Source organism: Carnobacterium inhibens subsp. inhibens DSM 13024, from assembly GCF_000746825.1.
GTDB lineage: Bacteria > Bacillota > Bacilli > Lactobacillales > Carnobacteriaceae > Carnobacterium_B > Carnobacterium_B inhibens.
The window spans coordinates 2,027,843-2,085,513 of record NZ_JQIV01000006.1 but is presented as its reverse complement, the minus strand read 5'-3'; the positions used below and the strand labels follow the sequence as shown (position 1 = coordinate 2,085,513).

Annotated in this window: 53 protein-coding genes and 1 tRNA gene (2 of these 54 running past the window's edge); 2 read left to right on the top strand and 52 right to left on the bottom strand. The window is 35.3% G+C overall.

Annotated features, from left to right (window positions below; all coding sequences use genetic code 11):
- The 48 genes from eno to BR65_RS10930 all read right to left on the bottom strand — a co-directional run.
- A protein-coding gene (gene eno / locus BR65_RS11165; RefSeq protein ID WP_034538211.1) for a phosphopyruvate hydratase crosses the window boundary here: on the bottom strand, positions 1-192 show its start. 1,110 nt of this gene lie to the left of the window's left edge; the window shows 192 of its 1,302 coding nt (coding positions 1-192); the start codon lies at positions 190-192; its stop codon lies beyond the left edge, outside the window.
- A gap of 211 nt (positions 193-403) precedes the next feature.
- Positions 404-1,933, bottom strand: coding sequence for a 2,3-bisphosphoglycerate-independent phosphoglycerate mutase (gene gpmI, locus BR65_RS11160; protein WP_034538210.1), 1,530 nt, complete (start codon positions 1,931-1,933; stop codon positions 404-406).
- Entirely contained in the window at positions 1,933-2,688 is a 756-nt protein-coding gene (tpiA, locus tag BR65_RS11155) for a triose-phosphate isomerase (RefSeq protein WP_023176866.1), read from the bottom strand. Before tpiA ends, gpmI begins: the two co-directional genes overlap by 1 nt.
- A 30-nt stretch (positions 2,689-2,718) precedes the next feature.
- Complete coding sequence (locus BR65_RS11150; RefSeq protein ID WP_034538209.1) at positions 2,719-3,906, bottom strand: phosphoglycerate kinase; 1,188 nt, start codon at positions 3,904-3,906, stop codon at positions 2,719-2,721.
- Positions 3,907-4,030: 124 nt separating this feature from the next.
- Positions 4,031-5,035: a type I glyceraldehyde-3-phosphate dehydrogenase gene (gene gap / locus BR65_RS11145; RefSeq protein WP_007721489.1), complete on the bottom strand. Its 1,005-nt coding sequence runs from the start codon at positions 5,033-5,035 to the stop codon at positions 4,031-4,033.
- A 41-nt stretch (positions 5,036-5,076) separates the two neighbouring features.
- On the bottom strand, positions 5,077-6,114 hold the full coding sequence (locus tag BR65_RS11140; RefSeq protein ID WP_023176863.1) for a sugar-binding transcriptional regulator: 1,038 nt from the start codon (positions 6,112-6,114) through the stop codon (positions 5,077-5,079).
- A 303-nt stretch (positions 6,115-6,417) separates the two neighbouring features.
- Positions 6,418-6,945: a DsbA family protein gene (locus BR65_RS11135; protein ID WP_023176862.1), complete on the bottom strand. Its 528-nt coding sequence runs from the start codon at positions 6,943-6,945 to the stop codon at positions 6,418-6,420.
- Between the two features lie 225 nt (positions 6,946-7,170).
- On the bottom strand, positions 7,171-7,764 hold the full coding sequence (gene clpP / locus BR65_RS11130) for an ATP-dependent Clp endopeptidase proteolytic subunit ClpP (protein ID WP_023176861.1): 594 nt from the start codon (positions 7,762-7,764) through the stop codon (positions 7,171-7,173).
- 549 nt (positions 7,765-8,313) lie between these two features.
- Positions 8,314-9,294, bottom strand: coding sequence for a tRNA dihydrouridine synthase (locus BR65_RS11125; RefSeq protein ID WP_034538208.1), 981 nt, complete (start codon positions 9,292-9,294; stop codon positions 8,314-8,316).
- A gap of 394 nt (positions 9,295-9,688) precedes the next feature.
- Positions 9,689-9,760, bottom strand: a tRNA-Arg gene (locus BR65_RS11120).
- Positions 9,761-9,906: 146 nt separating this feature from the next.
- Positions 9,907-10,863, bottom strand: coding sequence for a DNA-binding protein WhiA (gene whiA, locus BR65_RS11115; protein ID WP_023176858.1), 957 nt, complete (start codon positions 10,861-10,863; stop codon positions 9,907-9,909).
- A 32-nt stretch (positions 10,864-10,895) separates the two neighbouring features.
- Complete coding sequence (locus tag BR65_RS11110; protein WP_034538207.1) at positions 10,896-11,912, bottom strand: gluconeogenesis factor YvcK family protein; 1,017 nt, start codon at positions 11,910-11,912, stop codon at positions 10,896-10,898.
- Positions 11,909-12,796, bottom strand: coding sequence for an RNase adapter RapZ (rapZ, locus tag BR65_RS11105; protein ID WP_023176856.1), 888 nt, complete (start codon positions 12,794-12,796; stop codon positions 11,909-11,911). The genes BR65_RS11110 and rapZ overlap by 4 nt, the downstream gene beginning before the upstream one ends.
- A 244-nt stretch (positions 12,797-13,040) precedes the next feature.
- Positions 13,041-14,768: a phospho-sugar mutase gene (locus tag BR65_RS11100; RefSeq protein WP_034538205.1), complete on the bottom strand. Its 1,728-nt coding sequence runs from the start codon at positions 14,766-14,768 to the stop codon at positions 13,041-13,043.
- Positions 14,769-14,963: 195 nt separating this feature from the next.
- Entirely contained in the window at positions 14,964-15,923 is a 960-nt protein-coding gene (gene trxB / locus BR65_RS11095) for a thioredoxin-disulfide reductase (RefSeq protein WP_034538203.1), read from the bottom strand.
- A 105-nt stretch (positions 15,924-16,028) separates the two neighbouring features.
- Positions 16,029-16,460: a tetratricopeptide repeat protein gene (locus BR65_RS11090; protein WP_034538202.1), complete on the bottom strand. Its 432-nt coding sequence runs from the start codon at positions 16,458-16,460 to the stop codon at positions 16,029-16,031.
- Positions 16,461-16,600: 140 nt separating this feature from the next.
- The gene (gene galU, locus BR65_RS11085; RefSeq protein ID WP_034538200.1) at positions 16,601-17,482 is read right to left on the bottom strand and encodes a UTP--glucose-1-phosphate uridylyltransferase GalU; all 882 of its coding nucleotides are present in this window, start codon (positions 17,480-17,482) and stop codon (positions 16,601-16,603) included.
- A 46-nt stretch (positions 17,483-17,528) separates the two neighbouring features.
- Positions 17,529-18,533, bottom strand: a complete 1,005-nt coding sequence (locus BR65_RS11080; RefSeq protein WP_023176851.1) for an NAD(P)H-dependent glycerol-3-phosphate dehydrogenase — start codon at positions 18,531-18,533, stop codon at positions 17,529-17,531.
- A gap of 24 nt (positions 18,534-18,557) precedes the next feature.
- On the bottom strand, positions 18,558-19,415 hold the full coding sequence (lgt, locus tag BR65_RS11075; protein WP_023176850.1) for a prolipoprotein diacylglyceryl transferase: 858 nt from the start codon (positions 19,413-19,415) through the stop codon (positions 18,558-18,560).
- A 16-nt stretch (positions 19,416-19,431) separates the two neighbouring features.
- The gene (gene hprK, locus BR65_RS11070; protein WP_023176849.1) at positions 19,432-20,367 is read right to left on the bottom strand and encodes an HPr(Ser) kinase/phosphatase; all 936 of its coding nucleotides are present in this window, start codon (positions 20,365-20,367) and stop codon (positions 19,432-19,434) included.
- A gap of 207 nt (positions 20,368-20,574) precedes the next feature.
- Complete coding sequence (locus BR65_RS11065; protein WP_034538197.1) at positions 20,575-20,925, bottom strand: phage holin family protein; 351 nt, start codon at positions 20,923-20,925, stop codon at positions 20,575-20,577.
- Positions 20,925-21,230: a PspC domain-containing protein gene (locus tag BR65_RS11060; RefSeq protein ID WP_034538195.1), complete on the bottom strand. Its 306-nt coding sequence runs from the start codon at positions 21,228-21,230 to the stop codon at positions 20,925-20,927. Before BR65_RS11060 ends, BR65_RS11065 begins: the two co-directional genes overlap by 1 nt.
- Positions 21,231-21,276: 46 nt before the next feature.
- Positions 21,277-22,869, bottom strand: a complete 1,593-nt coding sequence (gene liaX / locus BR65_RS11055; RefSeq protein WP_034538193.1) for a daptomycin-sensing surface protein LiaX — start codon at positions 22,867-22,869, stop codon at positions 21,277-21,279.
- Positions 22,870-23,173: 304 nt separating this feature from the next.
- Positions 23,174-26,017, bottom strand: a complete 2,844-nt coding sequence (gene uvrA / locus BR65_RS11050; RefSeq protein WP_023176843.1) for an excinuclease ABC subunit UvrA — start codon at positions 26,015-26,017, stop codon at positions 23,174-23,176.
- Between the two features lie 150 nt (positions 26,018-26,167).
- Positions 26,168-26,812, bottom strand: coding sequence for an HD domain-containing protein (locus BR65_RS11045; protein ID WP_023176841.1), 645 nt, complete (start codon positions 26,810-26,812; stop codon positions 26,168-26,170).
- A gap of 136 nt (positions 26,813-26,948) precedes the next feature.
- A complete protein-coding gene (phoU, locus tag BR65_RS11040; RefSeq protein WP_034538192.1) occupies positions 26,949-27,629 on the bottom strand; it encodes a phosphate signaling complex protein PhoU in 681 nt (226 codons plus the stop codon).
- Positions 27,630-27,670: 41 nt separating this feature from the next.
- Positions 27,671-28,435, bottom strand: a complete 765-nt coding sequence (gene pstB / locus BR65_RS11035) for a phosphate ABC transporter ATP-binding protein PstB (RefSeq protein ID WP_023176838.1) — start codon at positions 28,433-28,435, stop codon at positions 27,671-27,673.
- 11 nt (positions 28,436-28,446) lie between these two features.
- The gene (gene pstB / locus BR65_RS11030; RefSeq protein ID WP_034538191.1) at positions 28,447-29,253 is read right to left on the bottom strand and encodes a phosphate ABC transporter ATP-binding protein PstB; all 807 of its coding nucleotides are present in this window, start codon (positions 29,251-29,253) and stop codon (positions 28,447-28,449) included.
- 49 nt (positions 29,254-29,302) lie between these two features.
- Positions 29,303-30,187, bottom strand: a complete 885-nt coding sequence (gene pstA / locus BR65_RS11025; protein WP_034538189.1) for a phosphate ABC transporter permease PstA — start codon at positions 30,185-30,187, stop codon at positions 29,303-29,305.
- A complete protein-coding gene (gene pstC / locus BR65_RS11020; RefSeq protein ID WP_023176833.1) occupies positions 30,187-31,107 on the bottom strand; it encodes a phosphate ABC transporter permease subunit PstC in 921 nt (306 codons plus the stop codon). Before pstC (BR65_RS11020) ends, pstA (BR65_RS11025) begins: the two co-directional genes overlap by 1 nt.
- 115 nt (positions 31,108-31,222) lie before the next feature.
- A complete protein-coding gene (locus BR65_RS11015) occupies positions 31,223-32,086 on the bottom strand; it encodes a phosphate ABC transporter substrate-binding protein PstS family protein (protein ID WP_034538187.1) in 864 nt (287 codons plus the stop codon).
- A 319-nt stretch (positions 32,087-32,405) separates the two neighbouring features.
- Positions 32,406-33,071 carry a phosphate signaling complex protein PhoU gene (gene phoU / locus BR65_RS11010; protein WP_023176830.1) on the bottom strand — a complete coding sequence of 222 codons (666 nt, stop codon included), beginning with the start codon at positions 33,069-33,071 and terminating at the stop codon, positions 32,406-32,408.
- Between the two features lie 29 nt (positions 33,072-33,100).
- On the bottom strand, positions 33,101-33,853 hold the full coding sequence (pstB, locus tag BR65_RS11005; RefSeq protein ID WP_034538185.1) for a phosphate ABC transporter ATP-binding protein PstB: 753 nt from the start codon (positions 33,851-33,853) through the stop codon (positions 33,101-33,103).
- Positions 33,853-34,668: a phosphate ABC transporter permease PstA gene (pstA, locus tag BR65_RS11000; protein WP_034538182.1), complete on the bottom strand. Its 816-nt coding sequence runs from the start codon at positions 34,666-34,668 to the stop codon at positions 33,853-33,855. The genes pstB (BR65_RS11005) and pstA (BR65_RS11000) overlap by 1 nt, the downstream gene beginning before the upstream one ends.
- Positions 34,669-34,670: 2 nt before the next feature.
- Entirely contained in the window at positions 34,671-35,531 is an 861-nt protein-coding gene (gene pstC, locus BR65_RS10995; protein ID WP_034538180.1) for a phosphate ABC transporter permease subunit PstC, read from the bottom strand.
- 236 nt (positions 35,532-35,767) lie between these two features.
- Positions 35,768-36,670 (bottom strand): substrate-binding domain-containing protein, encoded by a 903-nt coding sequence (locus BR65_RS10990; protein WP_023176822.1) that lies wholly within the window; start codon positions 36,668-36,670, stop codon positions 35,768-35,770.
- A 242-nt stretch (positions 36,671-36,912) separates the two neighbouring features.
- Positions 36,913-38,691: a two-component system histidine kinase PnpS gene (gene pnpS, locus BR65_RS10985; RefSeq protein WP_034538177.1), complete on the bottom strand. Its 1,779-nt coding sequence runs from the start codon at positions 38,689-38,691 to the stop codon at positions 36,913-36,915.
- Complete coding sequence (locus BR65_RS10980; RefSeq protein ID WP_023176818.1) at positions 38,688-39,416, bottom strand: response regulator transcription factor; 729 nt, start codon at positions 39,414-39,416, stop codon at positions 38,688-38,690. The genes pnpS and BR65_RS10980 overlap by 4 nt, the downstream gene beginning before the upstream one ends.
- A 55-nt stretch (positions 39,417-39,471) precedes the next feature.
- Positions 39,472-40,650 (bottom strand): PDZ domain-containing protein, encoded by a 1,179-nt coding sequence (locus BR65_RS10975; RefSeq protein WP_023176817.1) that lies wholly within the window; start codon positions 40,648-40,650, stop codon positions 39,472-39,474.
- A gap of 358 nt (positions 40,651-41,008) precedes the next feature.
- The gene (locus tag BR65_RS10970) at positions 41,009-42,205 is read right to left on the bottom strand and encodes a C40 family peptidase (RefSeq protein WP_034538175.1); all 1,197 of its coding nucleotides are present in this window, start codon (positions 42,203-42,205) and stop codon (positions 41,009-41,011) included.
- Between the two features lie 55 nt (positions 42,206-42,260).
- Entirely contained in the window at positions 42,261-43,148 is an 888-nt protein-coding gene (gene ftsX, locus BR65_RS10965) for a permease-like cell division protein FtsX (protein WP_023176814.1), read from the bottom strand.
- A complete protein-coding gene (ftsE, locus tag BR65_RS10960) occupies positions 43,138-43,824 on the bottom strand; it encodes a cell division ATP-binding protein FtsE (protein ID WP_023176813.1) in 687 nt (228 codons plus the stop codon). Before ftsE ends, ftsX begins: the two co-directional genes overlap by 11 nt.
- 369 nt (positions 43,825-44,193) lie before the next feature.
- A protein-coding gene (gene prfB, locus BR65_RS10955; RefSeq protein ID WP_156098866.1) for a peptide chain release factor 2 occupies positions 44,194-45,307 on the bottom strand; the annotation gives its coding sequence in 2 pieces (ribosomal slippage) (positions 44,194-45,234 and positions 45,236-45,307; 1,113 coding nt in all).
- A gap of 97 nt (positions 45,308-45,404) precedes the next feature.
- Positions 45,405-47,933 carry a preprotein translocase subunit SecA gene (gene secA / locus BR65_RS10950; protein WP_023176810.1) on the bottom strand — a complete coding sequence of 843 codons (2,529 nt, stop codon included), beginning with the start codon at positions 47,931-47,933 and terminating at the stop codon, positions 45,405-45,407.
- Between the two features lie 270 nt (positions 47,934-48,203).
- Positions 48,204-48,746 carry a ribosome hibernation-promoting factor, HPF/YfiA family gene (gene hpf, locus BR65_RS10945; protein WP_034538174.1) on the bottom strand — a complete coding sequence of 181 codons (543 nt, stop codon included), beginning with the start codon at positions 48,744-48,746 and terminating at the stop codon, positions 48,204-48,206.
- Between the two features lie 136 nt (positions 48,747-48,882).
- Positions 48,883-49,569 carry a ComF family protein gene (locus BR65_RS10940; RefSeq protein WP_034538173.1) on the bottom strand — a complete coding sequence of 229 codons (687 nt, stop codon included), beginning with the start codon at positions 49,567-49,569 and terminating at the stop codon, positions 48,883-48,885.
- The gene (locus tag BR65_RS10935) at positions 49,566-50,915 is read right to left on the bottom strand and encodes an ATP-dependent helicase ComFA (RefSeq protein WP_034538172.1); all 1,350 of its coding nucleotides are present in this window, start codon (positions 50,913-50,915) and stop codon (positions 49,566-49,568) included. Before BR65_RS10935 ends, BR65_RS10940 begins: the two co-directional genes overlap by 4 nt.
- Positions 50,916-51,035: 120 nt before the next feature.
- Complete coding sequence (locus BR65_RS10930; RefSeq protein ID WP_034538171.1) at positions 51,036-51,887, bottom strand: DegV family protein; 852 nt, start codon at positions 51,885-51,887, stop codon at positions 51,036-51,038.
- A 186-nt stretch (positions 51,888-52,073) separates the two neighbouring features.
- Between BR65_RS10930 and BR65_RS10925 the strand changes: the two genes are divergently transcribed.
- Positions 52,074-52,712 (top strand): YigZ family protein, encoded by a 639-nt coding sequence (locus BR65_RS10925; RefSeq protein ID WP_023176802.1) that lies wholly within the window; start codon positions 52,074-52,076, stop codon positions 52,710-52,712.
- Between the two features lie 151 nt (positions 52,713-52,863).
- Complete coding sequence (locus BR65_RS10920; protein WP_034538170.1) at positions 52,864-53,913, top strand: LCP family protein; 1,050 nt, start codon at positions 52,864-52,866, stop codon at positions 53,911-53,913.
- Positions 53,914-54,084: 171 nt separating this feature from the next.
- Here BR65_RS10920 and BR65_RS10915 read toward each other — a convergent pair whose 3' ends face one another.
- The 4 genes from BR65_RS10915 to nagA form a co-directional block, all read right to left on the bottom strand.
- Positions 54,085-55,164 carry a glycosyltransferase family 4 protein gene (locus tag BR65_RS10915; RefSeq protein WP_280512919.1) on the bottom strand — a complete coding sequence of 360 codons (1,080 nt, stop codon included), beginning with the start codon at positions 55,162-55,164 and terminating at the stop codon, positions 54,085-54,087.
- A 142-nt stretch (positions 55,165-55,306) separates the two neighbouring features.
- Positions 55,307-56,023, bottom strand: coding sequence for a GntR family transcriptional regulator (locus BR65_RS10910; protein ID WP_023176797.1), 717 nt, complete (start codon positions 56,021-56,023; stop codon positions 55,307-55,309).
- Between the two features lie 10 nt (positions 56,024-56,033).
- Positions 56,034-56,741 (bottom strand): glucosamine-6-phosphate deaminase, encoded by a 708-nt coding sequence (locus tag BR65_RS10905; RefSeq protein WP_023176795.1) that lies wholly within the window; start codon positions 56,739-56,741, stop codon positions 56,034-56,036.
- A 32-nt stretch (positions 56,742-56,773) separates the two neighbouring features.
- Positions 56,774-57,671, bottom strand: the 3' portion of a protein-coding gene (gene nagA / locus BR65_RS10900; protein ID WP_023176793.1) for an N-acetylglucosamine-6-phosphate deacetylase. Its footprint extends 233 nt past the window's final position; only the last 898 of its 1,131 coding nucleotides appear in the window; its start codon lies off the right edge, out of view; it ends in the stop codon at positions 56,774-56,776.

The following is a 57,671-nucleotide window of genomic DNA, read 5'->3' as shown; positions in this document are numbered from 1 at the left end:
AACACCTTTTCCCAAGTAACGAGATTTGTCTTCGTCACGTAATTCATGTGCTTCATGTTCTCCAGTTGATGCACCAGATGGTACCATTCCACGGCCAAATGCTCCGCTTTCTGTGTAAACTTCTACTTCGATTGTTGGGTTACCGCGTGAGTCTAATACTTCACGAGCTAAAATATCTGTAATAAATGGCATTTAATTTCTCTCCTTTGAGTATACAAAATTTTTAGTGCCAGGGCTTTGCCCATAGCTACATTTTAGTGAGTTTGACCGTCAATTGCAAACACTTTAAGTTTTATCTTGCCGGTTTATTTTTCTAAACTTATTTACTTGAATGAATATGGGAAGTCTGCAGCTTTCTTATAGTCACTTTTTTCAAAAAGTTTAGTTTGATACGGTACAAATTTTATTTTTGAATCAAAGATTCTCCAGTCATTTCAACTGGTTTTTCAATGTTTAACAAGTCTAGCATTGTTGGTGCAATATCAGCTAAACGTCCATCTTCACGTAATGTAACGCCTTCTTTAGTTACGATTACAGGAACAGGAACAGTTGTATGAGCAGTATGCGGTTTACCCTCAGGTGTAGTCATTGTATCTGCGTTACCGTGATCGGCAAAGATAATAGCATATCCGCCTTTAGCAGTAATCGCATCAATCACACGACCTAAGTTTTCATCAACAGCTTCAATAGCTCTGATTGTTGGTTCAAGCATACCTGAGTGTCCAACCATATCCGGGTTAGCAAAGTTTAAGATAATCGCATCGTGTTTATCCGCTTCGATATCTGCCACTAAAGCATCCGTTACTTCATAAGCACTCATTTCAGGTTTCAAATCATATGTTTCCACTTTTGGAGATGGAATCAAGATACGATTTTCGCCTGGAAATTCTTCATTACGTCCACCATTCATAAAGAAGGTAACATGTGGATACTTTTCAGTTTCCGCAATACGCAATTGTGAAAGGCCTTTATCTGAAAGAACTTCACCAATAACATTTTTCAATGCAACTGGAGGAAAAGCTATTTCAGCTTTAATGCTTGGATTATACATTGTCATCGTAACAAGTTTAAGATTTTTAGCTCTTTGTCCACGATCAAAGAATTCCCATTCGTCATCGGTAATGGCATTTGATAATTGAATTGCACGGTCAGGACGGAAGTTGAAGAAAATGATAGAATCATTGTCTTGTAGCGTTGCTACAGGTTTTCCGTCTTTTTCAATAACTGTCGGCAATACAAACTCATCAAATTTTTCATTATCATAGCTTGTTTGAACGGCTTCTAGTGCACTAGTTGCTTTTTCGCCTTCGCCATGAGCAATAGCGTTGTAGGCTTTTTCAACCCGTTCCCAACGTTTGTCACGATCCATTGCGTAAAAACGTCCAGAAATAGTTGCAATTTCACCTGCTCCGATTTCTTTGATTGCTTCTTCTAATTGTTTAACATAGTTAATACCAGAATTAGGAGATACATCACGTCCATCAAGGAAAGCATGAACATAAATGTTCGGCACGCCTTTTTCTTTAGCTGTTTTGATTAATGAAATCAAATGATTGATGTGACTGTGCACTCCACCATCTGATAATAATCCAAACAAATGTAAATTAGATTGTTGTTTAATTGTGCTGTCCATTGCATCACTCAAAACAGGATTTGTTTGGAACTCACCGTCTTGAATTGCTTTGTCAATACGAGTTAAGCTTTGATACACAATACGTCCTGCTCCAATATTTGTATGCCCTACTTCAGAATTCCCCATTTGACCTTCTGGAAGACCTACATCTAATCCAGAAGCTTTTAATGTGCTATGAGGGTATTTTTCTAATAGATGATCAAAATATGGTTTTTTAGCTTGAGCTACGGCATTTCCCATAACTTCATGACGCCATCCTAATCCATCAAGAATAATGATGGCTACTGGTGCTTTTGTCATTATTTAACAGCCTCCAATAACGCTAAGAACGATTCTGCTTCTAAACTTGCTCCTCCTACTAAAGCTCCATCAATATCTGATTCAGCCATGTATTCAGCAATATTTTCAGGTTTTACACTACCACCGTATTGAATACGTACTGCATCAGCAGCATCTTGAGAAACTTCTTTTGCGATTGCTTGACGAATAACTGCACAAGTATCATTTGCATCTTTAGAAGTAGAAGATTTACCAGTTCCGATTGCCCAGATAGGTTCGTAAGCAATGATTGATTCAGCTACTTGACCTTCAGTTAATCCAGCAATTGCCGCTTTAACTTGTCCGCTTACCCATTCATTTGTTTCTCCAGCTTCACGTTGTTCTAACGTTTCACCACAGCAAATGATTGGAACCATACCATTTTTGAAAATAGCATGTGCTTTTTTATTGATCTCTTCGTCTGTTTCGTGGAAAAACTCACGACGTTCAGAGTGACCAATGATAACGTAATTTACTCCTAAGTCTCCTAAAGCAGCAGGACTAATTTCTCCTGTAAATGCTCCAGCTTCTTCAAAGTAGCTGTTTTGAGCAGCGATTTTTAATTCTGTTCCTTCTGATGCTTTAACTAAAGATTGTAAAAATAAAGCAGGAGCTCCCACAACTGAATCTACTTGTTCAGAAGAAGGGATTTTTGTTTTAACTGCTTCTACAAATTCAGCAGCTTCAGCAGCTGTTTTATTCATTTTCCAGTTACCGGCAATAATTGGTTTACGCATAACTAACTTCCTTTCTCTAATTGAACTATTTTATTTGTCTGAAATAGATGCTACACCTGGAAGTTCTTTACCTTCAAGGTATTCTAATGAAGCTCCGCCACCTGTAGAGATGTGAGTGAATTGATCTGCAAAACCTAATTGCATTGCTGCAGCTGCAGAGTCTCCTCCACCAATAATTGTTGTTGCTTCAGTTAAATTAGCGATTGCTTCACAAACACCAACTGTTCCTTGAGCAAAGTTAGACATTTCAAATACACCCATTGGTCCGTTCCAAACAACTGTTTTAGCACCTTGTAATTCTTTAGTGAATAATTCAATTGTTTTTGGTCCAATATCAAGACCCATTTGATCAGCTGGTACAGCACCATCATGAACTTCAGTTGGTGTGTCATTGCTGAATTCTGGAGAAGTAACAGAATCGATTGGCAAGACTAATTTGTCTCCACCTTTTTCGATCAATGTTCTAGCTAATTCGATTTTATCTTCTTCAACTAATGATTTACCGATTTCGATGCCTTTAGCAGCATAGAAAGTGTAAGTCATTCCGCCACCGATAAGAACTTTATCAGCTTTGCTTAATAAGTTTTCGATAACACCAATTTTATCACTAACTTTTGCTCCACCTAAAATAGCCACAAACGGACGTTTAGGTTCATCAACAGCGCCACCGATAAATTTGATTTCTTTATCCATTAAGAAACCAGCAGCTGATTCAAGGTTTGAAGCAACTCCTACGTTAGAAGCATGTGCACGGTGAGCTGTACCAAATGCATCATTAACGAAAACGTCGCCTAAGCTTGCCCAGTATTTGCCAAGTTCAGAATCATTTTTGCTTTCTTTTTTACCATCAATATCTTCAAAACGTGTGTTTTCAAATACTAATACATCACCAGCGTTTAAGCCGTCGATAGCACTTTCTAATTTTTCTCCACGTGTTTCAGGTACAAATGTAACGTCTTTTTCTAACAATTCGCTTAAGCGTTCAGCGACTGGGCGTAAACTTTTGCCTTCTTTATCTTCTTCAGTTTTCACTTTACCTAAGTGAGAGAATAAAATAACTTTCCCACCTTGTTCAATAACATATTGAATAGTTGGTAAGGCTGCTTGAATACGGTTGTCATTAGTAATAACGCCGTCTTTCATTGGAACATTAAAGTCTGCACGCACTAAAACTTTTTTACCTTTTAAATCTAAATCAGTTACAACTTTTTTCACCATTAAAGATTCCTCCTGTATCGAGCAATTATGTGTAAATACTAATCTTTGAAAAAAGAAAAGCGAGGAAGCGCGCTGCCTCCCCGCTTTTATTATTTTCTATCCTAATTTAAGTCTCTTTTAAAGATTAACCTAATTTAGCAAAGTATTCTAAAGTACGAATTAATTGTGAAGTGTATGACATTTCGTTATCATACCAAGCAACAGTTTTAACGATTTGTTTGTCACCAACAGTGATAACTTTAGTTTGAGTTGCATCGTATAATGAACCGAATGACATTCCTAAGATATCAGAAGAAACGATTGCGTCTTCAGTATATCCGTAAGATTCGTTAGCTGCTGCTTTCATTGCTGCATCTACTTCTTCAGCAGTTACTTTAGTTTTTAATACAGTTTGTAATTCAGTTAATGAACCAGCAGCAACAGGAACACGTTGTGCAGCTCCATCTAATTTACCTTTTAATTCTGGTAATACTTCACCGATTGCTTTAGCAGCACCAGTTGTATTAGGAATGATGTTAGCTGCTGCAGCACGAGCACGACGGAAGTCGCCTTTTGGATGTGGAGCATCTAATGTGTTTTGGTCACCTGTGTAAGCGTGGATAGTAGTCATTAATCCTAATTCAATACCAAATTTGTCATTTAGTACTTGAGCCATAGGAGCTAAACAGTTAGTAGTACAAGAAGCACCAGAGATAACTGTTTCAGAACCGTCAAGAGTTTCGTGGTTTACATTGTAAACGATTGTTTTCATGTTACCAGTAGCTGGTGCAGAAATAACAACTTTTTTAGCTCCTGCTTTGATGTGTAATTCAGCAGCTTCTTGAGTAGTGAAGAAACCAGTACATTCTAATACGATTTCAACTCCAAGTTCTCCCCATGGAAGTTCTTCTGGGTTACGGTTGCTTAAAACTTTGATGTCTTTACCATTAACAGTAAATGCGCCATCTTTAACTTCAACGTCACCGTTGAAACGTCCTTGTGTTGTATCATATTTTAATAAGTGAGCTAGCATTTTTGGATCTGTTAAATCGTTAACTGCTACCACTTCAATACCTTCTAATTCTTGAATACGACGGAATGCAAGACGACCAATACGTCCAAAACCGTTAATACCTACTTTAACTGTCATAAATAGATTTCCTCCTTTAGGAATCGTACAATATATTTATTTTAAAGGGTTATCCCTGTTAAAATCTCATTAGCAGCACCCTCATCTGTGATGAGCCAAGTATGGCGAGGTGCTTTTTTCATGTGGGCTTCAATTGCTTTAGCTTTGGATTTACCGCCAGCTACTGCAATCACATTAGCAATATTTGCTAAGTTTTTCGATTGCATCCCAATGCGTGGTATTTTATAAATCACTTCACCAGACTGATTATAAAATTCTCCAAAAGCTTCTCCAACTGCAGCTTTCTTTTTAATCAGAGCTAGAACTTCTTCGTTCATTCCTCTGCGTTCAGCCATATGCATGGCGTCTCCGATGCCATATAAAACACAATTAGCATCATCAACCATCTTAAGAGTCCTTTTTATTCCAGGTTCTTGTAAGAGTGGTTTGTATGTTTCTTCGCTTACTTGTTCTGGTACATAAAGAACACGGTTTTCACCGCCAGTTTTTTGGGCCATTAAAGCGCTAATAGAATTCGCTTGAATATCAACCGATTCTCCTAGTCCACCTCTAGCCGGGACAAAAATCAACTCTCTTTTTCTTGAAAGAGTTTCATTCATTTGACTTGCTACTTCAGCCATAGTCGTACCGCCCATTACTGCAATAATATTATTGCCTTCCGGCAATAAAAAATCTAGAGCTTCCAATGTAGCATGGCCTATTTCCTCACGTAACTTCAGTTGATCATCTACGTCACCTGAAATAATTACACAGTGTTCGATCTCCAAATAAGAGGCAAGTTGTTTTTCTTTCTCTTTCATTCCCAATAACTGACCCATTAACTGGTCTAATTGGTGGTAAATGGTTTCACCCTTTTCAGTTAATTCCATTCCCATTTTTGAAGTTTTTATGAGTCCTTGCTTCTTTAATCCTTCTGACTCTGTACGTAAAACACGTTCAGTGATTCCCATACGATCAGCTAAGACTCTTCTGCCTACTGGACCCAATAAAAAAACATTGCGCAAAATGTGGTAACGATTCTGAAGTGTATACATGATATCTGGAATAACTTCTTCGATAACGGATAATACATTTTGCATGAGCGACCTCTTTCTACGTTGGTCGCTTTGTGACCGCGTTAGTCGTTCGGCGACCCTTGTTACTTAAAAAAACAAGAGAATCAAAAATGAAAATCAAACTATCAGTTTCCTGTTTCTGTTTTTTCATCATTCTCAATAGCATCCAAAAGGACACTATTACCATCTCTCACACCAGTAATTGTAACAGTAATCCTACTATCTTTCAACTATTAAGTTTCTAAGTTTTTCATTAAATTCTTCATAACTAATTGTGAATAAGATAAGTCTTTTTCATAGTTGATTTTATGCTTTTTACTCAGATTCCTAAAGACGTGAATCAATCATTTCTTTTAGTTCGTGTTGTGTAATATGTTCATCAAAAATTTGTTCTTCAATAAAAACTGTAGGAACAAACACAACATTTGCATTATTAGCTTCTTTAATAATTCCTTGAGCCTCTAACTCATTTGTTTGTTTCTTCAATTGCCTTTTCTCTTCAACATAAGTTTCAATCTCAGACAACTCTTCTAAGCTGCCCCACTCGTCTTGATGTGCAAAAAAATAATCTATTTCTTCGAGAGCTTTTGTTGGATTTGAATAATCTAAATACTGATGAACAACATTACCTTTTTTTAAACTTGGTTTCTCTTTATCAAAATGTTTAATGATGCGTTGGACTTTTCCACCTTCTACGTATTCTGTTAATAGGTCTTTTGAATCTGCATACCACATTTTACAATAAGGGCATTTTAAGTTAATAAATTCAATAACTTTAACAGGTGCATCTTCATTTCCAATTTTTATTCCATCTGTTGTATTTACTTTGTCTGCTTTAATAGTACTAATATCCACAAAACATCCTCCTTCGATTGCTTATTAACTTCATTATACAGATAAGCAACAATCAATTAAATGAATTTGTCTTATTTTCGTTACACCCGAAGTGGGAATGAAATCACAATCGTTTAAGGACGGGTCTTTTTTTACACGTTTTAGAACAATCATTTGGAAACAACAAAGAGGTTAGGACTTTTGCCCCAACCTCTTTGTCTTAAATACATAAGTTGTTTATTTTATTTAACTTAATGATGAACTGTTTTCCATAATTTCATCAATCAAACCATATGCTTTTGCATCTTCTGCAGACATATAGTTGTCACGGTCTGTATCACGTTGAATAACTTCAATAGGTTGACCAGTACGTTCAGATAAAATTTTGTTTAAACGTTCACGCGTTTTTAAAATGTGACGAGCAGCAATTTCGATTTCTGTAGCTTGTCCTTGTGATCCGCCTGATGGTTGATGAATCATGATTTCAGCATTTGGTAATGCGTAACGTTTTCCTTTTGTACCGGCTGTTAATAAGAAACTTCCCATTGATGCAGCCATTCCCATTGCAATCGTTTGTACATCAGCTTTAATAAAGTTCATTGTATCAAAAATTGCTAATCCGGCAGTTACGCTTCCACCTGGAGAATTGATGTAAATATAAATATCTTTTTCAGAATCTTGTGCATCTAAAAATAGCAGTTGAGCGATTACAGCATTTGCAAGATCATCGTCAACTGGACCACTTAACATAATAATGCGGTCTTTTAAAAGACGAGAATAAATATCATAAGCACGTTCACCTCTGGATGACTGCTCGATTACTGTAGGGACTAAGTTCATAATTTGCTTCCTCCTTAAATGTACATTCCTTTATTGTGTAACTAAAAGACTTACTCAACAAGTTACTAATTGTATTTTACTCTTTTGGTCAATAAAGGTCAATTTTTTTTGTTTGTTATTTTTTTGGAAAAATAATTAAATTACTACTCTTAACACAAAAGTTATCCTTGAAGACACTGACACAATTAGATGACTCTCAATTAAATTCTTACGCTTGCATTTATTCTACTAAAATAGGTTTCATACGATTAAAAAACAAATCAATTATGCTACCTTTATGCGATAATCAATTTGTTTTTAACGGTTTATTTATTATAGAATTTGACTAATAGGTCAACAAAATAATTATAACATAAAAAAATAATTCGAAAATTTTAAAGCTTTTAAATGAAAAGTACAAACCTTTATCCATAGTATGATTGGTCTGATGATAAGAGAAAAACAAAACAGAGTAGATTTAAAAAGAACTTCTAAATCAAATGCGTAGGAATTCTTTCTCTATTCTTCAACTGCTCAATCTTTCATCTTTAAACAAAGGCTGTCTCTCTTCTATTCTCCTAAAATATCTCGATTCTTTTCTTCAAATTCATCTAGTAATGCCCGTGCTCCATTTGTTGTTTCGGTTTCCATTAACTGTACTCTTAAATCACTCGCTCCGCGAATGCCGCGAACATATATTTTGAAAAAGCGACGAAGAGGTTTAAATGAACGTGGTTCATCAACAGTATACTGATCAAAAAGATCTAAATGCAATCTGAAAAGCTCCAATAATTCTTTGCTGCTATGTTCTTTCGGCTCTTTTTCAAAGGCATAAGGGTTATGAAATACACCTCGCCCAATCATAATGCCATCTACACCGTATTCCTCAACAAGTTTCAACCCTGTTTCACGGTCCGGAATGTCTCCATTAATGGTTAAAAGTGTTTGTGGAGCAATCTCATCACGCAATTTTTTGACTTCTGAAATCATTTCCCAGTGAGCATTGCCTTTACTCATTTCTTTTCTTGTGCGCAAATGGATAGAAAGATTGGCAATATCTTGTTCAAAAACATGTGTCAACCAATCACGCCATTCATCGATATTTGCATATCCAAGACGGGTCTTGACACTTACTGGTAACCCTCCAGCTTTTGCTGCTTGAATTAAATCTGCAGCAACTTGAAAACGGCGGATTAGTCCACTGCCTTTTCCTTTTCCTGCTACATTCGGTACTGGGCATCCCATATTGATATCAATACCCTTAAAGCCTTCTTCTGCCATACCAATACTCATTTGACGGAAATACTCTGGCTCGTCTCCCCATATATGAGCGACCATTGGTTGTTCATCTTCTGTAAACGTCAAACGCCCACGTACGCTATCCCGTCCTTCTGGATGACAGTAACTTACGGTATTCGTAAATTCTGTAAAAAACACATCCGGCTTGCCTGCTTCACTCACTACATGACGAAAAACAACATCCGTCACATCTTCCATTGGTGCCAATATAAAAAACGGACGCGGTAAATCTTGCCAAAAATTTTCTTTCATTTTTAATAATCGATCCTTCCATAACGGGATATTAAATCATGCTTTCATCCCAAAGTAAAATACACAAACTATCTAACATTTCAATAACGATTTTTCAACATTTGGAATTATACATTCATTTGTAGGATAAGTCCAATTCAGATCATCTTGTTACTATACCTTTTATTGTCATATCTTATCTTTCGAAATAACAGGCAGTAGAACGAACCAACATAAAAAAAGATCCGAAAGTCGTAAGCATTTTTACGAAAATCGGGTCTATGCTCTTCATTCCAGCATTACAACACAGATCTAATAAAGTTTTTGATCTAGCTAGTGCTGTCTTATTCTATTCGTTATTATGCAACTCTCCTATTAAACGGGTGAGGTAATAACTTTACTTGGCATCCTTACATGCCCCCTGAGGGAATCGAACCCCCATTTTAAGAATCGGAATCTTACGTGATATCCATTACACTAAGGGGACTCTACACTAATAACTTGTTAATCGTTCAGCTTTATACTTGCTAAAGTCAAAAACATCAACTATTACAGTGTAGCCCAGTTATAATGAAAAAACAAGAATAAGTTCTAGACTGAAAAACTTATTCCTACAATTTAATAAGTTTATATTTAAGTGATTACTGTTGCTCTTGTTATTTCTGTACTTCTTAGTTTATCTGCCATCTCATTTAACTTACGTAAACGATGATTGATTCCTGATTTGCTGATTGTCCCACTAGGAATCATTTCACCTAATTCTTTTAATGTTACTTCTGGATATTCTAAACGAACAAGAGCAATTTCTCTTAGTTTCGTAGGGATTTTATCCAATCCAATCATTTCGTCGATATACTTGATACTTTCAATTTGCTTACTGGCAGCATCAATCGTTTTATTTAAATTAGCATTCTCACAGTTGACTAAACGATTAACTGAATTCCTCATATCTCTGATGATTCGAACATCTTCAAACTTGAGCATCCCACTCGTTGCTCCAATCAAAGCCAAAAAGTCTGCAATTTTTTCTGCTTCTTTCAAATAAGTGATATACCCATTTCGTCTTTCCAACGTACGAGCATTCATATCGAATTGATTCATCATTTGACAAATATCATCATTATGTTCCTCATAACTTGAATGAATCTCAAGGTGGTAACGACTCGTTTCTGGGTTATTAACTGAACCTCCTGCTAAAAAAGCTCCACGCAAATAAGATTTAACTTTTTGCGTATTTTCCATTATTTCATTTGAAACATGACTATGCAATGACATCCCGTCCATAATAGACAAATCTGACAGCACTTCTTTAGTACCATGCTTTAATCGTACAATATAAACATTATTTTTCTTTAATTTCATTTTTCGACGAACAAGCAATTCACTTTCAACATCAAAATGATCTTTTAATAACACATAAATTCTACGTGCAATAGCTGCATTTTCAGTTTGTACATTTAAAATAAACTTTTTTTCGACCAAACTAACTGTTCCATTCATCCGAATCAAAGCAGCCAGTTCAGCTTTAGCATGTTCTCTATGCACTTCTAATTGAGTTAATTCTTTTTTCACTTCCGAAGCATAAGACATATAGGAGTCCTCCTTTCTTTTTATCTTAATAATTAAAAACTGTTTCGTTTTTCCACGCGTCTATTATCAAAAGCCAGCTTAAACAGTTCATCTACCACTTTTGTTCCATTATGAAAAACTCCTTGATCTCTTAATTCAAGAAAATCATCTGAGATAACAGAGGGCACTTCTTGAGCCAATCCTTTGAAGTCATGCGCTACTTGCACTAAGTATTCATTGTACCGTTCTGTATCCATGTAATTTTCTGGAACTTCCCCAATATTGACCAGTACAGTATCAATGAATTTTTTGTCTAAATGTTGATGCAATACACATACATGATCTGCATCCGTAAAGTTCTCTGTTTCGCCAAGTTGAGTCATAATATTACAAATATAGACTACTTTTGCTTCTGTTTCCTTAACGGCTTGTCCTAAATCATCGATCATCAAATTAGGCAAGATACTAGTAAATAAACTTCCAGGTCCCAACACGACCATATCAGCATCATGAATAGCAGCCAATACTTTTCTAGAAGCTTTAGCTTTATGATCATCTTCTGTGGGTGTTACATAGACTCGCTCTATTTTTTTTCTTTCTTTAGCAATTTTTGATTCTCCAGAAATCTTAGTACCATCCTCAAAGATAGCATGCAAAATCAATGCCTCTTCTGCTGCTGGGTATACGTGTCCATCTACCATCATCATTTTAGATAACAATTGAATCGCTTCAAATATACTGCTTCTCATTTCAGACATGGCCGCAATGATCAGGTTTCCTATTGAATGACCAGCTAAAAAGTGGTCATTTGTATCAAATCGATATTGAAAAATATCTTTTTGGGCAGAGGGAATATTCGAAAGTGATACTAATACGTTACGAATATCTCCAGGAGGAACAATGTTAGCATAATTTCTTAACGTTCCACTGCTTCCTCCATCATCAGCAACAGTTACGATAGCTGTTACGTCAGCATTTTTTGATTTTAGTCCATTTAGAATTACTGGTAATCCCGTACCTCCACCAATAACCACTATTTTAGGGTTATTCTTTTTTCTTTCTTGTATCATGAACGATTCACCGATTCTTTAACCTTCCCTTTATCACGATGCGTAATGTGGACAGGATACCCATCTATTTCGATTTTTTGTGCAATACGTTCTACTAAAGCTACGGATCGATGCTTTCCGCCGGTACAACCAATAGCGATAGTCACATTGTTTTTACCTTCTTTTTTATATCCTGGTAAAATATATTCCAATAAATCTGTAAATTTGCGATAAAATATTTCTGTTTCTGGTTGTTTCATTACATAATCATAAACTGGTTTATCCTGTCCTGTTAACGGTCTTAAAGTATCAATGTAATGAGGATTAGGTAAAAAACGAACATCCATCACGACATCTGCATCAATTGGCAAACCGTATTTGAATCCGAATGATACCATTTCAATTCTAAACAATTCTGTATCCACCGTTTTAAAATTACTATTGATTTTTTCTCTTAATTGTCGCGGTGTCAGCTTCGTTGTATCGATAACGATTTGTGCTCGACCTTTTATGTCTTCAAGTAATTCTCTTTCTTTCTTTATCCCTACTATAAGACGTCCATTCATTGCTAATGGATGTGTCCGGCGTGTTTCTTTGTATCGTGAAACTAGTTCTTCATCGCTTGCATCTAAAAACACTATTTTTGTTGTAACAAATGAGGTATTATCCATTGATTCTAAAGCTGTAACAATCTCTTCAAAAAAAGCTCTTGAACGCAAATCGATTACTAAAGCAATTTTTGTTAATTTTCCAGACTCTTTAACTAATTCCCAAAATTTAGGCAATAAGCTTGGCGGCATATTGTCCACACAAAAATAACCCATATCTTCAAAACTTTGCATTGCTACAGTTTTACCTGCTCCACTCATTCCAGTAAGAATGACTAATTGTAGACTATCGACCATCTTATTCGCCTCTTTCTTTTGGTTCTTTCATTTCCATCTATTCTATTATATCATGCCGGGTGTGTCGTGTATAGTTATCTATGCCTTTTCGTTAAAGCTTAATTAATCTTTACGCCTTTTGCACTCGCTTAGATCAATAAACCTGATGAAAAGCTCTTTTCACATTGATTGCGTAGTTAGAAAAGGCCCAGAATATAAAAAGAGGTTGGGAACTGTTGTCCCAACCTTTTTTTATTAACCTTTTCTATTCGTTTACGATTGAACGAATACTTTCTTCAAGTAGAATTACTTTATTTTCAATTTCAACCCCTGAGTCATCACAGGCGCCAATATAAAATTTGATTTTCGGCTCCGTTCCAGAAGGACGAATAGCGATCCAACTTTCATCCACTAACTTATATTTCAATACGTCTGCAGCTGGCATATCAATAGTTTCTACCGTACCATCTTGTAACGTACGCTTGCTGGATGAGAAGTCTTCTACATACTGTACTGCAATACCAGCAAATTCTTCAGGAGCTTCTTCGCGGAATTTTACCATTAAAGCTTTAATTTTTTCAGCTCCTGTAATTCCTTGCATACTGATTGAAATTGTTTTTTCTTTAAAGTGGCCATAGTTATGGAAAATTTGTTTCAATCCATCATATAACGTGTCACCTTTTTGTTTATAATAAGCAGCTACTTCAGCAATTAGAACCAAAGCTTGAATGGCATCTTTATCACGGACAAATGGTGAAACAAGATAACCATAGCTTTCTTCAAAACCGAATAAGAATGTATGGCTGCCATCTGTTTCATATTGTTTGATTTTTTCAGCAATAAATTTGAATCCTGTTAATACGTCTACCATTTGGATATTAAAACTTTCAGCAATTTTTGTAGGCAACTCACTTGAAACAATCGATTTGAGTACTGCTCCATTAGCCGGCAATGCCCCAGCTTTTTTTTGGGCAGTCAACAAATAATGAAGCATCAAACTAGCAATTTGGTTTCCAGTTAACACTTCGTAATGCCCTTCTGCAGTCTTAACAGCTATTCCTAAACGGTCAGCATCTGGATCTGTTGCTACTAAGACATCCGCATCAATTTCTTTGCCCAATTTAATGGCATATTCAAATGCACCTGGTTCTTCTGGATTAGGAGATTCAACAGTAGAAAAATTAGGATCTGCTTCCGCTTGTTCTGGAACAAGATAAATCGACTCAAAACCAGCATTTTTCAATGCACGTTCGCCTAACATTTTTCCAGTTCCATGAAGTGGGGTAAAGACTAATTTCATTTCTTTACTCATTTCTTTAACTAACTCTGGGTTAACTGTAACGCTTTGTACATTTTTTAAGTACTCGCTATCTACATCTTCTCCAATCATTTTAAGAAGACCTTGAGATTCCAGCTCTTCTTGAGCTAAAACTTCAATTTCAAGCATATTTTCTACGCTGCGTACATATTCTGTTAACGCATCTGCTTCTTTAGGAGGCATTTGCCCACCATCTTCACCATATACTTTGTACCCATTATATTCTGATGGGTTATGGCTCGCCGTAATCATAATGCCAGCAAAAGCATTTAAATGACGAACAGCAAAAGATAACTCCGGTGTTGGACGAAGACTTTCAAAAACAAAAGCAGGAATTCCATGTGCTCCAAGTGTTCTTGCAGCTTCCATAGCAAATTCTGGCGACTTGTGTCTTGAGTCATACGCAATAGCAACTCCGCGTTTTTTGGTTTCATCTCCACGGCTATCCATAAAACGAGCTAATCCTTCTGTAGCTTGTCTAACTGTATAAGCATTCATCCGATTAACACCAGCACCGATAATACCCCGCATACCGGCTGTTCCAAATTCTAGAGGTGCATAAAATGCATCTTCTAACATATCTGGATTTTCTTTTAAAGATATTAATTCTTCTTTTAATTCAGTTTCTAAACCATTAAAATTTTCCCAAAGTTGATAAGTATCTCTCCAGCTCATTTTAATTCACCCTTTACTTAAGTATTTTTTTGTCGTTAGTTAACGCTTCCCTTTTAAGTATACCACTTCTTGCTGTCCCTTACACACATTTCCCCTTAAGCTATTTGCTTCTATGTTCATAAAAAAAAACGAGATTTCTCTCGTTTTTTTAATGAGACTATTTATTTCTATTCTTACAGGACTGGATGATTCCTTTTAGTTCACTACTTTTGTTGCTAAATTTTCTTTTAATTTTTCAACATAATGGAAAACGGCATTACCTGCTAAACTACCATCTCCTACAGCAGTTGCTACTTGACGCAATGGTGTTAAACGAACATCTCCTATTGCAAAGATCCCAGGTTGTGAAGTTTCCATAGTTTCATTTGTTGAAATCCATCCTTCTTCATCTGTGATACCTAAATCTCTGAATTTGTCTGTATTTGGTAAAATTCCTACATAAATAAATGCACCATCTGCTGCAAATTCTTTCACTTCATTTGTATGAACATTTCTGATTTTAACACCTTGCACTTTGTTGTTATCTCCGTAAATGTTTTCTACTGTAGAATCCCAAATAAAGTCAACTTTTTCATTTTTAAAAGCACGTTCTTGAAGAATTTTTTGGGCTCTTAATTCATCACGACGGTGAATAATCGTTACTTTTTTGGCAAATTGAGTTAAATACGTTCCTTCTTCAACAGCAGAATCTCCTCCGCCAACAACAACCAACTCTTTATTACGGAAAAATGCGCCATCACAAACAGCACAGTAAGATACTCCACGACCGTTGTATTCATTTTCACCGCTGACATCTAACTTACGGTGTTCTGCACCTGTTGCAATAATGATCGAACGTGTCTTAAAGACTTTTTTTCCTGCAATAATAGTTTTGTATTCTACCCCTTGTTGAATTTCTTGTACATCAGCATAAGCATATTCAGCACCAAATTGTTTAGAACCTTCAAACATTTTTTCAGATAATTCTGGTCCTAAGATACTATTGAATCCAGGATAATTTTCGATTTCTGCAGTATTGATCATTTGTCCGCCGGGTACTCCACGTTCTAACATAAGCGTAGACAAGTTAGATCTTGAAGCGTATAAAGCAGCTGTCATGCCTGCTGGGCCGCTTCCAATAACGACAACATCATAAATTTTTTCTTCTGTTTCCATTTTATTAACCCCTCATTTCCCTTAATCATTTCATCTTACTTTACATCTTTCTAACTAAAATTACTACACATTTGCTTACAAATTAGAAGTAATTTAATCATTCAATTAGAATTCATTTAATTCCATTTTTAGTGTCTCTTGCAGTTCAGTTGCTTCTTCAAAAAAATCACCGTCCGGGTCAAGTGCAAGGTATTGTTCTACTAATACCAATGACTGTTCTAAATCTTCTATAAAAGCATAGTTGTTTGCTTGAAAATAATAAGACTCTGCAAAAATATCGCCGCTATTTTCAATCAAATCATCTAAGATTTCAATAGATTCATCGTAATTACCGGTATGTTGATAGCAAATAGCTAACTGACAAGAGGCAAAAATAGTCTCTTCTTCATTTTTAGACAAGGTGACTGCTCGCGAGAAGTATTTTTTTGCACGGTCCATTTCATTCTTTTGAAATGCTGCTATTCCGCGTTTAAAATAAAACTCGCTTGTTGGAATAACTTCTATGATCCTTGCTTGTTGATTTTCTATTTCAGACATGTGCAATCCTCCTCTTGGTGAACATTTGCTTATCAGTATATCATATAGAGAGCTTTTTTAATAGGTCTTGTCCGTTAGGGTAAATGCAAAAAAAAGATGAACCGCTATGCGTTCATCTTTTTTTGTTAGACTATCTAATTTTATTCGTTTTCTAATTTCTTGCCCAATTCAATAATGTATTCATTTAATGAATCTTTGATTTCTGGATGTTTTAATCCATATTGGATACTTGTTTTTAAGAAACCGAATTTGTCTCCGACATCGTAACGAGTACCTTTAAACTCGTGAGCAAACACGCGTTGTGTTTTGTTCAAAGTATCAATTGCATCTGTCAATTGGATTTCATTTCCAGCACCTGGTTCTTGAGTTTCTAAAATATCGAAAATCTCAGGAGTTAATAAGTAACGACCAATGATTGCTAAATCACTTGGTGCATCTTCTGGATTTGGCTTTTCAACAAAGCGACGAACGTTATACGTAGACTCATCAACTTGTCCTTCGATGTCGATAATTCCATATTTAGAAGTTTCTTCATGCGGTACCTTCATAACTGCGATGTTAGATGCATGTGTTTTATCGTATCCATTGATCAATTGTTTAGTTAATGGAACTTCATCTTCCATCAAGTCATCTCCAAGCATGACCACAAAAGGTTCATTTCCAACAAATGCTTTAGCTTGTAATACCGCATCGCCTAAACCTTTTGGATAAGATTGACGAACAAAGAATAGATTTAATCCAGTTGTTTCTTCAACTAGTTCTAATAATTCCATTTTACCTTTAGCTTTTAGATTTGCTTCTAATTCTGGATTAGAGTCAAAGTGATCCTCGATCGGACGTTTGCTTTTCCCAGTAACAATCAAAATATCTTCAATTCCTGAATTGATGGCTTCTTCCACGATGAATTGAATCGTTGGTTTATCTACAATCGGCAGCATTTCTTTAGCCATTGCTTTTGTTGCAGGTAAAAATCGTGTTCCTAAACCTGCTGCCGGGATAATTGCTTTACGTACTTTTTGCATAGTTTTAATTCCTCCAATATGATTATAATAGTGCGCCTCTCTTGAATTAGGCTTCTGCTTTGCCGTCTCGTTGCATTAAAGAAGCAATTGTATCTTCCACTTTAGCTCCATTATACAACACTTCGTAGATTGCTGCAGTGATTGGCATTTCAATTTCTTTTTGTTTGGCTAATTCATAAGCTGCTTTAGTTGTTGCAATGCCTTCTACAACCATTCCCATGCTTTCAAGAACTTCTTTCAAGCTATTGCCTTTACCCAGCATATGTCCGGCTCTCCAGTTTCTAGAGTGGACACTAGTACATGTAACAATTAAATCTCCGACTCCACTCAATCCAAGAAACGTAATGGGATCAGCTCCAAAAGCTACACCTAAGCGGCTTATCTCAGCTAATCCTCTAGTCATTAAAGCCGCCTTTGCGTTATCTCCATAACCTAATCCTTGAAGTGCTCCAGCCCCTACTGCAATGATATTTTTTAAAGCTGCACCTAATTCAACACCAATGATATCTTCATTTGTGTACACTCTAAAATAGTCATTCATAAATAAGTCTTGCACCAGTTTAGAGGCCTCTTCATTTGTTGAAGCTGCAGTGATCGTTGTTAAATCTTTAACTGCTACTTCTTCCGCATGGCTTGGACCAGATAAAGCAACTACTGCTTCTCTTTTATTTCCAGGAATTTCTTCTTCTAAAATTTCAGAGATCCGTTTGTGACTAATTTGCTCTAAACCTTTACTTGCATGAACAATGATAGTTGGTTTTGTTAGAAGAGGAGCAATTTGTTTAGCTACTTCTCTAATAGCTTTTGTTGGAATCACAAATACAATCGCATCTGCTTCTTTTATTGCTTCTCTGATATCATTTGTTGCTCTAATTTTCTCAGCTAAAACAACAGAGGGTAAATAGAGTTTATTGGTATGTTTAAGATTAATTTCTTCAGCTTGTGTTGCTTTATGGCTCCATAAGCAAACATCGTTGCCGTTTTCTTCTAATACCATTGCTAAAGCTGTTCCCCAAGAACCAGCTCCTAAAACTGCTACTTTCTTTGACATCTTATTCATACTCCTTCAGCTTGTTCATTTCTTTTTTGTTTTTACATTCTTTTTTTGTTGATTCATTCCATCTAAATAATAAGGAACAGGCGGATAGTCTCTTCTTCTATAAATCCATACACTAAGCGCAGCAACAAACAATAGTAATGATAGAGCTTGTGATATACGTATGAAATCAAAAAGCCATAAACTATCTGTCCTCAAACCTTCAATGAAGAAACGTCCAAATGAGTACCAAAGTACATAACTTAGTGCAACCTCGCCTTGTCGCAATAAATGTTTTTTATTCCGTAACACAACGATTAAAATAAAACCTAGCAAACTCCATAAAGATTCATAAAGAAAGGTCGGATGGTAATAGACCCCATTGATTTCCATTTGATTGATAATAAAATCAGGCAAAAATAAGTTTTCTAAAAATGTTCGCGTCACTTCACCACCATGTGCTTCTTGGTTCATAAAGTTTCCCCAACGGCCCATAGCTTGAGCCAGCAATACATTAGGTGCTAAAATATCCAACATTAACCAAATGGGAATGCCTTTCTTTTTTGTATACCAGTAGACAGTTAGTCCACCCGCGATCAGTCCACCATAAATAGCTATACCGCCATTCCAAATGGCAATAATCTGACTTGGATGTTCCAGATAATAACCTAATTCAAACAATACATAATACAATCGTGCTCCAATAAAAGCTAAAGGAATTGCCCAAAGAGCCATGTCTACAATATGGTCTCCTTCTATACCTCTTTTTTCAGCTTCACGTGTACTCAGAAAAATAGCTGCAAATATACCTGTAGCTATAATAATTCCGTACCAATATACATCAAGCGATCCAAATGAAAAGGCAATTGGATCAATCGCCCCTAAAATATTATTCATTTATTAATCTCCAATCTTACTGTTCAGTTGAATTTTTTTTGATCAGTTTTTCTAAATTACGCTCAAATGTTTCAGTAGCATTATATCCCATAATTTTCGCTCTGGTATTCATTGCTGCACTCTCAATAATGATGGCTAAATTCCGCCCTGTCCTAACAGGAATAGAGATTTTTGGAACATCAACTTCTAAAATACGTTGTTTTTCCTCGCCGCTTCCAAGTCGGTCATACGTTTTTTCTTTATCCCATAGCTCTAAGTTAACGACTAAATTAACCACTTTGCTTAAACGAATCGATCCAACACCAAACAGATTCACTACATCTATAATACCGATTCCGCGAATCTCCATTAAATGACTCAAAATCTCAGGTGGTTCCCCTACAACTTTTTTATCATCGATCACATACAATTCAATGCGATCATCAGCTACAAGTCTATGTCCTCTTTTGATCAATTCTAGTGCTGTTTCACTTTTCCCTACACCACTATCTCCAGTGATCATAACACCCATTCCATAAATATCTACCAACACTCCATGCATTGAAATTCGTTCTGCTAATTCCGCTTCTAGGAAGTTTGTTACATTGCTAGATAAACGGGTTGTCGATTGTGGAGAAGAAAGTAATGGAATGCCTTTTTCGGTTGTTGCTTGTATCAATTCTTTTGGTGGTAATAGCCCTCTTGATACGAGAAAAGCCGGCGTATCTGACTGACACATCCTACGCATAACAATTAACCTTTCATCGCTAGTCATTTTTTCAGAAAATGAAATTTCCGTTCTTCCAAATAACTGGATGCGTTCTTGAGGATAATAATTAAAGTAACCAGTAAGTTCTAACCCTGGTCGTGAAATATCATCTGTTAAAATTTTACGATCAAGAAATTCTTCTCCGTTATGTACCTCTAAATCCAGAGAGTCTACTAATTGTTTTACAGTTACACTTTTGCCCATAATTTATTCTCCTCTGTCTTAAGATCAATTTTTATTAGTTAAAAAAGTATAGTCTACATCATTCATTTTACCATTTTAATCTATGTGTTTAAAGGAAATCCAAAGAAAACCTATTCAAAAAGTAAAAAGCTCACTATCTTTGTTATTCTAGCATTGCCTATTTTAAGCAAAAAAAGATTGAGACAATCGTCTCAATCTTTAAATGTGCTATTTTGCTTTTATTATTTGAGTATTCAATAATAGATTAACTAGTGATATTAACATAGCAATGAGCATAGCGGCTCCAAACGATGAAAATTCAAATCCACTCCCTATGATAGCAGAAGTGAGGCTCAACATACTTGCGTTAATTACTATAGTGAATAGTCCCATTGTTAGGAGAGTAATAGGAAACGATAAGATAAACAAGATAGGTTTAACAGCTAAATTCAATACTGACAAAACCAAACTGGCTCCTAAAGCAACCCATATACTTTCCACATAAAACATATTTTGCAAAAAACCTGCTAAGGCTAAAAAGACCAATGCATTAACGATAATTTTTTGCCAAAATCTCACTAAAAGTCACTCCAGTCTTCCTCTTTAACTTTTTCAGCTTCTTTACGAGCAGCTGGTTGTTCTGGCCGTTTTTTTCCTGAGTTAAATCCATAAGAAGTTGGATTTTTTGGTTGATTCGATCTAGGTGCTTCAGGAATTACAATCGCTAATACAATGTATAGGAAAAACGGTGAACCAACACCGATCAATGTAGCAGCTCCATAAATAATACGTAATAATGTTGGATCAAAGCCGAAATATTCTGCAACCCCAGCTAATACACCACTCACCATTTTATTGTCTCTTGATTTTGTTAATTTTTTCATCTCTATTCACCTCTCTTGGTTAGTTGTAAACTTTCTTTTTTATACATTATTCTGCTTCTTTTAATAAAATATTTCCAGTTGTTGTTTCTAATTTTAATACCAATAGTTGCGTATCTGCTACTCTTCTAAATTCTAACAATTGACTTGTACGGTCTTTTCTTTCTTTAAGTGTTTCAAGGTGATCGATACGGTGTTGAATCGTTCCTAAATTACTTTTCGCTTCGCCTTCTACACTGTAGTTTTTAGGGAAGGATACTTTCACACTGCCATTTACAGAAGAAGCGTCCATACGAGTTAAATCGTCACCTTCTAAAGACACTTTTACTGTTCCATTAACGGTTGAAAGATTTCCGCTCTTAATATTTCCACGTGTAACAATTCCGCCATTTACACTTTTTACCATTAAATCTCTCACAGTACTATCTAACACAGTGACTGTTCCATTGACTCCATCAGTTTCTAGCATGGTAGCAGTCAGATTTTGGAAGAAAACATTTCCGTTTGTACATTTAACATAGAAATCTTTCCCTTCAAATACTTCAAATTTCACATTTCCATTTAAAAGATTGATAGCTGTATAATCATACATTCTTTCAGGAAGATAAAAAACTAAATCACAACGTATACGTTTATTTGGTACGTGGAATAACATTTTTTCATCTGTTACTTCAACAGTACTCCGTTTTTGGAAAGCTTCTAGAGGAGTAACTGTATCTAATTTACCATAAATCTTAATATCTGCTTCAATTTTGATATCTTGGCTATCCCAATTTTTAAATAATACGTTCCCGTTTGCAACTTTTACATCAATAATGGATGCAGAACTTTCAGGATAATGAAATTCATGGGTAAATTTAGTTGAAGCTAAACCAGGAACACGAACATTTACATCTTTCCAATCCATGTTTTCCATTACTGTAGAGAAAGTTTCTTTCATAAATTTACCGAATTGGTTACCTGTATCGACTACTTTACCAGTAACTTGATTCAACGTTTCATTTGCTGTTTCTTTCCAGTCTTCTGGTATCTCGAATTTTTCTGAAATTTGTTTCTTTTGAGTTCCCCATTGTTTTCTTTTTATCGTTTTTAAATGGTCCTCTAATTCAGTTTTGTCTTCTTCTAAATCTTCGAGTTGAGCCTTTAATTCGTCAATTTCATTTTTCATTCGATTCATTTCAGGCATTTTTTCAGAATCTAACTCATCTAAATCTTCCTTCGTTTCAAGTACCATCAGTTTTTCTTGTACTAATCTAAGTTTGCTTTTGATTGTCGCAATTTCCAGATTTTTTTCATCTATTTTAACGGAATAAGTTGAGGCTTCATTTGATAAGCTCTCTAGAATTTTTTCAAGCTGTTCACGATCTTTTTGTTCTTCCTTAGAGAGCACTTCATCTTGATCCTCTTCTTCAGGGTTTGGAAATTCTGGATCATGTGACGGTTCTTCATGATGAGCTTCTTCAGGTTTTTTAGGTGGAATCGGTGGTGTCGGTTTGTGTTCTTCATTCTGAGCATGTGTTTGTTCTTTTTTAATAGCTTCTTTGCCTTCTTTTTTTGCTGCATTTTCCAGCAGAACTAAAGCTTCTTCAGTAGAGATAATTCCTTGTTTAACTAATTCGAGTATTCTTTCTCTTTGTTTCATGTTCATTTCCTCCTTAATATTTTCCAGTTTATCTAATAGTAATTGACTTATAATAGTAATGGTTGCATGCTTTTTTTATACTATGCCTTGTTTATATTATTATTATGCGTCATCCAAGTAAATTTGTCATAGGACTTAAGTACGATTTTACTGTCGTTACATAGTCTGAACACTAAGCGGGAGGTCAATACTTTCATATTCAGTTTAACATGAAAGTATTTTTTTATAAAAAGAAACAACTAAAAAAGATACATCCAATTATAACCTAGACGGATGTATCTTTTTTTGGTGTTAGTCTATCCCGTTACATTTTTTCACGTTTTTTATCTCTTTTTAGAATGTCATTCAGGTACTGACCAGTAAAACTTTTCTTAACTTTTGCAACTTCTTCTGGTGTACCCGTAGCGATAATAGTACCGCCGCCAGCTCCGCCTTCTGGACCCAGGTCAATAATATAATCGGCTGTTTTAATAACATCAAGATTATGTTCGATAACTAATACAGTATTTCCAGCCTCTACTAATCGATTCAATACTACTAATAAACGGGCAATATCATCTGTATGCAATCCTGTTGTCGGTTCATCTAGGATATAAAAATTGCTTCCATTAGAACTTTTTCGTAATTCACTTGCTAGTTTCATCCGCTGAGCTTCCCCACCAGATAGTGTCGTAGCAGGTTGTCCAAGAGTTACATAACCTAAACCGACATCAATAATCGTTTGGATTTTTTTACGGATTTTTGGCACATTCTCGAAAAATACAACTGCTTCTTCAACAGTCATATTCAAAATATCAGAAATGTTTTTACCTTTATACTTAACTTCTAAGGTTTCAGAGTTGTAGCGAGTCCCATGACACACTTCACAAGGAACATAGACATCAGGAAGAAAATGCATTTCTATTTTTAAAATACCATCTCCTCTACATGCTTCACAACGTCCACCTTTTACATTAAAACTAAATCGGCCTTTTTTATATCCTCTTATTTTTGCTTCATTTGTTTGAGCAAACAAATCACGAATATCATCAAATACACTCGTATATGTGGCTGGATTACTTCTTGGAGTACGTCCTATTGGGCTTTGGTCAATATCTACTACTTTTTCCAACCCTTCATGCCCTACCATTGATTTATATTTCCCTGGTTTTTGTTTTGACCGATTCAAGTCACGAGACAATGTTTTTTTCAAAACAGAGTTTATTAAAGAACTTTTCCCCGATCCTGAAACACCTGTAACTGCTACAAAACGTCCTAGAGGAATATCAACGTCAACATTTTTCAAGTTATTCTCAGCAGCACCTTTAATGCGAATAGAACCTTTATCTTCTGTCCGACGTTCTTTAGGAACAGGTATGAATCGTTTACCGGACAAATAGGCTCCAGTTAATGATTTCTCATTATTTGCTACTTCATCTGGTGTTCCTATGGCCATGATTTCTCCGCCTTTTTCACCAGCTCCAGGTCCTATATCAATCAAATAATCGGCCGCTCTCATAGTATCTTCATCATGTTCCACAACTATCAATGTATTGCCTAAATCACGCATCTTTTGCAAGGATTCAATCAAACGATTATTGTCTCGTTGGTGCAATCCGATTGAAGGTTCATCTAATATATATAAAACACCTGACAAATTAGACCCAATCTGAGTCGCTAAACGTATGCGCTGAGCTTCTCCACCAGATAACGTTCCAGCCGTTCGACTTAATGTTAAATAATTCAATCCAACATTGCGCAAGAAACTCAAGCGGTCGTTTACTTCTTTCAAGATAGGCTTAGCAATCATCGTTTCTTGCTCAGTCAGAGATAAGTCAGTGAAAAAATTAATTGATTCTTCAATTGGATAGTCACACACTTCACCAATATCTTTACCAGCTACTTTTACAGACAAAGCTTCTGGATTTAATCGTTTCCCTTTACACGTTTGACACGGCAGTTCAGTCATGTACAACCGCATTTGATCTCTTGTAAAATCACTGCTTGTTTCACGGTATCGTCTTTCAATATTAGTTAAAATACCTTCAAAAGGTATATCAACATCACGCACACCGCCAAAATCATTTTTATAATGAAAATGGAACAATTCTCCTTTAGATCCATTTAAAATCACTTCTTGATCTTCCAACGATAATTCTTCAAACGGAATCGTTTGATCAATTTTAAAATGTTTACATGCTTGTGCTAACATTTGAGGGTAATAATTCGAACTGATAGGATTCCAAGGTAAGATAGCACCATCCTTTAATGACAGGCTTCGATCTGGAACAACCAAATCAATATCCACTTCTAATTTTACACCTAATCCATCACAATCCGGACATGAGCCAAACGGTGCGTTAAAAGAAAATAAACGAGGTTCTAATTCTCCAACGGTAAATCCACAATACGGACAAGCATAATGCTCACTAAAAAGAACTTCCTCTAGACCCATGATATCTGCAATAGCGTATCCATCTGCTAAACGCAAAGCAGCTTCAAATGAATCAAATAAACGCGAACGGATCCCTTCTTTTATGACGATCCGGTCAATGACGATTTCAATATCATGCTTTTTATTTTTTTCTAATTCGATTTCATCAGAAACATCATACATTTCTTTATCTACACGGACACGCACATAGCCTTCTGATTTAATTTTTTCAAAGACTTTTTTATGCTGCCCTCTTTTTCCAACAATAACTGGAGCTAAGAGTTGAATTCTCGTACCTTCAGGGTATTCTAATATTCGATCAACCATTTGTTCAACTGATTGGCTAGAAATTTCAGTTCCATCATTTGGACAAATAGGATGGCCAATACGAGCATACAACAGTCTCAAGTAATCATTGATCTCTGTCACTGTACCGACAGTAGAACGTGGATTCTTACTAGTTGTTTTTTGGTCAATTGAAATTGCTGGGCTTAAACCGTCTATGCTGTCTACATCTGGCTTATCCATTTGGCCCAGAAACTGGCGAGCATAAGCTGAAAGGCTTTCGACGTAACGTCGTTGTCCTTCAGCATACAAAGTATCAAAAGCTAGGGAACTTTTACCTGATCCCGATAATCCTGTCACAACAACTAACTTATCTCTGGGTATTGTAACATCAATATTTTTCAGATTATGTGACCGTGCACCTTTAACAGTAATTTTATCATGCGCCATTTGCTTACTTCCTTTTTAGTTATTTTTAACGTTTATCTATCTATATGTTTAGTTTAACGAAAACACAAAAAATAGGATAGCAACATGCACCCTATTATTATCCTATTAGTTTATCATAATTCATTATTTTTAGCGAACGTTTGTTCATATTTAATCATTTATAGCATCTGAAACGATTCTTTGTGTTATTTTTTGTAATTGATCTTGATTTGTAAAGTTTCCACTTAATAGATCAGGCAATACTTCTGTTAAGAAATAATGTGCACTAGCTAGATGTTTAAATTCTAAAATCGTTTTTAAAGACTCTTCATATATCTCAGTAAAGACACGTTCCGGATTTCCTTTTTGGATTTCACCAAATGATTCATAAAGTAAATCTACCTTGTCTGAGACCGATAAAATTTGGCCTTCTAATGTATCATCTTTCCCTTCTTTTAGACGTTCAAAATAAGCTGCTTGAAATTCTGCTGGAATTTCTTTTTTGATAAAATTTTCGGTCATCGAATCTTCTACATCTGCCAACATTTCTCTTAATTCAGGTGTTGCATATTTAACTGGCGTTTTTATATCCCCTATAAACAGTTCTGTGTAGTCATGATTGAGTGCTTTTTCATAAAGTGCGCGCCAATTCACATCATTTCCTGCTTGTTCCTCTACGGTTCCTAAGAACTGAGCAATTTGTGTCACTTTAAAAGAATGTGCTGCCACAGAATGATCCTCATATTTAAACTTTCCAGGACAGCGAAAGATATTTTCTAAATCACTTAAACTTTTAATATATTGATGCATTCCCATTTCACTTCATCCTTCCACATGGTAAATTTTCATTATCCTAACACAGAACACAAAAGAAAGCAAAAGAAGCTTGAGTTCTAAAGTCCTATCCAATAAAACAGAAAAAGACTGGAATAGACTCCAGTCTTTTTCTGTTTTATGTTAAGGGAATATTTTTATTATGAGTATTTAATTCAACGACTTTACCAGAATTTAAATAAACGATCCATTCAGAGATATTCGTCACATAGTCGCCGATTCTCTCTAAGTATCCAGCTACAAGCATGTAATCTGAACCACCTAGTACAATTTCTGAATCAACTTTCATGTGTTCAATACAGTCATGATGGATTTTTTTCGCATCTTTATCTACTGCTCGGTCACTTAAAGCTACTTTTTTAGCTTTTTCAGCATCAAAGTTTACATACGCATCTAAAACCTCTTGAACCATTACCTTAACTTTTTCAGACATTTCAGCAATTTCTGCTTCTACTTCATAAATCCGTTTGTTTCCTTTTACTCGAATAGTTGACTTTGCGATACTAACGGCATGATCTCCCATTCGTTCAAGATCCGCACAAGCTTTCATCACAGTTACGATTTTTCTTAAATCAGTTGTGACAGGTTGTTGCAATGCAATCATCTCGAAACATTGTTTTTCTAAATCAACTTCATGTTTATTAATTTCCACGTCTTGATTGATTACTTCTTGAGCAAGTTCTTTATCATGATTTACAAAAGCTTTTACAGATTTATAAATAGCTTCATTAACCATTTTACCCATTTCGAAAAAATGAACGTGCAAATCATTTAGTTCCTCTTCAAATACGCGTCTCACTTTTCATCACTCCTATACCATTTTCTTAATTATGCAACGAATTATCCAAAACGTCCAGAAATATAATCTTCTGTTTCCTTTTCTCTAGGGCTGGTGAAAATTTGTCTTGTCTCCCCATGCTCAATTAAATGACCATTCAAGAAAAAGGCTGTATTATCTGATATCCTTGAAGCTTGTTGCATATTATGAGTAACAATAATCATTGTGTACTCATTTTTTAGTTCTAATAGCATATTTTCAATCTTAGCGCTTGAGATTGGGTCTAGTGCGCTTGTAGGCTCATCAAGCAGAATAACAGATGGTTCAATTGCTAATACTCGTGCAATACATACCCGTTGTTGTTGTCCACCTGAAAGTGAGAGTGCACTTTTATGCAATTTATCTTTAACATCTTCCCATACAGCTGCTTTTTTCAGACTATCTTCAACAATTGCATCCATTTTTGCTTTGTCTTTCATACCTGCAATTTTCAAACCATAAGCAACATTTTCGTATACAGAAAAAGGAAATGGATTAGGTTGTTGAAATACCATACCAACTTTTTTCCTTAACTCAACAGTATCCATTTTAGGACTGTAGATCTCTTTATTTTCAAACTTTACATTTCCTGTAATTGTTACATTTGGAATTAAATCATTCATACGATTTATGGTTCTTAAAAATGTTGATTTCCCACAACCACTAGGTCCAATTAATGCTGTTATCTCTTTTTCTTTAAAATCTAACGAAACGCCTTTTAATGCTTCATTTTTCCCATAATATAAATGAACATCTTTAGATTCAATAATAAATTTTTCACTGCTCACGGTTTTTCCTCCTAACCAAAATGACCGGATACATAATCTTCTGTTGCTTGAATTTTTGGACGAGTAAATACTTTTCTCGTTTCATCATACTCAATAACATTTCCAACATAAAAGAAAGCTGTATAGTCACTGATTCTTGAAGCTTGTTGCATGTTGTGAGTAACAATAATGATTGAATACTCTTCTTTTAAATGCAACAATGTTTCTTCTACTTGACTAGTAGAAATTGGATCTAGTGCACTAGCTGGTTCATCTAACAACAAAATATCTGGTTTAAGAGCAATCGCTCTTGCAATACAAAGACGTTGTTGTTGTCCACCAGATAAGGCTAAAGCACTCTTATTTAATTGATCTTTTACTTGATCCCATAAAGCTGCTTGTTTTAAACTTGTTTCTACTGCTTCATCTAAAGTATTTTTATCTTTGATTCCGTGTCTTTTTAAAGCAAAAGTAATATTGTCATAAATTGATTTACTAAAAGGATTGGGACGTTGAAATACCATTCCAATATTTTTACGCATTTCATAAACATCGACATTTGAAGCATTCACATCAATGCCTTTATACATAATTTTTCCGGTTACTTTTGCAGACTCAATTTCATCATTCATACGATTTAAAGAACGCAAGTAAGTAGATTTCCCACATCCGCTTGGTCCAATGAGAGAGGTAATCTTATTTTCTTCAAATTCCAGCGAAACACCTTTAATGGCTTCATTTTCTCCATACCATACATGTAGATCTTCAGTGGATAAATCAACACTTTTATTGTCGTTCATTTTTATAATATTTGTCTCTAAGTTAGCTTGATTGGGCATTCCTTAAATCCTCCTTGTCTAACTGAATCCTTATTAAACACTGTGTTTATTAAGCAGAAGTAGCTTTCTTTTGTAGTTTTCTTCCTAAATAACGAGCCACTAAATTAAATAACAATACTGCAATAATTAGAACCGCAGAAGCTCCTGCTGAAACTTGTTCTCCATCCGGCATAACACCTTCACTATTGATTTTCCAGATATGAACAGCTAAAGTCTCAGCTGGTCTCATGATATTTAATGGACTAGTGATTGATTGAGGATTCCAGTTTGTAAAATCTAATGCAGGTGCACTTTGTCCAGCAGTGTAGATCAAAGCAGCTGCTTCACCAAAAATACGCCCTGCTGCTAAAATCATACCAGTTAAAATACCAGGTAATGCTGCAGGCAGAATGATGCGAGTAACGGTTTCCCAACGAGATAATCCTAACGCTAATCCAGCTTCTCTTTGCACGCCTGGTATAGCCTGTAAGGAATCTTCTATCGTTCTTGTTAACAAAGGTAAGTTGAAGATTGTTAACGCCAAAGCTCCAGAAAGGATTGAAAAGCCAAAATCAAATTGGATAACAAAAATCAAGAATCCAAATAGTCCCACAACTACAGACGGTAAAGAACTCAACACTTCTATTGCTGTTCTAATAATATCTGTTAGCCAATTTTGTTTTGCGTACTCTGATAAATAAATAGCCGCTCCCAAAGCTAATGGTGTACTAATAAGCATTGTTAAAAACAATAAATAAAATGAATTGAACAATTGAATTCCGATCCCACCGCCAACTTGAAAAGATTTTGCTGGTTGGGTTAAAAATTCCCAAGAAATCTGTGGTACTCCACGCCATAATATAAAGGCTAGTAAACTGAACAAAATAAGAACAATCATAATAGACAATGCATATAATACGCCGACTGCGAATTTATCCCATTTTTTTGCATTCATTATTTCATAGCCCCTTTCTTACCGATCCAACGCGTTAAGATATTAAAGAATAGCGCCATGACCATTAGAATAAGAGCTAAAGACCAAAGAACATTATTTTCTAATGTGCCCATAACTGTATTTCCCATACTCATGGTTAAAATACTTGTTAACGTTGAAGCTGGTGTAACTAAGCTTCCTGGCATTAAAGCTGCATTACCAATAACCATTTGAACAGCTAAAGCTTCTCCAAACGCACGAGCCATCCCAAAAACAACTGCTGTTAGTAAGCCAGGCATTGCACTTCTTAATACAACTTTATAGATTGTTTGCCATCTGGTTGCACCCATAGCTAATGAGGCTTCACGATAATGTCTGGGTACGGAGTTCAATGCATCGACTGCCATACTTGTTACAGTTGGCAAAATCATAACAAATAATACAAAAGTAGAAGATAAAATACCAAATCCAGTACCTCCAAAAATAGAACGTACAAACGGAACAATAACCGTTAATCCAATAAATCCATAAACAACTGATGGGATTCCCACCAATAATTCAACTACTGGTTGTAAGACTCTTTTACCTGTTGAAGGCGAAATTTCTGTCATAAAAATAGCAGCTCCAATTGCAAAAGGTGTTGCTAATACAGCTGATAACAATGTTACTAAAAATGATCCGGTAATCATTGGAAGTGCTCCTACAAGCGGTTGACCGTCTTCCCCTACATTACCTGGACTCCATACTGAACTTGTTAAAAAGTTCCAAAAAGAAACATCATCTACAAAAAACGTAGAGAGGCCTTTACTTGTAACAAAATATAAAATGGATGCGACTACACATACTATGATAGCGATACAAATAAAACTAATACTTTTTCCTATTTTTTCCAGTCTGCCTTTTTTTGAGTTTCCAAGTAATCTTTCTTGAATCTCTTCCAAAAGAAACCCTCCTCTTTTTTCAAATCTAACAAATTGAAAGACGGCTTTTCATATCGAACAGTCGTCTTTACTGGTATGGCATCACTTCTGTTGTTGATGGCCATTATTCATTCGTTTACTCTACGGGGATTGTATTTCCCTCAACATCTCGTTGAATTTCCATTTGGCTAGTCGGAATGTATCCTAATGCTTCAATCAGTGTTGATTGGATCTCTTCAGATAAAATATAGTCAAGAAAATCCTTTGTTAAACCAGTTGGTTCCCCATTCGTATACATATGTTCATAAGACCAAATTGGCCAATCATTTGTTTTTACATTTTCATCTTTTGGTTCTACTCCATCTATCGATAAAGCAACAACATCATCATTTACATATGAGAAAGCAACGTAACTGATTGTACCAGGAGTATTGGCAACAATTTGGCGCACTGTCCCACTAGATTCTTGTTCTTGTGTAATAATACTATTTTGACCTTCTTCTAAAACCCATTGTTCAAATGTTGCACGTGTTCCACTACCAGATGCACGATTTAATACCGTTATCGGCAGATCATTTCCGCCTAGTTCTGACCAATTCGTTATTTTCCCTGTAAATATTTTATTTAACTCTTCTATACTGATATCTGTAACTCCAGTGCCGGGTGTAACGATCGGTGTGATTCCTACAACAGCTACACGATGATCCACTAATTTAGAAGCATCTATGCCGTCTTTTTCTTCAGCAAAAATATCCGAATTCCCTATTTCTACAGCATCTGCAGCGATTTGGCTCAGACCTGTTCCACTACCTCCGCCTTGTACATTAATAAACTTCCCAATATTTTCAGAACTGTATTGTTCACCGGCAGCTTCCACAAGTGGTTGCAAAGCAGAGGATCCGACTGCAGTAATGGATTCTTCTTCTACTACAGGTCCACATGCCGTTAGAATAAATCCAAACGCAAGGGTTAACATAAGCCGACTATTTTTTAGTTTCATTTTATACCTCCTAGGCATTTACCTAAATTACATACTTCTTAATAATAACGTAATCTCAAAAAAGTTAAATAGGGTAATTGTAAAGTTTGTGTAAAGGCACATTACACCTTATTATTATTCTAACTTTTTTAAAATAAAAGAGCAAAGAAAAAAGCGCCAAAACAGAGTTTTCTCTGTATTCTGACGCTTTACATCTTCTTTGCTTACCCAATCATTAAAAAGCTAAAATGAGAATTTTTTTACTTTCTCCCAATTTTATTTGCACTTAATTTTTATTAAACTCCTCATTGATTTTTCAACAAAAGCTTTTATCTAAAACTCACTTTTTACTTGTATTCAATTCAACTACTTTACCTGTTTTTAAATAGACGATCCATTCGCAAATATTAGTCACGTAATCACCGATACGTTTTAAATACCTTGCTACTAACATATAATCTGTAGCACCTAAAACTAATTCAGAATCTACTTTCATTTCATCAATGCATTGTTGGTAGATCGCATAAAATTCATTGTCTATATCGTTAATAGCCGTCGCTAACTCTTTAGCCTTATTGGCATCTTCTTTAATATAGGCTTCTAACACACCTTCAACCATTACTTTTACTTTTTCTGAGAGTTGAGCGATATCCGCTTCGACTTGTGGTACTCGTTTTGTCCCTTTAACTCGAATAGTAGATTTTGCCACACTTACTGCATGATCTCCCATTCTTTCTAAATCAGCACTTGCTTTCATTACTGTCACTATTTTTCTTAAGTCACTTGTAACAGGTTGTTGCAATGCAATCAGTTCAAAGCATTTTTTCTCTAACTCAGTTTCTCGTGCATTGATCACTACATCGTTTTCGATAACTTGTTGGGCTAATTCTTTATCGTGGTTAGTAAATGCTTTAACTGATTTATAGATGGCTTCATTCACCATCATACCCATTTCTGAAAAATGAACATGTAAATTGGCAAGTTCTTCTTCATATATTTTCCTCAATTTATTTCCTCCATTTTCTAGTTTAATGATTATCCAAAACGACCAGAAATATAATCTTCTGTTTCTTTTTGTTGCGGATTTGTGAAAATCTTTCTCGTTTCTCCGGTCTCGACGATTTTCCCATTTAAGAAAAAGGCTGTTTTATCTGAAACACGAGAAGCTTGCTGCATGTTATGCGTCACCATTACGATTGTATAATTTTCTTTTAAAACTGTCACTAGTTCTTCAATTTTAGCAGTCGAAATCGGATCTAATGCACTTGTGGGTTCATCCATCAATAAGATTTCAGGTTCAACCGCTAGTGCACGTGCGATGCAGATCCGTTGTTGTTGGCCACCGGATAAAGACAACGCATTTTTTTTCAAATCATTTTTTACTTCTTCCCAAATGGCAGCTCCTCTGAGGCTTTTTTCAACTAACGCATCTAGCGTCTTCTTATCTTTGATGCCATGTGTTCTCGGTCCATAAGCAATATTATCATAGATGCTCATTGGAAATGGATTAGGTTGTTGAAAAACCATACCAACTTTTTTTCGCAATACATTAACATCAAAGTCTTTCTTGTAGATATCTTCTTCATCTAAAAGGATATCTCCTTTAATCTTACATCCTTCAATTAAATCATTCATTCGATTCAAACTTTTGATCAGCGTTGATTTTCCACAACCAGATGGTCCAATAAAGGCTGTAATTTGATTTTTAGGAATTTCTAAATTCACATTGTGCAACGCTTGAAAATCATCATAAAATAGATTCATATTTTTTATACTTAGTTTACTCATTATTTTGTCCCCTTTGTCAGTCTATTGCTCAAGAATGTTGACAACCCATTAATGATTAAAACAAATAAAATCAGAATGACCCCAGTCGCGTATGATTCGTTTACATGCATGCCTTCACTGGATAGAACATACATGTGCAGAGCCAAAGTTCTTCCTGAAGAGAATAGACCGCTTGGCAAATTTGTTGAACTTCCTAATGTATACAATAGCGCCGCGGTTTCTCCAACTACTCTTCCACTTGCTAGAATAACTCCAGATAAGATACCTGGCATAGCAACTGGCAGAATAACTTTGAAAATCGTTCTCAATTTCCCTGCTCCTAGAGCAAAACTTGCTTCCCTCAATGAATCATTTACTGATAATAATGCCTCTTCCGTTGAACGAATGATCAACGGTAAAACCATAATGGTTGACGTTAATACTCCAGCTAAAACAGAATACTGAAAGTTTAGGAAAGTAACGAAAAACAACATCCCAAACAACCCGTAGACGATCGAAGGTACAGCCGCTAAAGTATCTGTCGCAATACGGATCAGACCAACAGCTTTGTTTCCTTTTTTAGCGTATTCAACTAGATAGAACCCTGTAAATACACCAATAGGAGTTGCTATCAGTAATGTCATACCTACTACAATAAGTGTTGTAATCAATGATGGCATTAATGATACATTGTCAGTTGTGTACTTCCATGCAAACATTTCAGGAGTAAGAAATGGAATCCCTTTAATTAAGATAAATAATACAATGTAAAATAAAGATCCAAAAGTTAAGGCTGCTGCTGTATAAATTAGACCTCTCATTAATTTACTAGCCATGATTATCTAGCCCCCTTTTTCTTAATGATCAAGAAAGTACCATTAATAATCAAGATGAATACAAACAGTACAACTGCAGTTGCAATAAGGGCTTCTCTATGTGAACCACTTGCATAAGCCATTTCTAATACGATATTTGTTGTTAAAGTTCTCACACCTAACGTTAAACTCTCCGGCATGATAGGCTGATTTCCAGCAATTAACACGACAGCCATTGTTTCGCCAATAGCACGCCCAATTCCTAGAATAACAGACGAAATGATACCTGATTTAGCAGCTGGAACGACTACTTTCATGACAGACCGTTCATGGGTAGCACCTAATGCCATACTCCCAGTATAGTAACTTCTGGGAACTGCTCGAATAGAAGATTCGGATAATCCAATTATCGTAGGAAGAATCATGATTCCTAATAACAGGATAGCCGTCAGCATGTTCATACCTGTTCCGCCAACTAAATGACGCATGATAGGAACGATTGCTTGTAAAGCAAAGAATCCATAGACAATAGATGGAATAGCAGCCATCAAGTTAACAGCCGGTTTCAAAATTTTATGCAGCCACACTGGACAAAACTCTGCCATAAAAATAGATGTCAAGATACCGATAGGCACACCAACAATAATTGCACCTAAAGTCACTGCTAAGGATCCCATGATCATTGGTAAGATGCCAAACGATGCAGGTGTATTAGAAGGTGCCCATTTTTGACCAAATAAAAAGTCTAGCACTCCATATTCCACCATAAAAGGAACGCCGCCTGCAAAAATAAAGATGCAGATTAAAACGATAGCTAAGACTGATGTCAATGCAGATACAAAAAAAACACCTTTCATAAACCCATCTAATTTTTTCGTCTTCATATTGTTCTCCTTTAACATAAAACAGAATAAATCATTCATAAATACAGTCCTTTTCACTTGTATTTATGGATAATTGTAAATTTTTTACCTACTTTTATCCCCATACATGAAAAACCAACCTATCTTGATTTATATCAGTTGATAGGTTGGATTCATTTGTCAATTTCCCAATTGACTGAAACTCATTTTCATAAAAAAACCAGAAGAGTTCTGGTTCTTTTTATTTTACCTAATGATTATTTAGAAACTTCATCCCAAGTTGTCACTTCACCTGTAAAGATTTGTTTAACTTGTTCCATTGTCAAATCTTCGATTGTATTTTCAGGATTTACAACTACAGCAATACCGTCAATTGCTAGTGGTTCAGCAGTCAATACGTCTAATTCTTCATCTTTAAGTTCACGAGAAGCCATCCCGATATCAGCTGAGCCGTCCATTGCAGCAGTCATACCAGCAGAAGAACCGTTTGATGTGATATCGATCGTCACTTCTGGATTAAGAGCTGTATATTCTTCAACTAAAACTTCCATTACTGGTGTCACAGAAGTTGATCCCACAACACTGATATTGCCTGACATCCCTTCTGTTGCTTCATATGCAGGTGCATCTGTTACTGCTTCTACATAACCTTCGCCTACAACGATTTCTTGTCCTTCAGCACTCATGATATAACTCCAGAAATCTTCTGCTACTTCGCTTAATTCACCATTATGAGCAATATTGAATGGTCGAGCGATTGCATATGAACTATCTTGTACTGTCTCGGCAGTTGCTTCTACTCCTTCAATGGTAACAGCTTTAATGCTGTCATCTAATGACCCTAATGAGATGTACCCAATGGATGCAGGATCTCCAGCAACTGTTGTCATAACGCCGCTTGTACTATTTTGAATGGTTGCTCCAGAATAAGTGTTGTCTGTTTCAGTATCTCCTTCAGAAACAAGTACTCCTGTAATTTCTGTGAAAGCTCCACGAGTACCAGACCCATCTTCTCTTGAAATTACATTAATCGTTTGTGAAGTATCAAATCCTTCTGCATTTTCTGAAGAGCCTGATGAACTAGAATCTGCTCCGCATGCTGCTAATGCTAAACCTGCTCCTAATGTTAAAGTTAATTTTGATAGTTTTGTAATTGTCATTTTTCCCATCCTTTATAATAATAGTGTTGGACATTTCCATCCTCGTCCACATAAGTTATCTTAACGAATGAATATTAATTTTACTCTCCCCTTTATGTAATGTTTCTGTTGATATTTGTAAAGAATATAAAGATTTTGTAAAGGTTGTTTATCTGTTTATGCACACTAAAAAAAGAGCCTTGAGAAAATCTCAAGACTCTTTAAAAATCAGATTATTTACTTCATCTATGCATTAACGAACTCTACTCATTGGGATGAATCGGTAGTTTGACGATAAATGTCGTTCCTAAACCAAGTTTGCTTTCAACAGATATAGATCCATTTAAGTTTTCAATTAGGTATTTAACAATGGATAAACCTAAACCTGTTCCACCGGAATTCCGGCTGCGAGCTTTATCTACTCTATAAAAACGTTCAAAAATTCGATCTTGCTCATCTTCAGGTATTCCTATTCCATTATCTGATACCCTAATAACTGCATAATCATTTTCTTTTTTTATTGTAACCGTTACTTTCCCTTTTTCTTGTGTATAGACTACTGCATTGTTGATTAGATTAGCGAGTATTTGTTTCAAACGACTGCTGTCACCAGTAATAAGCAAGTTATCTTCTTCAATGACATTAAGTTTCATTTGTTTATTATCGGCTGTTTGTTTAACCAGTTGAATAGTTGATAGGACTGTTTCTGTAAGATTGATCTCTTGTATATTCATTGGAACTTGTTTTTGTTCCAATTTTGACAATTCAAGGATATCATTCACTAAAAAGTCTAATCGACTGCTTTCAGCTAACATAATTTCCAAAAATTGTTTCAATACTTCCTTATCCTCCATCGCTCCATCTAATAACGTTTCGGAAAAACCTTTAAGCGCAGTAATTGGAGTCTTTAATTCGTGTGAAGCATTCGTTACAAAATCAGTACGGACTTTTTCAAGCCTCCTAATTTCAGTAATGTCATACAATAGTACAATCAAATTTTGTTCTCCTGGTTCTTTACCGTCTATCGGAACAATATTCGCGTCTACAATTTTATCTTGCGGGTAATAAAAATAAATCTCATCATTTTGTTTTTCATTTTTTTGATAAGCCATTTCAATCATATGGCTTAATCCATAACTTTTTGTTGCTTCTACATAAGAATTTCCAATAAGATGGGTAATGTCTTCGCCTAAAATAGTACTCATAGCCGGATTTACCATTTTTATCGTTCGATGATCATCGATCAACATCACACCAATAACCAGATGATTAACTAATTCATATAGACGTTTGTCATTTTGAACAATTTCTTGCGTTTGTTCTTCTAAATTTGTAGCTAATTCATTGACCGTATCTCCTAAATCTGCAACTTCTCCATAAGCCGTTCCGGTATAGCGAACATCATATCGTTTATCCGAAAGATTTTTAGCTACATCCATAATATCATTGATCGGTTTAGCTATGCGTTTAGTAATAATAAAAGTAACCAGTGTAGTCAAAATAAAGGCAAGTAAACTAAAGATCAAAAGAGACTGTTTTATCTGTTCATTGATTTGGTTAATGTCCGCAACTGGTCTAGATAAGCGCAGCACACCTATCAACTCATCTTGAGACCCCATCAATGGGACAGCCACATAATACAAATTTTCGTTCGTACTTTCACTTTCGCGAATAGATATCCCAGTTTTTTCTCCATTTAATACCGCTTGAAATTCTTCACGATCACTATGATTTTCCAATGCTGCTTTATTAGCAGCTGAATCATAAACCACAACACCTGACAAATCGATAACAGTTAATCTTTCTTCATCTAGTATTTCAAGTTTTGTTAACTGACTTATAGCAGATTCAAGATCTATTGAATTTTCTCCATTTACATAGAGCAGATCAGCTATTGTTTTGGTTTGTTTGATCAAGGCTTCTTCTTGACTTTTTTGAGCATAATCCTGTAATAAATTAGTTGAGAAAACACCAATAGAAATACTAAATAAAGTGAATAAGACAATAAAAACAGTTAATATTCGAAACTGAAGTTTCTTCATTTTTTTGGAGCCTCAAATTTATAACCGAAACCTCTAACTGTTCGGATATAACTAGGATTTTTTGTGTCTACTTCTATTTTCTCTCTTAAGTGACTGATATGCACATCCACAATCCGTGTTTCTCCAGCATAATCAAAATTCCAAATAGCATCCAACAATTGTTCACGGCTTAAAATACGATTGATTCGCTTAATCATATAAATCAATAATTCAAATTCTTTTGGAGTAACATCGATTTTTTCTCCCCTGACCACTACTTCATATTGGCTAGGATCTATTTGGATATCGCCTACATTGATCAATTCATCTTGCTTATCTCTATCTTCAACATTGCTTAAAGCTTCTTCTGCTTTACTTTTACTGGTCATACGTCTCATAATAGCTTTCATTCTCGCAAGTACTTCACGAGGGCTAAAAGGCTTTGTCATATAATCATCAGCGCCTAATTCAAGACCGATAATTTTTTCTAATTCATCATCTTTAGCTGTCAACATCATGATTGGAGCTTCAACTTTTTCTTGCCTAAGTTTTTTACAAATATCCATGCCTCCCATTGACGGAAGCATTAAATCTAAAATAATAAAATCATATGGATGGGCTATAGCCATCTCATACCCTTCCAATCCATCTAAAGCTGTATCTACTTGGTAACCCTCTTTTTCTAAATTAAAAGCTAGCAGCGTCAAAATAGATTGTTCATCATCGACAATTAACACTTTTTTCATTTTTTATCCCGCCTATACAGAATTTTTAGTTTAAGTCTACTTCTTTCATATTGAGCTACTTCCCTAAAATAACTACTCCAATCTCATGTGGAGAATCTGCATAAATAGCCGTTTCAGTTAAACGAAGTTCGCCATCTACACCTTTAACTTTTAAATGGCAATAAACACTATTTTTTGATAAAGCTTGATAAAAATCATTCTCATTTTCGATAGGATCATTATTGCACTCAATAATGGTATCTCCAACAACTAAATTCATTTTTTCTGCTGGTGTACTTGGACGAATCCCAATGACCTTTATTCCTTTATCAGCGGGACCATAAAGAAAACTCCAATGTTTTTCACGTATACGGTGCCGATATAACACGCTTAGTCCTCCAATAATTAAAAAGATAAATCCAGCAATGGAAGCATAAGGAATCCAAATGGAACTAATAGCAATAATTAAAGCCACTCCGGTCAATAACATTAAATCCTTGACCAATTTTGAAATAGCAACTTTGGGTATTTGTGACTGCACCGTAAATTGAAAACCTATCAAAACGGGCAGCCAAAAGAAAGAGTAGTTTTCATTTCCAATTGAAAAGACTGGCCACCAACTAAAAAATGCTTGAAATCCATTTCCTGGAACGACCAATAACAGTGGCAAGACCCAAAAAGGTTTTATAGGGTATTTCGCAATTCGCTTACCTCGCTTCGTATTCAAAAAACGTGCTGATAAATGATTTCCAGATTTTCTCTTGATCGTAAAAATAGATGTCGCTAATAAAAACAAGAGGATAATAAACAAGTTAGTAAATAATTGTGTTCCACTGAACTCGATTTGACTTAACGGATGGTACCAATTTGTTGGTAAAAAAGAGAAATCACTACTCTCTAAAAAAAATGGTAATCCTATAAGAAGTAACGAACTAATTGAAAACGTAAATAAAGGATGAACAAAACGATAGCCAAAAAACAAACTTATAATTGTTACGATTTGATACAAAATAATCCAGTCCATCGTAACTGGAACTCCAATAAGCGTTAAAAGAACCGATCCAATCACTCCAAAAAGAAGTCCAACTAATAAATAGTTTTTGATCTCGTATAATGTATTATAGATTGCTACGCGATGATTGCTTCTTTCATGATTGATCCTACGATAACTTGTCCAAATTGCAACTACCAATCCAACGATAAACGTAGGTTGAATAAAAAATAGCGCTAGCATAATAAAAAAATTTGCCACCATTTGTCTCTACCCCTTTTCTACTTCTTTTTCTATTTTATCAAACTACTTCAACATAATCACGAATTTATCCGTTTCTAAATATAGTTTACATGATTTTTACATTGAATAGCAGTTTATATTGATTTTTTATTTTTACTCCAAAAAAAAGAGCAGTATAATAAGTAGTTTTAAAACTTTAAACTACATGCAATTCTTATCCTATCAGCACTATAATTACTATGTAACTAAAAAAAACCAATCACTAACAGGAAGTTAGCGATTGGTTTAAAATCGTTTTGGGGAAACGGTAGAATATATTTACATTAATTTAGTTTAATGACTAATTTAGTTTAATGACTAATTTAGTTTAATGACTAATTTAGTTGATACGTCCAAATCCAACTAAGTATTGAGCCCAGTAAGCTTGGCTGATTGTTGTAACAGCTACACCTGATGAAGATTGAGAACCGATAAACTGATTGTTTCCAAGATAGATACCAACATGGTCAATACTTCCTGTTTGATTGAAGAATACTAAATCGCCAGGTTGCGCTTCAGATTGTGAAACCTTAGTTGAAGCCGCATACTGAGCACCAGCTGTACGTGGAAGATTGATTCCAGCAGCAGAAAATGCATACATAGTAAAACCAGAACAGTCAAAACCACTAGTACTTGTTCCGCCGTATAAATAAGGTGTTCCTATAACTCCATAAGCAGCATTTTTAATTGTTGTCCATGAATCATTTGAAGTTGTTGCTTTTTTTGTTTCAACAGCTTTTTCAGTTGCTGCTGGTTTAGCCGTTACTTCTGAAGCAACTGTTGTTTTTGTAGAAACTGTTTCAACTGATGCTGAAGAGTTACTAGTTGCAGTTGTTTTTACAAGTGCTAACTCTTCTGCTCCTTTTTCAGCTGCTGCTTTAACAGCCAAGAATTTTTCTTTTTCATTTTCTACTACAGATTTTTCAGCTGCAATTGATGCAACAACTGCTTCTTTTTCTAATTTTTGTTGTTCTAAATCTGTTTTAGATGCTTCTAATTTTGCAGCTAATAGTGTTTGTTCTTCTACTTTTTCTTCAGTTTCATTTTGTTTTGCAACTACAGCATCTTGATCAGCTGCTTGTGCTTCAACTAAACTTTGATTTGCAGATACGATTTGAGAAACAACACCCACACGTCCAAGAACGTCAGAAATAGATTCAGCGTTTAAAAGAAAATCAACAAAGTTGCGGCTATCCCCGTCTACTTGTACAGAACGTGCTTGTTCTTCCAACTTAGCTTCGCGTTTTTCAATCGCTGATTTCAAGTTAGTAATTTGTTCTTCTAGAACTTTCATACTCGTTTGTGTTTCTTGCATATCTGCTACCAATGATTCAGCTTTCTTTTCATTGTCTGCAATAGTTGCAGTGATAGTTGATAATTGAGATTCTGCTGTTGCTTCTTTATTTTCTAGATCCACCAATTTTTCTGTAGATGCTTTAATGTCCTCGTCTGTACTTGCAAATGCTGTAATAGGAGCAATGTAAGTTGAGAACCCTAATGCTGCTACTAAAGCTAAATTAATAAATTTCTTATTCAATGTTGTTTTCCCCCGTTTTCCCCAATGATTTAATTTTTATCTTTCATTACATTTATTATACTTTTAAGAATTTTCTAATGGACATGAATGATCCGATTGCACCAATAACAATACCGATTGCCAACATTAATCCTCCAACTTGGAATAAAAATGGATTTGGTGTTAACAATGCAAAATAGGTTCCATCTAAGAAATCTGTTCCTACATTAAATGCAGCTACATAAACAAAACTTAGAATAGCAACAGGTATAATCGCACCAATAAGTCCGATTAATGCTCCTTCAATTAAGAATGGCCATCTAATGTACCAGTTTGTTGCACCTACTAATTTCATGATTTCAATTTCAGTACGTCGTGAGAAAATAGTGATTCGAATCGTATTTGAAATTAAGAATACCGCTGTTAAAATCAACGCAATGATGACAACAGCACCGACATTACGAACAGTATTTACTGTTCTAAATAAGTTATCTGCCGTAGCTCCACCATAGTTTACTTGAGTGACATATTCTAATGCTTCAATTTCTTTTGCTACGGGCGCTGTGTTTTCTGGAATATCTGTATTTACAATGAAGACATCATATAAAGGATTGTCGTCTCCATCAAACAAATTAAACTCATCACCATAACTACCAACTACTTGCTCCAATTCATTTTCACGACTTGAAAATTCAACTGAATCAACATGTTCAAATGATTCTAATTCCGATTGGAGTTGTTTTTGTTGTTCTTCATTTGCAGCTAAATCAATGTAAACTCTGACACTTACATCATTTTCAATATCTGTAGCCAGTTTATTAACATTCATTAACATGGCAATAAATGACCCTACTAATAGTAGCGTTACTGTTACAGCACTTACAGCAGCAATAGACATCCAACCATTTCTTTTCAAACTTTTAAAACTATCTATAACGTGTCTTTTTGCTGTTCTAAGCTTCATACCCGTAATCTCCTTCCAATTGATCTCGGACGATGCGTCCATTCTCAACCGCAAGAACACGGTGTTTAACGACATTAACGATTTGGCTATTGTGAGTGGCCATAATAACCGTAGTTCCTTGATTACTGATTTCTTCCAATATATTCATGATTTCCCATGAAGTATCTGGGTCAAGGTTACCAGTTGGCTCATCTGCTATTAGAATATGTGGAGTGTTTGCAATGGCTCTGGCTATTGCAATACGTTGCTGCTCTCCACCTGATAATTCATTAGGAAACATACGAACTTTGTGTTTTAATCCTACTAATTCAAGAACTTCTAATACTCTTTTTTGAATAGCTTTAGGATTTTTTTCAACAACTTCCATTGCATAAGCAATGTTTTCATAAACAGTCAATTTAGGAAGCAATTTGAAGTCTTGGAAAACGACTCCTACGTAACGTCTTAAATAGGGAATATTTTTTTCTTTGATTGTCATTAAATCAAAATCGCCTACTTTGATTGTTCCTTTAGTAGCTTTTTCTTCACGATAGATCATCTTAATAAAAGTTGATTTACCAGCACCACTAGGTCCGACAACATATACAAATTCACCTGGTTCAATACGAACAGATAAACCATTAATTGCTGTAATGCCGTTAGGATATTTCTTATAGACATTTAGCATTTCAATCATTTTTTATCACCTAACTTTTATAGTTTCTAGAACTTAATCCAGGTGTTTCTTATACCTTTGAGGCATTTTTCCTCAACGCTTAATCATTATAGCATTATAAAAAATTATGTCAGTTGTATTTTCTTTACAAATTTATTTCATTTTGTATCATTCCTGTAACGTGATTGTTTTATTTTTACATTTTTAATCATTTTACTAGTTTCACCTACTTAAAACATCAAAAAAAGATTGAGAACGTATGTCATTCCCCACTAAAAGATTAAATTCAATGTTTTTTTGGGTTTGACTAGATTTCTTTTGTTACAAATATAAAAAGTCAAACTTCCATAAATGGTTCTAAATTTGTCGGAAGTTTGACTTTTTGCTATTTTATTCTTCAATTGTAGAAATTTTGCTTCTTAAATATGCCTGTATAAATGGATCTAATCCGCCATCCATTACTTGGTTGACATTTCCAGTTTCATAATTTGTTCGATGATCTTTTACCATTGAGTAAGGATGGAACACATAAGATCTGATTTGAGAACCCCAACCGATTTCTAATTGTTCGCCTCTTATAGCAGCCATTTCTTTTTCTTGTTCTTCGACTTCAAGCTGGTAAAGTTTTGCTTTCAGCATACTCATAGCTTGTTCTCTATTTTTTAATTGTGATCTTTGGGCTTGACTTGCAACAACCACACCGGTCGGGATGTGTGTGATTCGAACAGCAGAATCTGTTGTGTTGATGTGTTGTCCGCCTGCTCCAGTTGCTCGATAGGTATCTACTTTTAAATCATCTGAATTAATTTTAATGTCTACACTGTCGTCTAGTTCTGGAACCACATCGATAGAAACAAACGACGTGTGTCTTCTTCCAGCAGAATCAAAAGGCGAGATCCGCACTAAGCGATGAACCCCTTTTTCAGCTTTTAAATAGCCGTATACATTCAAACCTTTAATAAGCAAAGTCACACTTTTGATTCCAGCTTCATCTCCAGCTTGATAATTTAACGTTTCAATTTTAAATCCTCTTTTTTCAGCCCATCGAGTGTACATGCGAAGCAACATGCTTCCCCAATCTTGCGATTCGGTTCCGCCTGCTCCAGGATGAAGCTCAATAATGGCATTATTTTTATCATACGGGTCACTCAACAATAGATCTAGTTCATACTGATCTAACTTATCCAAGAAAGGAATAATTTTGCTATTCAACTCTTTTGCTAATTCTTCATCACTTTCTTCTTTGACCATTTCAAGTAATAGATCTAAATCCTCTTTTTCAGTTACAAGGCCGTTGTATTGATTGTATTTTTCTTTCAACTCATTTGCTTCATTAATAACTGTTTGAGCCTTTTGGGCATCCTCCCAAAAAGTTGGTTCTGTCATTCTATCATTGTATTCAGCGATGTCTCTTTCCAAAGTCTCTAAGTCAAAGAGACCTCCCAAAACCGTTTATTTTTTTACTTGCCGTTTCTAGATAATTTCTAATATCGCTTAATTCCATTATTCTTCACTCCAATTCAGAAAGAACACGACTCATTAACCAATCGTGTTCTTTCTTATAATTATTTTATTTATCACACTTCTGGAAGAAGTGTATCTTAATCTAATTTTCCATGGCAGTTTTTATATTTCTTTCCACTTCCACATGGACAAGGATCATTACGGCCTATTTTTGAGCTATCTATTTTGATTGGTTTTTTTCTTGCTTCTTTAACCACTTGTCCATCACCAGTTGAACGCGCAGTTGTTCCTTTTGCAACTTGTTCTCTTTTCAAGTTTTGACGAATTTGTGATTTCATCAATAAACGTGTAACTTCATAATCCATAGAGGCAATCATTTCTTCGAATAATTTAAATCCTTCTGCTTGATATTCTACTAATGGGTTACTTTGTCCATATGCACGAAGGCCAATTCCTTGACGCAACTGCTCCATTGTATCGATGTGTTCTGTCCACTTACTGTCTACAACACGTAAGATGACCACTTTTTCAAATTCCAATACTTGTTCTTTACCATTTAATTGTTTTTCTTTTTCTTCATAAATAGATTTCGCAGCGTCTAAAAGCACTGTTTCAATTTCTTCAATCGTTTTGCCTTCTAGGTCACTCATTGCAATATCATCAGGATGAACTAATGAAGCTTGTGCAAAGTCAAGTATGGTTTGCAGTTTCCATTCCTCTTTTGTTCCTTGAGTATTAATTTGAACAATACGTGAGATCGTCCGCTCGATCATTGGAACAGTCACATTTTTTAATGAGTCTTCAGCCATAATAACTTCTAATCTTTGTTTGTACATGATCTCGCGTTGTTCACGCATAACATCATCATACTGTAAGACATTTTTACGTGTGTCATAGTTGTTCCCTTCAACACGTTTTTGAGCTGATTCAACTTGACGCGAAATCATTTTACTTTGAATAACTGCGTCTTCTTCGCTGACTTTTAGGCGTTCTAAAACAGCTTGGATACGTTCTGAACCAAATCTCTTCATTAAATCATCTTCTAAAGAAAGATAAAACTGTGTCACACCTGGATCGCCTTGACGACCAGAACGTCCACGTAATTGATTATCGATACGACGTGATTCGTGTCGTTCTGTACCAATAACGCATAGTCCGCCTACTTCACGAACACCTGCACCTAATTTGATATCTGTTCCACGACCAGCCATATTGGTTGCAATTGTTACTGCACCTTTTTGACCCGCACTTGTAATAATTTCAGCCTCTTTAAAATGATTTTTAGCATTTAATACTTGATGAGGTATTTTACTTTTTCTTAATAGACCGGATATTAACTCTGATGTTTCAACAGCTACTGTACCGACCAATACTGGTTGACCATTCGCATGTCTTTCTTCGATTTCTTCAACAACAGCACGATATTTGCTGTCCAATGTTGGATAGAGCAAATCAGGTCTGTCATCACGAATAAGTGGTTTATTCGTTGGTATGGATACAACATGAATGTTGTAGATCTCACGGAATTCTTCTTCTTCTGTTTTCGCTGTACCTGTCATACCTGCTAGCTTTTTATACATACGGAAATAGTTTTGGAAAGTGATATTCGCCATTGTTTTTGATTCATTTTGGATTTCTACGTTTTCTTTTGCTTCAATAGCTTGATGCAAGCCATCTGAATAACGACGACCTTCCATGATACGACCAGTAAATTGATCAACGATCATTACTTTGCCCTCTTGGATCACATAATCTACATCATGATGCATAATGTAATTAGCTCTTAAAGCTTGATCAATATGGTGCGTTAACGCTTGGTTTTCTACATCATATAAATTGTCTATTCTGAATGTTTTTTCAGCTTTTTCAATCCCTGGTTCCGTCAAAGCAATCGTTTTAGAAGGAATATCGATTGTGTAATCTTCCTCTTCTTTCAATCCTTTAACAAAGAAGTCCGTGCGACTATACAAAGCTGTAGATTTTGCTGCTTGACCAGAAATAATTAATGGTGTTCTAGCTTCATCGATCAAAATAGAATCGACTTCATCGACAATCGCATAATTCAATGGTCTTTGTACCATTTGTTCTTTATAAACTACCATGTTATCTCTAAGGTAATCGAATCCTAATTCATTGTTTGTACTGTACATAACATCCGCCAAATAAGCTTCACGTTTTTCTTCAGAAGATTTTGAATTTAGGTTTAAGCCTACTGTTAAGCCTAACCATTCATATAACTCTCCCATTTCAGTAGCATCACGACTAGATAAATATTCATTTACGGTTACAACGTGTACACCTTCTCCTGTCAATGCATTTAAATAAACCGGCATTGTAGCAGTCAACGTTTTCCCTTCACCTGTTTTCATTTCAGGGATATTCCCGCGATGTAATGTGACCCCACCCATTAGTTGGACATGATATGGATACAATCCCAAAACTCGTTTAGCAGCTTCTCGTACAACAGCAAAAGCTTCAGGTAGCAAATCGTCTAATGTTGCGCCATCTTGATACCGTTTCTTAAACTCAGGAGTTTTTGCTTTTAATTCGTCATCAGACATGTTAGCCATTGCTTCAGCAAATTCTTCAACTTGCTGGGCGATTTTGCTTAAGCTTTTCAATTCTTTTTTATCGTTTTCAATTAAGTTGCGTAAAAAATTAGCCATTCATCTTTCTCCTCTATGTCTTTATCTCTATTTTCTATTTAGTAAATTTCCATTTATTTAGGCAGTTAGACTTTATCTCGACATTTTCACTTTTGTTTTTATAGCAATAGTCTATATTCTTATTAATTCTATCATTACTGATTCACAATTGAAACCTTTTTATCGACATTAAACACACCTATTGCGATGCACTTTAGTCAAAAAACGAAAAAACTTCAAGGCAAGAGTATTTACTTGCCTTGAAGTTTTTCAATTTTTCAGTACATTTGTTTATTCTGTTTCAATCAACCCATATTTTCCATCTTTACGACGATAAACGATGCTTGTGCCATTAGTATCAGCATCTTCAAAGATAAAGAAATTATGTCCCAACATATCCATTTGTAAAACAGCTTCTTCACTGTCCATTGGTTTCAATGATAGTCGTTTTGTACGGACAATATTCACTTCATCTTCCATTAGATCTTGATCTTCTCCCGGCATAACAGGTGGGACAACAACATTAGAACCGCGAGTTCTGCGGTTGATTTTAGTTTTATACTTGCGCATTTGTCTTTCAAGTTTATCTGTTACCAGATCAATGCTTCCATATAAATCAGGCGAGGTTTCTTCCGCACGTAAAACCAAGTAAGGCAAAGGAATGGTTACCTCAACTTTAGCAGTTTTATCGGAATACGTTTTCAAATTAACGTGGGCTGTTGCTTCAGGTACATCATTAAAGTATTTCTCAACTTTCCCCACTTTTTTCTCAACATAACTACGAATAGCTGCAGTTACTTCAATATTTTCGCCACGGACATTATATTTAAACATAAACACTCTCCCCTTTCATCTGATTGTATCTCAGAATCAGCATCATCAAATGGACCACTCAAGTGATGATATGCTTAAATTAATTATATATTATCACCCAAGGAATGCAAATAAAATCGATTACAATTGGGGAACTTTAACGGGAAATCGAAAACGTCTCGACTGTTTTTGCTCCGTTTTCAAGTAAACACTCAGCTGCATGAAAAAATGTTCGTCCCGTGGTATAAATATCATCCACTAGAATAATCTCCTTTTCTTTTATTTTTGCTTCACAACCTTTATCGATTCGAAAAGGCTGCGGAGAAAGCATCCTTATTTTCCGGTTCTTACTTGACTGTTTTTCACCTGTTCCACAATGAGTTAAAACTGGTATATACTTCACTCCAGAAAACGTTAACATTCCTTCTACTTGATTGAAACCTCTTAATTGCTTGCTTTTATCACTTATTGGTATGGGAATTACAACCTTCTTTTGCTTATAAAAAAAGTAGTGTATCTCCTTTGTAAATAGTTCACCCAGTCGATAATCGCCAGTGTATTTGTATGCTTCTATCCATTCTTTTATAAACTCATTGTATTGATAAAGAGCTGTGTGCTTGAAAGGATAGTCCGGGTACTCTATTTTCCATTTCTGACAATCTGGACAGAGACCTTTTTCTGACCAGTAGCGACTACACCCTTTGCAAGTAGGGCCATTACATAAAGAAACAAGTTTATTCGAACAAGAGTCACATTTAATAGACGGATTAATTTTAGTAAAAGACAACAACTCTGCTAATTGAATCACTTCTTTTTGTGCTTTCCCACACCATAAACAAATCATGACTGGATCAACAATCCCCTTTCACGTGCTAAACGGTTCATCTTTTTTATCTGAGTAATAGCACTTTTTAAAGCTTTAGTTTGACCATAGTGGAGAAAGATGACTTTCCCCGTTGGAAAATCACGGTGTCTGCCTACTCGACCGGCGATTTGAATCAATGCCGCTTCTGTAAATGTCCGATCTTCAGCACCTAAAACAAGTACATCGATATCTCGAAATGTAACTCCACGCTCTAAGATAGTGGTGGTCAACATAAATTGGTAACATTCCTTCCGCATATTTTGAACTTTCTCTTTACGGTTTTCATCTTCAGAAGACACGCTCGTAAACAGACTTTCAGGAAAAACTTCCTCAAGATAGTTTGAAAATTCAAGCATCAACTCAATGTTGGGCACAAACAAAAGAAAGCGACGTTTTGCATCCAGTAAACGTTTGATTTCTTTGATGACAACTGCTTTTTTCTGCCGTTTACTAATTGCTGTGCGCCAATCTCCTGCCCATATTGCTTTTGGCTCAGGTAAGGGAAATCCATGGTAGCGTGCTGGTAAGATAGAAGCTGCTAATTTTTTTTGTGTGATGTCTCTTCTCATTTGTTTATCTGGAGTAGCGGATAAGTAAATAATCGTTCCGCTATTCTTTTTTGCTTTTTGGGCTGCAAATTGCAATGTTGTATCTTTATTAAATGGGAAAGCATCAATTTCATCAATGATCAATACATCAAAAGCCTCTTTAAAACGTAAGAGTTGATGGGTAGTGGCAATAAGGAGTTGCGTATAGCGATAAGATTCTTCCATATCTCCGTAAAGGGTCAGTTGTTCAACAGGTTGAAAAGCACTTTTAAGACGAGGTGCTAATTCTAAACACACATCTGTCCGAGGGGAAGCAATACAAATCCTTTTGCCTTCCCTTAGCGCCAGCTCGATTCCCTTAAACAACATTTCCGTTTTTCCTGCACCCGCTACAGCCCAAATTAATCTTGTTTGTTTTAATTTTATAGCTTGAACGATCTCATCAGAAGCCTGCATTTGTTGTTTTGATAATTGGCCTTGCCAAGTTAATATAGGCTCTGGTATAGGACTAAACTGATTTTCTTCTGGTAAATGGTAAAGAAGACTGCATTTTTTGATTTTCCCCATTTGAAGGCATCGAATACAGTAAAAACAATTTTCACCACAATTACAAGGAGCAAATTGTCTATCTTGAAATTGATTGGACCCGCAACGCTTGCAAGTCATCTGTTTTTCTATCACAGCAAAGCCATTTGAAATAATGCCATTCCAATTTCTAGGTAATTCTTCGTCTAATTCTTGAATTAACAACTCTCTTCCCATCACATTCGTGTCCATTCTCGCTCACCTCTTTAACATTAGTGTACGCAAAAAAAGATTTGGGCTATTTTCCCAAACCTTTTTTAATAGATTATTTTAGATATTGATGTATTTTATAATAACTTTAATATAATGGCCTTAAATTTTAGTTTGATCTTCCATCCAAGTTAGTCCAAGAGCACCCTCACCTAAGTGAGTGCCAATAACAGGACCAAAATAGCTCAGTTCATAACGAATAGCTGGATGATGTTTCTTTAGTGTTTTCATCCATTCAATAGCTTCTTGTTCAACATTTGCATGGATAATGGTAGCTACAATCGGATACCCTTTTTCAACGTCTTCACTTAATAATTGCTCGATTCGTTTTAATGCTTTTTTCTTTGTTCTTATTTTTTCAAATACGGTGATTTTTTTATCTTCAAAGTGCAGAATTGGTTTTATTTTTAATAAAGAACCAATGATTGCTGATCCATTTGAAAGTCGCCCTCCACGAACCAAATGATTTAAGTCATCTACAACAAAATATGCACGCAATGTTTGTTGCATTTTTTCAAATTTTTGGAAGATCTCTTCTACAGAAGCATCTTCTCTCGCCATTCTGGCTGCCTCTAGGACAAAATAGCCTTGTGCTGAACAGCTTATTCCAGAATCATAAGGATAAATGGCTAGTCCTTCATAAATCTTACTTAGACTTGCAATCGTATTAAATGTCCCACTAAGTTCACTTGATAAATGGATACTAATAACTGCATCGTACTTTTTTGAAAGCTCATTAAATAACAACGATGCTTGTCCTATCGCTGGTTGAGAACTAGTTGGCAAACCATCCATTGTTTTGACTTTTTCAAAAAAGCTAGTACTATCCATTTTAGTTTCCTCTATCGTTTCGTTTCCCATTGCAATGGATAAAGGCAGCCTATAAATTGAATACTTCTCGCATTGTTCGTCTGTTAAGTAAGCAGTACTGTCTGTTACCACTGCGATTCTCACATTATCACCTCACTACTATGTTTTTGTTTCTACAATTTAGTGCTCAAAATGAAATTATAGCATACTTTTTTTTAGGTTCAACCTCCCTCTTACTTTTTATATTTTCTAGATTAGTCTTGTTCAATACTGAGACTAACGGTACACTATTGAAATAAAGTCAGCATTAAATTTATGAAAGGACTCATTATGCTAAATCATTATTATACTATTGAGAAAGATGGCAACTTTGAATTAGAAATAAAAAAATCTCGCTTTATTTGCCATTTAAAACAGGTTAAAAATGAGATTGAAGCTCAAGATTTCATTCAATCGATCAAAAAAGAACACGGAAAAGCTAATCATAATTGCGTGGCTTATTTGATTGGTGAACACGATGAGATACAGCGTGCTTATGATGATGGAGAACCTTCTGGTACAGCTGGGGTTCCAATGCTGGAAGTTCTAAAAAAAAGACAATTAAAAAACGTTGTGGCAGTTGTCACACGTTATTTTGGCGGCACAAAACTGGGAGCAGGTGGATTAATACGTGCTTATGGAAAGGCCGTCAGTCAAGGACTGAACGAAATTGGAGTGGTTGAAAGAAAATTACACACTCAAATGACAATTCATGTCTCTTATCCAGCCTCTGGAAAATTAGAAAACTTACTTCGTGAAGCAAACTATATAATAAAAGATGTCTTTTATTCAGATATTGTTTCGTTCTCTTGTTTAATTGATCAAGAGCAACTAACTTTTTTTCAAGCTAAAGTCATTGAATGGCTCAATGGACAAGTCACCTTTGAAAAGGGGTCGCAAGTTTATTGTGACAAAAAAATCTCACTTTAAATATTAAGAATACATTACTTTTTATTAAATAAACTTTCTACTTGTTTTTATTCGTGATAGAATAAACAGGATATTTTAGGCTGTTTATGTTTTTTAACTAACACCTGATTGAGTCCCTAACAACAAAATGATTTTCTGAAGGAGAATGAGTGTGAAGAAACATTCTAATACTAGTCGAAGCGCATCATACACTAATAAAAGAAAAAAAAGAAGAAACACGATTATCTTAAGTATAATGATTCCTATTATGATTATTATTTTAGGTATAGCGGTATACGCGGCTAAGTTGTATGCAACTGCTCAAAAAACGATTGATGACTCTTATCATGAACTAGATCGTACCAAAGAGGTAGAAGTAGACCCGATAAAAGAAACGACCTCTATTTTAATTATGGGAATCGATGACACCGAAGACAGAAATCTTGGCAGTTCAAGAACCGATTCACTCATTTACTTGACGATAGACCCTAACAACCATGAAGTCAATATGGTTAGTATTCCTAGAGATACTTATACTCCAATCATGTATCAAGGACAATATTATAATGAGGATAAAATTAATGCAGCCTACAGCAAAGGTGAAGAACAAGCAACGATTGAAACTGTTGAAGAATTATTAGATGTTCCAGTCCATTATTATGTAACCTTTAATTTTGATGCCTTTTTGAAAATCATAGATGCTTTAGGTGGAATAGAAATGGATGTTCCAATAACTTTCTCAGAGCAAAATTCTGATGGCGAGATGAATCAAATTACGTTAGAAGAAGGTTATCAAACATTAAATGGTGAAGAAGCTTTAGCATTGGCTCGTACAAGAAAAATTGATAATGACGTTAAACGTGGAGAGAGACAACAATTGCTGATAGAAGCTATTGTGAAAAAAGCACTTAGCGTTGGGTCAATTACAAAGTATACAGATGTTATTGAAGCTGTCGGATCAAACATGCGTACTGACTTAACTTTTAATGAAATGCTTGGAATAGCTCAAACAGGTTTAGAAGGCTCATATGCATTTAACTCTTATACATTTGAATGGACAGATTTTATGTTGAATGGTGCAAGTATGGTTGAACTTTATCCTGACAGTGTTGATTTTGTCAGTCATCGTTTTAGAGTAGCTTTAGGCTTAGATTCTATCGATGAACGAGATGCTGAAGGATACGAATTTGAAACCAACGGTATAACAAATTACGCTTATTAACAAATGCAATAACCAGAAAATAGGTTGTGTCAAAAGGATGCTTTTTTTCAAAAAGCGTCCCACAGCTTTATAGTTAAATATAAAAATACACTTCCAAAACTAATGAGTAAACAATCCATTAGTTTTGGAAGTGTATTTTTATTAGAGGCATTTTATTCCAGCCCCATTTTATTATCTCTTTCGATTTACTTTTTTTGCAAATCGTTTTAGCCTTGTCAGTAAAGGTCTTCTTTCTTCACTAACTAATCCAATTAATTCAATAAATAACTCTAGTCCCAATAGCAGGCCGATAGTCAACATTATGGACCCAATAAATGTAGATATTGGATACATTAACGCAATCAACGAAAACATGGCAGCAATACAATAAATAGCCAGTACTGTCTGTCTATGGGTCAATCCCAATGTCATCAAGCGATGGTGCAAATGCATTTTGTCTGCACTAGAAATTGGCCTTTGATTTAATCGTCTTCTCAAAATAGCAGCAATCGTGTCAGTGATCGGTATGCCTAGTATAACAACTGGTATAATTAATGTAATCAAAGTTGCGTTTTTTAATCCTTGCAATGACATGATAGATATCATGAAGCCAAGGAATAAAGCACCTGTGTCTCCTAGAAAAATACGAGCTGGAAAAAAATTATAAGGTAAAAAACCAATAGCTGCAGCCACAAGTGTAAAAATCATTATAGGTACTGCAACATCAGATATGGTTAAAAAGAAAAATCCAATAATTCCCATAGTTGTTAAAGCAATAATTGAAACTCCGGTTGCTAATCCATCTAAGCCGTCAATTAAATTAACAGCATTCGTAATCGCCAAAATCCATATTAACGTTATAGGTAAACTAAAAATCCCTAAATGCACTTCTCCAATTAAAGGAAATGTCACGAGATCCATTCGAATATCGGCTGCATAATAGATAATCAAGGCACCAATAACAATCCCTAACATTTTTAATCTTGGAGAGATTTCAATCAAATCATCGATTACCCCAGTAATAATAATAATGGTCGAAGCTATAAATAAAGGAAAAATTTGCTTAATCGGTATCGGTTGTAAAAAAAACAAAGAAATATAAAAAGATAAATAGATTGCTAATCCTCCTAGTGTTGGCATAGCTTTTACATTCACTCGTCTTTCACCAGGTTTGTCTATAGCATTTACTTTTAGTGCTAATTTTTTTACTAATGGTGTCAATATAAAGCTGATAACAACTGTAAAAATACAGAAAACCAACACTTGAAACATATCATACATAAAAAATAAACCTACTTTCAGTGCCACTCTTTCTCTCATTATACAAACTTCATGACTAAAAGACAATTGCAATTTCATTTCAAATCCTTTGGTTATGGTCATCATCAAAAAAAAGACTTGCGCTAAAATAACTTTAGCGTAAGTCTTTTTCCAAGTAAAACTCAAATCGTTCCCCTACATATTGAGTACGAACATATTCAAAAGGCAAATCATCTTTTGAATAACTAATTTGTTTTAATTGAAGAATAGATTCTCCACGTTTAATCGACAAATATTCAGCAATTTTTTCAGAAGCACGCATAGCAGAAACGGTTTGTTCAGCTCGTTGAACAGTAATGCCTTGCTCAGATTCTAGTGCTTTATAAAGTGATTTAGTAATTTCTTGTTTCCCTAATGATTCTACTAGAGAGTATGGAATCGTTGCTACTTCAAAACAAATGGGAATATCGTCAGCATAACGTATTCGTTCCATTCTTAAAACCATTTCTTCAGGTTCCAATTTTAAATTTTCTGCTTCGCTTACACTAGCAGGTTTAACATGATACGAAATCGTTTTGCTTGTTGGCTTTCGACCTTGCGAAACCATAATATCCGTAAAACTTTGAATACCCGCCATTTTTTCTTGGACTTTTTTATTGGATACATAGGTGCCAGAGCCTACTTTTCTCTCTAAGATTCCTTCATCTACAAGAGTTTGTACGGCTTGTCTCAAGGTCATTCGGCTGACATTAAATTGGATAGCTAAATCTCTTTCAGAAGGAATCCGCTCTCCTATTTTCCAAACTTCTTTTTCTATCATTTTTCTTATTTGATTATGAATTTGAATGTAAACTGGTGTCGCCTTAGCCATGATTTCGCTCCTATCGTTGGATTAATTTCGCTGCTTCCTCATCTACAATCATAATGACATTGTCATGATTTTGCAAGATACTTCCAGGAACTTCTTCTGTTACAGGGCCTTCAATTGAATTTTTTATCGCTTCTGCTTTTGTTTCACCATACGCCATCAAAATAATTTTTTTAGACTTCATGATTGATTTGATTCCCATTGAGTAAGCTAAGCGTGGAACATCTTCAACATTGTCAAAAAAGCGTTTATTGGCTTCAATTGTAGAAGGAAGCAACTCTACTTTATGTGTTGTTAAATCAAAAGGAGTACCAGGTTCATTAAATCCAATGTGTCCATTGCTTCCAATTCCTAAAACTTGAATATCAATTGGGTGATTTTCAATAATTTGATCATAGCGTTTGCCCTCTTGTTCTGCATCTTCTGCTAGACCATTTGGAACAAACGTTTCTTTGAATGGCTTTTTAGAAAAAAGTTCTTGATCCATAAAATAATGGTAACTTTGAGAATCTGTAGGAGCCAACCCAACGTATTCATCTAAATTAATAGCTGTCATGTCCGAAAAATCTATGTCGCTTTTAATCATTTCATGATACAAAGAAATGGGTGTACTTCCTGTAGCTAAACCTAAGACTTTAGCTCCTTGGTCCATACCCTCTTTAATTAGTTCAAATGCTTTTTTTCCACCTTCAACGTTATCTTTTACAACAATAATTTCCATTTTAATTTCCCCTTTTCCTTTTCAAGTTCTTATTAATAAACCATTTTTCCATAACTAAATGTATGTTCTACATCAAAATCAGCGTTCATTACTACTATATCAGCATCTTTACCAGCTGTAAGACTTCCTTTTTTAACCAAACTAAATTCTCTTGCTTGGTTAACAGAAGTCATTTTAACTGCATCTTCAACACTGCATCCTGTAAAGGCCATAATATTTTTAAATGCATCATTAAACGTCAACACACTACCTGCTAAAGTACCATCTACTAATCTTGCTTGATTATTTTTTACAAGTACTTTTTGTCCGCCTAACTCGCTTTCTCCATCAGGAAGTCCTTTTGCACGCATTGAATCAGTAATAACTTCAATTCTGTCGGGTCCTTTTACTTTATAAGCAAGGTTGACCATGTCAGGATGGATGTGATAGCCGTCCACAATCATTTCTGTGTAAATAGAATCTTCTAAAAAGGCATGTCCAGTTACTCCTGGCTCACGATGGTGTAAGCCTCGTTGTGCATTATACAAATGTGTAATATGTGATGCTTTAGAATCCATCAACTGTGCTCTAGTAGCATTACTATGACCGATCGAAAGTACAATATTATGATTTACACAATACTCTTCAAATTCTGAAGCATCACTTGTTTCTGAAGCATATGTTACTAAGCGAATACGGTTTCCACTTAACTTGTTCCATTTCTCCATTTGTTTTGCGTCTGGTACACGGATATACTCCTCAGGTTGTGCTCCTTTAAAATCCACAGATACAAAAGGTCCTTCTAAATGAATACCTTGAATCACTGGATTTTTCATTGCAGCTTCGTTTATAGCAATAAGAGCTTTATCAATAGCATCGTAAGATTGCGTCATCGTTGTAGCAAAGTAAGAAGTGATTCCTTCTTTATGCATTTTTTGGATCATTTGATTG

What these genes read in the sequence shown, in the direction of transcription:
- BR65_RS10925 (WP_023176802.1), top strand. Translation starts at nt 52,074, where the DNA reads ATGCTAAATCATTATTATACTATTGAGAAAGATGGCAACTTTGAATTA.
- BR65_RS11140 (WP_023176863.1), bottom strand. Translation starts at nt 6,114, where the DNA reads ATGCAAAATGTATTATCCGTTATCGAAGAAGTTATTCCAGATATCATG.
- liaX (WP_034538193.1), bottom strand. Translation starts at nt 22,869, where the DNA reads ATGAAACAAAGAGAAAGAATACTCGAATTAGTTAAACAAGGAATTATC.
- BR65_RS11110 (WP_034538207.1), bottom strand. Translation starts at nt 11,912, where the DNA reads ATGATACAAGAAAGAAAAAAGAATAACCCTAAAATAGTGGTTATTGGT.
- ftsE (WP_023176813.1), bottom strand. Translation starts at nt 43,824, where the DNA reads ATGATTGAAATGCTAAATGTCTATAAGAAATATCCTAACGGCATTACA.
- pstB (WP_034538185.1), bottom strand. Translation starts at nt 33,853, where the DNA reads ATGAGTAAACTAAGTATAAAAAATATGAATCTATTTTATGATGATTTT.
- galU (WP_034538200.1), bottom strand. Translation starts at nt 17,482, where the DNA reads ATGCAAAAAGTACGTAAAGCAATTATCCCGGCAGCAGGTTTAGGAACA.
- BR65_RS11125 (WP_034538208.1), bottom strand. Translation starts at nt 9,294, where the DNA reads ATGAAAGAAAATTTTTGGCAAGATTTACCGCGTCCGTTTTTTATATTG.
- ftsX (WP_023176814.1), bottom strand. Translation starts at nt 43,148, where the DNA reads ATGAAGCTTAGAACAGCAAAAAGACACGTTATAGATAGTTTTAAAAGT.
- BR65_RS10915 (WP_280512919.1), bottom strand. Translation starts at nt 55,164, where the DNA reads ATGTTTCAAGTGTTGGTTTTCTGTATTTTTACAGTTGTTATCAGCTTT.
- gap (WP_007721489.1), bottom strand. Translation starts at nt 5,035, where the DNA reads ATGACAGTTAAAGTAGGTATTAACGGTTTTGGACGTATTGGTCGTCTT.
- BR65_RS11060 (WP_034538195.1), bottom strand. Translation starts at nt 21,230, where the DNA reads ATGAAAAAATTAACAAAATCAAGAGACAATAAAATGGTGAGTGGTGTA.
- secA (WP_023176810.1), bottom strand. Translation starts at nt 47,933, where the DNA reads ATGGCTAATTTTTTACGCAACTTAATTGAAAACGATAAAAAAGAATTG.
- uvrA (WP_023176843.1), bottom strand. Translation starts at nt 26,017, where the DNA reads ATGGCGCATGATAAAATTACTGTTAAAGGTGCACGGTCACATAATCTG.
- BR65_RS10990 (WP_023176822.1), bottom strand. Translation starts at nt 36,670, where the DNA reads ATGACAATTACAAAACTATCAAAATTAACTTTAACATTAGGAGCAGGT.
- BR65_RS11045 (WP_023176841.1), bottom strand. Translation starts at nt 26,812, where the DNA reads ATGGGAATGCATCAATATATTAAAAGTTTAAGTGATTTAGAAAATATC.
- BR65_RS10910 (WP_023176797.1), bottom strand. Translation starts at nt 56,023, where the DNA reads ATGGCTAAGGCGACACCAGTTTACATTCAAATTCATAATCAAATAAGA.
- BR65_RS11015 (WP_034538187.1), bottom strand. Translation starts at nt 32,086, where the DNA reads ATGAAACTAAAAAATAGTCGGCTTATGTTAACCCTTGCGTTTGGATTT.
- pstA (WP_034538189.1), bottom strand. Translation starts at nt 30,187, where the DNA reads ATGAATGCAAAAAAATGGGATAAATTCGCAGTCGGCGTATTATATGCA.
- BR65_RS10975 (WP_023176817.1), bottom strand. Translation starts at nt 40,650, where the DNA reads ATGGTGGCAAATTTTTTTATTATGCTAGCGCTATTTTTTATTCAACCT.
- pstB (WP_034538191.1), bottom strand. Translation starts at nt 29,253, where the DNA reads ATGCCCAATCAAGCTAACTTAGAGACAAATATTATAAAAATGAACGAC.
- BR65_RS11080 (WP_023176851.1), bottom strand. Translation starts at nt 18,533, where the DNA reads ATGTCAAAGAAAGTAGCAGTTTTAGGAGCTGGTTCTTGGGGAACAGCT.
- pstA (WP_034538182.1), bottom strand. Translation starts at nt 34,668, where the DNA reads ATGGCTAGTAAATTAATGAGAGGTCTAATTTATACAGCAGCAGCCTTA.
- BR65_RS10940 (WP_034538173.1), bottom strand. Translation starts at nt 49,569, where the DNA reads ATGATTTGTTTATGGTGTGGGAAAGCACAAAAAGAAGTGATTCAATTA.
- BR65_RS11090 (WP_034538202.1), bottom strand. Translation starts at nt 16,460, where the DNA reads ATGTCTGAAATAGAAAATCAACAAGCAAGGATCATAGAAGTTATTCCA.
- BR65_RS10980 (WP_023176818.1), bottom strand. Translation starts at nt 39,416, where the DNA reads ATGAAAAAAGTGTTAATTGTCGATGATGAACAATCTATTTTGACGCTG.
- BR65_RS11100 (WP_034538205.1), bottom strand. Translation starts at nt 14,768, where the DNA reads ATGAGCTGGAGAGATACTTATCAACTTTGGGAAAATTTTAATGGTTTA.
- clpP (WP_023176861.1), bottom strand. Translation starts at nt 7,764, where the DNA reads ATGAACTTAGTCCCTACAGTAATCGAGCAGTCATCCAGAGGTGAACGT.
- trxB (WP_034538203.1), bottom strand. Translation starts at nt 15,923, where the DNA reads ATGGAAACAGAAGAAAAAATTTATGATGTTGTCGTTATTGGAAGCGGC.
- whiA (WP_023176858.1), bottom strand. Translation starts at nt 10,863, where the DNA reads ATGTCTTATGCTTCGGAAGTGAAAAAAGAATTAACTCAATTAGAAGTG.
- hprK (WP_023176849.1), bottom strand. Translation starts at nt 20,367, where the DNA reads ATGGGCAAAAGTGTAACTGTAAAACAATTAGTAGACTCTCTGGATTTA.
- BR65_RS10905 (WP_023176795.1), bottom strand. Translation starts at nt 56,741, where the DNA reads ATGGAAATTATTGTTGTAAAAGATAACGTTGAAGGTGGAAAAAAAGCA.
- lgt (WP_023176850.1), bottom strand. Translation starts at nt 19,415, where the DNA reads ATGAATAATATTTTAGGGGCGATTGATCCAATTGCCTTTTCATTTGGA.
- tpiA (WP_023176866.1), bottom strand. Translation starts at nt 2,688, where the DNA reads ATGCGTAAACCAATTATTGCCGGTAACTGGAAAATGAATAAAACAGCT.
- hpf (WP_034538174.1), bottom strand. Translation starts at nt 48,746, where the DNA reads ATGTTTAAATATAATGTCCGTGGCGAAAATATTGAAGTAACTGCAGCT.
- pnpS (WP_034538177.1), bottom strand. Translation starts at nt 38,691, where the DNA reads ATGAAGAAACTTCAGTTTCGAATATTAACTGTTTTTATTGTCTTATTC.
- BR65_RS10935 (WP_034538172.1), bottom strand. Translation starts at nt 50,915, where the DNA reads ATGGACACGAATGTGATGGGAAGAGAGTTGTTAATTCAAGAATTAGAC.
- pstC (WP_034538180.1), bottom strand. Translation starts at nt 35,531, where the DNA reads ATGAAGACGAAAAAATTAGATGGGTTTATGAAAGGTGTTTTTTTTGTA.
- rapZ (WP_023176856.1), bottom strand. Translation starts at nt 12,796, where the DNA reads ATGGTCGATAGTCTACAATTAGTCATTCTTACTGGAATGAGTGGAGCA.
- BR65_RS11150 (WP_034538209.1), bottom strand. Translation starts at nt 3,906, where the DNA reads ATGGTGAAAAAAGTTGTAACTGATTTAGATTTAAAAGGTAAAAAAGTT.
- gpmI (WP_034538210.1), bottom strand. Translation starts at nt 1,933, where the DNA reads ATGACAAAAGCACCAGTAGCCATCATTATTCTTGATGGATTAGGATGG.